The 57,463-nt window shown below is 71.9% G+C and carries 51 protein-coding genes (2 of these 51 running past the window's edge); 29 read left to right on the forward strand and 22 right to left on the reverse strand.

Annotated features, from left to right (window positions below):
* From lipA to ACN20G_RS19590, 3 genes are all read left to right on the forward strand, one after another.
* Window positions 1-41: the 3' portion of a lipoyl synthase gene (gene lipA, locus ACN20G_RS19580; protein WP_424214092.1), read on the forward strand. 916 nt of this gene lie to the left of the window's left edge; the window shows 41 of its 957 coding nt (coding positions 917-957); its start codon lies off the left edge, out of view; it ends in the stop codon at window positions 39-41.
* Between the two features lie 265 nt (window positions 42-306).
* Window positions 307-504 carry a hypothetical protein gene (locus tag ACN20G_RS19585; protein ID WP_424214093.1) on the forward strand — a complete coding sequence of 66 codons (198 nt, stop codon included), beginning with the start codon at window positions 307-309 and terminating at the stop codon, window positions 502-504.
* Window positions 505-514: 10 nt separating this feature from the next.
* Window positions 515-1,219: a DUF4191 domain-containing protein gene (locus tag ACN20G_RS19590; protein WP_424214094.1), complete on the forward strand. Its 705-nt coding sequence runs from the start codon at window positions 515-517 to the stop codon at window positions 1,217-1,219.
* Between the two features lie 245 nt (window positions 1,220-1,464).
* Here ACN20G_RS19590 and ACN20G_RS19595 read toward each other — a convergent pair whose 3' ends face one another.
* Window positions 1,465-1,932, reverse strand: a complete 468-nt coding sequence (locus ACN20G_RS19595) for an RDD family protein (RefSeq protein WP_424214095.1) — start codon at window positions 1,930-1,932, stop codon at window positions 1,465-1,467.
* Between the two features lie 185 nt (window positions 1,933-2,117).
* Here ACN20G_RS19595 and glnA point away from each other — a divergent pair, with 185 nt between their 5' ends.
* Window positions 2,118-3,527 carry a type I glutamate--ammonia ligase gene (gene glnA / locus ACN20G_RS19600; protein ID WP_424214096.1) on the forward strand — a complete coding sequence of 470 codons (1,410 nt, stop codon included), beginning with the start codon at window positions 2,118-2,120 and terminating at the stop codon, window positions 3,525-3,527.
* Between the two features lie 104 nt (window positions 3,528-3,631).
* Here the strand turns inward: glnA and ACN20G_RS19605 are convergent, their stop codons facing one another.
* Window positions 3,632-4,594: a hypothetical protein gene (locus ACN20G_RS19605; protein WP_424214097.1), complete on the reverse strand. Its 963-nt coding sequence runs from the start codon at window positions 4,592-4,594 to the stop codon at window positions 3,632-3,634.
* Between the two features lie 178 nt (window positions 4,595-4,772).
* Between ACN20G_RS19605 and ACN20G_RS19610 the strand changes: the two genes are divergently transcribed.
* Both ACN20G_RS19610 and ACN20G_RS19615 read left to right on the forward strand, forming a co-directional pair.
* Window positions 4,773-6,161, forward strand: a complete 1,389-nt coding sequence (locus ACN20G_RS19610) for a hypothetical protein (protein WP_424214098.1) — start codon at window positions 4,773-4,775, stop codon at window positions 6,159-6,161.
* Window positions 6,158-6,364: a hypothetical protein gene (locus ACN20G_RS19615; RefSeq protein ID WP_424214099.1), complete on the forward strand. Its 207-nt coding sequence runs from the start codon at window positions 6,158-6,160 to the stop codon at window positions 6,362-6,364. The genes ACN20G_RS19610 and ACN20G_RS19615 overlap by 4 nt, the downstream gene beginning before the upstream one ends.
* Before the next feature lie 68 nt (window positions 6,365-6,432).
* Here the strand turns inward: ACN20G_RS19615 and ACN20G_RS19620 are convergent, their stop codons facing one another.
* The gene (locus ACN20G_RS19620; protein ID WP_424214100.1) at window positions 6,433-7,092 is read right to left on the reverse strand and encodes a TetR/AcrR family transcriptional regulator; all 660 of its coding nucleotides are present in this window, start codon (window positions 7,090-7,092) and stop codon (window positions 6,433-6,435) included.
* An 87-nt stretch (window positions 7,093-7,179) separates the two neighbouring features.
* Between ACN20G_RS19620 and ACN20G_RS19625 the strand changes: the two genes are divergently transcribed.
* On the forward strand, window positions 7,180-7,950 hold the full coding sequence (locus ACN20G_RS19625; protein ID WP_424214101.1) for an SDR family NAD(P)-dependent oxidoreductase: 771 nt from the start codon (window positions 7,180-7,182) through the stop codon (window positions 7,948-7,950).
* A 73-nt stretch (window positions 7,951-8,023) separates the two neighbouring features.
* On the opposite strand, the gene ACN20G_RS19630 is transcribed toward ACN20G_RS19625, so the two are convergent.
* The 6 genes from ACN20G_RS19630 to ACN20G_RS19655 form a co-directional block, all read right to left on the reverse strand.
* Window positions 8,024-8,551: a DUF4240 domain-containing protein gene (locus ACN20G_RS19630; protein WP_424214102.1), complete on the reverse strand. Its 528-nt coding sequence runs from the start codon at window positions 8,549-8,551 to the stop codon at window positions 8,024-8,026.
* Between the two features lie 126 nt (window positions 8,552-8,677).
* Window positions 8,678-11,362: a pyruvate dehydrogenase (acetyl-transferring), homodimeric type gene (gene aceE, locus ACN20G_RS19635; protein ID WP_424214103.1), complete on the reverse strand. Its 2,685-nt coding sequence runs from the start codon at window positions 11,360-11,362 to the stop codon at window positions 8,678-8,680.
* Window positions 11,363-11,826: 464 nt separating this feature from the next.
* On the reverse strand, window positions 11,827-12,450 hold the full coding sequence (locus ACN20G_RS19640; RefSeq protein WP_424215590.1) for a GntR family transcriptional regulator: 624 nt from the start codon (window positions 12,448-12,450) through the stop codon (window positions 11,827-11,829).
* A gap of 177 nt (window positions 12,451-12,627) precedes the next feature.
* Window positions 12,628-14,370, reverse strand: coding sequence for a 2-oxoglutarate dehydrogenase, E2 component, dihydrolipoamide succinyltransferase (gene sucB, locus ACN20G_RS19645; RefSeq protein ID WP_424214104.1), 1,743 nt, complete (start codon window positions 14,368-14,370; stop codon window positions 12,628-12,630).
* Window positions 14,371-14,428: 58 nt separating this feature from the next.
* A complete protein-coding gene (lpdA, locus tag ACN20G_RS19650) occupies window positions 14,429-15,817 on the reverse strand; it encodes a dihydrolipoyl dehydrogenase (protein WP_424214105.1) in 1,389 nt (462 codons plus the stop codon).
* A 421-nt stretch (window positions 15,818-16,238) separates the two neighbouring features.
* Window positions 16,239-17,759: a leucyl aminopeptidase gene (locus ACN20G_RS19655; protein ID WP_424214106.1), complete on the reverse strand. Its 1,521-nt coding sequence runs from the start codon at window positions 17,757-17,759 to the stop codon at window positions 16,239-16,241.
* Window positions 17,760-18,140: 381 nt separating this feature from the next.
* On the opposite strand from ACN20G_RS19655, the gene ACN20G_RS19660 reads away from it, so the two are divergent.
* From ACN20G_RS19660 to ACN20G_RS19680, 5 genes are all read left to right on the forward strand, one after another.
* Complete coding sequence (locus ACN20G_RS19660) at window positions 18,141-20,150, forward strand: hypothetical protein (protein ID WP_424214107.1); 2,010 nt, start codon at window positions 18,141-18,143, stop codon at window positions 20,148-20,150.
* A gap of 311 nt (window positions 20,151-20,461) precedes the next feature.
* The gene (pelF, locus tag ACN20G_RS19665; protein ID WP_424214108.1) at window positions 20,462-21,988 is read left to right on the forward strand and encodes a GT4 family glycosyltransferase PelF; all 1,527 of its coding nucleotides are present in this window, start codon (window positions 20,462-20,464) and stop codon (window positions 21,986-21,988) included.
* On the forward strand, window positions 21,988-23,529 hold the full coding sequence (locus ACN20G_RS19670) for a hypothetical protein (RefSeq protein WP_424214109.1): 1,542 nt from the start codon (window positions 21,988-21,990) through the stop codon (window positions 23,527-23,529). Before pelF ends, ACN20G_RS19670 begins: the two co-directional genes overlap by 1 nt.
* 37 nt (window positions 23,530-23,566) lie before the next feature.
* Window positions 23,567-24,217, forward strand: coding sequence for a spherulation-specific family 4 protein (locus ACN20G_RS19675; RefSeq protein WP_424214110.1), 651 nt, complete (start codon window positions 23,567-23,569; stop codon window positions 24,215-24,217).
* Complete coding sequence (locus tag ACN20G_RS19680) at window positions 24,214-25,071, forward strand: endo alpha-1,4 polygalactosaminidase (protein WP_424214111.1); 858 nt, start codon at window positions 24,214-24,216, stop codon at window positions 25,069-25,071. Before ACN20G_RS19675 ends, ACN20G_RS19680 begins: the two co-directional genes overlap by 4 nt.
* A 16-nt stretch (window positions 25,072-25,087) precedes the next feature.
* Here the strand turns inward: ACN20G_RS19680 and ACN20G_RS19685 are convergent, their stop codons facing one another.
* The 5 genes from ACN20G_RS19685 to ACN20G_RS19705 form a co-directional block, all read right to left on the reverse strand.
* Window positions 25,088-26,302, reverse strand: coding sequence for a sensor histidine kinase (locus tag ACN20G_RS19685; protein WP_424214112.1), 1,215 nt, complete (start codon window positions 26,300-26,302; stop codon window positions 25,088-25,090).
* A gap of 4 nt (window positions 26,303-26,306) precedes the next feature.
* Entirely contained in the window at window positions 26,307-27,035 is a 729-nt protein-coding gene (locus tag ACN20G_RS19690) for a hypothetical protein (protein ID WP_424215591.1), read from the reverse strand.
* Window positions 27,035-28,726, reverse strand: a complete 1,692-nt coding sequence (locus ACN20G_RS19695) for a phosphatidylglycerol lysyltransferase domain-containing protein (RefSeq protein WP_424215592.1) — start codon at window positions 28,724-28,726, stop codon at window positions 27,035-27,037. The genes ACN20G_RS19690 and ACN20G_RS19695 overlap by 1 nt, the downstream gene beginning before the upstream one ends.
* Before the next feature lie 513 nt (window positions 28,727-29,239).
* A complete protein-coding gene (cobT, locus tag ACN20G_RS19700) occupies window positions 29,240-30,301 on the reverse strand; it encodes a nicotinate-nucleotide--dimethylbenzimidazole phosphoribosyltransferase (RefSeq protein ID WP_424214113.1) in 1,062 nt (353 codons plus the stop codon).
* 82 nt (window positions 30,302-30,383) lie between these two features.
* Window positions 30,384-31,616: a bifunctional adenosylcobinamide kinase/adenosylcobinamide-phosphate guanylyltransferase gene (locus ACN20G_RS19705; protein ID WP_424214114.1), complete on the reverse strand. Its 1,233-nt coding sequence runs from the start codon at window positions 31,614-31,616 to the stop codon at window positions 30,384-30,386.
* Window positions 31,617-31,719: 103 nt separating this feature from the next.
* Between ACN20G_RS19705 and ACN20G_RS19710 the strand changes: the two genes are divergently transcribed.
* A complete protein-coding gene (locus ACN20G_RS19710; RefSeq protein ID WP_424214115.1) occupies window positions 31,720-31,932 on the forward strand; it encodes a hypothetical protein in 213 nt (70 codons plus the stop codon).
* Between the two features lie 87 nt (window positions 31,933-32,019).
* Here ACN20G_RS19710 and ACN20G_RS19715 read toward each other — a convergent pair whose 3' ends face one another.
* Window positions 32,020-32,742: a class I SAM-dependent methyltransferase gene (locus ACN20G_RS19715; RefSeq protein WP_424215593.1), complete on the reverse strand. Its 723-nt coding sequence runs from the start codon at window positions 32,740-32,742 to the stop codon at window positions 32,020-32,022.
* Window positions 32,739-33,347, reverse strand: a complete 609-nt coding sequence (locus tag ACN20G_RS19720) for a DUF3043 domain-containing protein (protein WP_424215594.1) — start codon at window positions 33,345-33,347, stop codon at window positions 32,739-32,741. The genes ACN20G_RS19715 and ACN20G_RS19720 overlap by 4 nt, the downstream gene beginning before the upstream one ends.
* Before the next feature lie 277 nt (window positions 33,348-33,624).
* Here ACN20G_RS19720 and ACN20G_RS19725 point away from each other — a divergent pair, with 277 nt between their 5' ends.
* Both ACN20G_RS19725 and pspAA read left to right on the forward strand, forming a co-directional pair.
* Window positions 33,625-34,419 (forward strand): PspA/IM30 family protein, encoded by a 795-nt coding sequence (locus ACN20G_RS19725; protein ID WP_424214116.1) that lies wholly within the window; start codon window positions 33,625-33,627, stop codon window positions 34,417-34,419.
* A gap of 12 nt (window positions 34,420-34,431) precedes the next feature.
* A complete protein-coding gene (gene pspAA / locus ACN20G_RS19730) occupies window positions 34,432-34,710 on the forward strand; it encodes a PspA-associated protein PspAA (RefSeq protein WP_424214117.1) in 279 nt (92 codons plus the stop codon).
* Between the two features lie 71 nt (window positions 34,711-34,781).
* On the opposite strand, the gene ACN20G_RS19735 is transcribed toward pspAA, so the two are convergent.
* The gene (locus ACN20G_RS19735) at window positions 34,782-35,597 is read right to left on the reverse strand and encodes a hypothetical protein (protein WP_424214118.1); all 816 of its coding nucleotides are present in this window, start codon (window positions 35,595-35,597) and stop codon (window positions 34,782-34,784) included.
* A gap of 70 nt (window positions 35,598-35,667) precedes the next feature.
* On the opposite strand from ACN20G_RS19735, the gene ACN20G_RS19740 reads away from it, so the two are divergent.
* The 3 genes from ACN20G_RS19740 to ACN20G_RS19750 all read left to right on the forward strand — a co-directional run bounded on the left by ACN20G_RS19740 (window position 35,668) and on the right by ACN20G_RS19750 (window position 40,624).
* On the forward strand, window positions 35,668-36,495 hold the full coding sequence (locus ACN20G_RS19740; protein WP_424214119.1) for an adenosylcobinamide-GDP ribazoletransferase: 828 nt from the start codon (window positions 35,668-35,670) through the stop codon (window positions 36,493-36,495).
* Window positions 36,496-36,560: 65 nt separating this feature from the next.
* Entirely contained in the window at window positions 36,561-37,304 is a 744-nt protein-coding gene (locus ACN20G_RS19745) for a response regulator (RefSeq protein ID WP_424214120.1), read from the forward strand.
* Window positions 37,305-37,438: 134 nt separating this feature from the next.
* Window positions 37,439-40,624 (forward strand): efflux RND transporter permease subunit, encoded by a 3,186-nt coding sequence (locus tag ACN20G_RS19750; protein WP_424214121.1) that lies wholly within the window; start codon window positions 37,439-37,441, stop codon window positions 40,622-40,624.
* An 84-nt stretch (window positions 40,625-40,708) separates the two neighbouring features.
* Here the strand turns inward: ACN20G_RS19750 and nadA are convergent, their stop codons facing one another.
* Entirely contained in the window at window positions 40,709-41,896 is a 1,188-nt protein-coding gene (gene nadA, locus ACN20G_RS19755) for a quinolinate synthase NadA (protein WP_424214122.1), read from the reverse strand.
* 245 nt (window positions 41,897-42,141) lie between these two features.
* Between nadA and ACN20G_RS19760 the strand changes: the two genes are divergently transcribed.
* Window positions 42,142-42,498 (forward strand): iron-sulfur cluster assembly accessory protein, encoded by a 357-nt coding sequence (locus ACN20G_RS19760; protein WP_424214123.1) that lies wholly within the window; start codon window positions 42,142-42,144, stop codon window positions 42,496-42,498.
* 147 nt (window positions 42,499-42,645) lie between these two features.
* Here ACN20G_RS19760 and ACN20G_RS19765 read toward each other — a convergent pair whose 3' ends face one another.
* Window positions 42,646-44,142 (reverse strand): hypothetical protein, encoded by a 1,497-nt coding sequence (locus ACN20G_RS19765; RefSeq protein ID WP_424214124.1) that lies wholly within the window; start codon window positions 44,140-44,142, stop codon window positions 42,646-42,648.
* An 87-nt stretch (window positions 44,143-44,229) separates the two neighbouring features.
* Window positions 44,230-44,445 (reverse strand): hypothetical protein, encoded by a 216-nt coding sequence (locus ACN20G_RS19770; RefSeq protein WP_424214125.1) that lies wholly within the window; start codon window positions 44,443-44,445, stop codon window positions 44,230-44,232.
* Window positions 44,446-44,577: 132 nt separating this feature from the next.
* On the opposite strand from ACN20G_RS19770, the gene ACN20G_RS19775 reads away from it, so the two are divergent.
* Window positions 44,578-45,555 carry a carbohydrate kinase family protein gene (locus ACN20G_RS19775; protein WP_424214126.1) on the forward strand — a complete coding sequence of 326 codons (978 nt, stop codon included), beginning with the start codon at window positions 44,578-44,580 and terminating at the stop codon, window positions 45,553-45,555.
* 111 nt (window positions 45,556-45,666) lie between these two features.
* Here ACN20G_RS19775 and ACN20G_RS19780 read toward each other — a convergent pair whose 3' ends face one another.
* The gene (locus ACN20G_RS19780; protein WP_424214127.1) at window positions 45,667-47,130 is read right to left on the reverse strand and encodes a cysteine desulfurase/sulfurtransferase TusA family protein; all 1,464 of its coding nucleotides are present in this window, start codon (window positions 47,128-47,130) and stop codon (window positions 45,667-45,669) included.
* 294 nt (window positions 47,131-47,424) lie between these two features.
* Between ACN20G_RS19780 and coxB the strand changes: the two genes are divergently transcribed.
* The 4 genes from coxB (at window position 47,425) to ACN20G_RS19800 (ending at window position 51,938) form a co-directional block, all read left to right on the forward strand.
* Window positions 47,425-48,399 (forward strand): cytochrome c oxidase subunit II, encoded by a 975-nt coding sequence (gene coxB, locus ACN20G_RS19785; protein ID WP_424214128.1) that lies wholly within the window; start codon window positions 47,425-47,427, stop codon window positions 48,397-48,399.
* Window positions 48,396-50,129 (forward strand): cytochrome c oxidase subunit I, encoded by a 1,734-nt coding sequence (gene ctaD, locus ACN20G_RS19790; RefSeq protein ID WP_424214129.1) that lies wholly within the window; start codon window positions 48,396-48,398, stop codon window positions 50,127-50,129. The genes coxB and ctaD overlap by 4 nt, the downstream gene beginning before the upstream one ends.
* Window positions 50,126-50,524, forward strand: coding sequence for a cytochrome c oxidase subunit 4 (locus tag ACN20G_RS19795; protein WP_424214130.1), 399 nt, complete (start codon window positions 50,126-50,128; stop codon window positions 50,522-50,524). Before ctaD ends, ACN20G_RS19795 begins: the two co-directional genes overlap by 4 nt.
* A 160-nt stretch (window positions 50,525-50,684) precedes the next feature.
* Window positions 50,685-51,938, forward strand: a complete 1,254-nt coding sequence (locus tag ACN20G_RS19800) for an Ig-like domain-containing protein (protein ID WP_424214131.1) — start codon at window positions 50,685-50,687, stop codon at window positions 51,936-51,938.
* Between the two features lie 63 nt (window positions 51,939-52,001).
* Here the strand turns inward: ACN20G_RS19800 and ACN20G_RS19805 are convergent, their stop codons facing one another.
* A complete protein-coding gene (locus ACN20G_RS19805; RefSeq protein ID WP_424214132.1) occupies window positions 52,002-52,412 on the reverse strand; it encodes a hypothetical protein in 411 nt (136 codons plus the stop codon).
* Between the two features lie 188 nt (window positions 52,413-52,600).
* Between ACN20G_RS19805 and ACN20G_RS19810 the strand changes: the two genes are divergently transcribed.
* The 5 genes from ACN20G_RS19810 to trpD form a co-directional block, all read left to right on the forward strand.
* Window positions 52,601-53,221, forward strand: a complete 621-nt coding sequence (locus tag ACN20G_RS19810) for a cytochrome c oxidase subunit 3 (protein WP_424214133.1) — start codon at window positions 52,601-52,603, stop codon at window positions 53,219-53,221.
* 76 nt (window positions 53,222-53,297) lie between these two features.
* Window positions 53,298-54,107, forward strand: coding sequence for a c-type cytochrome (locus ACN20G_RS19815; protein WP_424214134.1), 810 nt, complete (start codon window positions 53,298-53,300; stop codon window positions 54,105-54,107).
* Window positions 54,104-55,162, forward strand: coding sequence for a Rieske 2Fe-2S domain-containing protein (locus ACN20G_RS19820; RefSeq protein ID WP_424214135.1), 1,059 nt, complete (start codon window positions 54,104-54,106; stop codon window positions 55,160-55,162). The genes ACN20G_RS19815 and ACN20G_RS19820 overlap by 4 nt, the downstream gene beginning before the upstream one ends.
* Entirely contained in the window at window positions 55,159-56,793 is a 1,635-nt protein-coding gene (locus ACN20G_RS19825) for a cytochrome b (RefSeq protein WP_424214136.1), read from the forward strand. Before ACN20G_RS19820 ends, ACN20G_RS19825 begins: the two co-directional genes overlap by 4 nt.
* Window positions 56,794-56,930: 137 nt before the next feature.
* A protein-coding gene (gene trpD, locus ACN20G_RS19830) for an anthranilate phosphoribosyltransferase (RefSeq protein WP_424214137.1) crosses the window boundary here: on the forward strand, window positions 56,931-57,463 show its 5' portion. Its footprint extends 532 nt past the window's final position; 533 of the gene's 1,065 nt are visible here — the first part of the coding sequence; its start codon is at window positions 56,931-56,933; its stop codon lies off the right edge, out of view.

Genomic DNA, 57,463 nt, shown 5'->3' on the forward strand with positions numbered 1-57,463 from the left:
GCCAGGCCATGGACAAGCGCGCCGGGGTCCCCACCGCCTGAGCGCCCCCGCACCACCCGTCCGCGCCCCCGCACGAAACCGTGTGAACTCGGACACAAGGGACGGCGGGGCGGAGGTCCGACCTCCGCCCCGGCACCCGACCCGCGACGACGCGGCCCATCGACCCGAGCCCTCGGGACGGTGGGCCGCGTCAAGGTTTCATCACTCTTTGACCGCCGGGTCACGCGCCGGTAACACCGGTCGGTGACGATGGGACCACCGCCCGCACCCGCACGAGCCGCCCATTCGAGAGAGGGACCCGCCATCATGCAGGCCGCGCCCGTCCGCGCCATCGCCATCCCGACGTTCTCCGACGCCCTGCGCGGCGTGGAGTCCCTGCTCATCCGGGGCGCCCGTCGCAACGCGTGGACCGCCGTCCTGGAGGACCGACGCAGGGCCAAGGACCGGGTGGAAACCGAACACGTACTGGAGGCCGTGGCTACCCAGGTGCCCCGGGCCACGTAAACTTCACCACATGGCGAGGAAGGCAAACGCGGGCACTGCCGCGAATCCGGGGCGACTCAAGCAGATCGCCCTGACGTACAAGATGACCGCGCGGTCCGACAAGAAGATCGGTCTGATCATCGCGGCCGTGGGGCTCGTGGTGTTCGGCGCGTTCCTCGGGATCGGCTTCCTGCTGGGGCACCCGGTCTACCTGGGCATCCTGGGCTTCCTGGTGGCGTTCCTGGCGATGGCCATTGTCTTCGGCCGACGCGCCGAGCGGGCCGCGTTCGGCCAGATGGAGGGCAAGCCCGGCGCCGCCGCGGCCGTGCTCGACAACATCGGCCGCGGCTGGAGCACCACCCCGGCCGTCGCGATGAACCGGCAGCAGGACATCGTCCACCGCGCCGTCGGCAAGGCGGGCATCGCGCTCATCGCCGAGGGCAACCCCAACCGGCTCAAGCCGCTGCTCGCGGCCGAGAAGCGCAAGATGGCCCGGATCGTCCCCGATGTCCCGGTCCACGACTTCATCGTCGGCACCGGAGAGGGCCAGGTGCCCCTCAAGAAGGTCCGCACCACCCTCCTCAAGCTCCCGCGCGTGCTCGCCGGCCCCCAGGTCACCACGACCAACGACCGGCTGCGCGCCATGGGCGACCTCATGAGCAACATGCCGCTGCCCAAGGGCCCCATGCCCGGCACCAAGGGCATGAAGATGCCCCGCGGCGGCAAGATGCGCTGACCCGCGACCACCGCGGGCACCGGCACCACACGCGGCACGCGCGCCACGCGCACACGGGACGGCCCCGGGGGAGAGACCACCCCCGGGGCCGTTCCGCGTCCGTCCCGCGTCTCTCGCGCGCCGGGCGCGCACGCCCCGTGCCCGCTTCGTATACGAGCCCCGCGCACGTGAACGGCCCCGCACCCCCCCCACGAGGAGGGGTGCGGGGCCGTTCACGTGCCGGGGGGGCGAGGGCCGGGGCCGGATCAGATCCGGACCTGCACCGCGCGGGCCAGCCGGTCGTGCAGACCGCGCCCGTCCCGGTCCCAGATCAGCGCCGGGATCACCAAAGCCAACAGCAACGTCCGCACGATCACCTTGCCGAACCCGAGCCGCCCGCCGGACTCCGCCAGCACCCGGAGGCCGAAGATCCGCTTGCCGGGCGTGAAGCCCACGGTGCCCACGGTCAGCACGCCCAGGGCGACGAACAGGCCCAGCGTCCAGTTCCCGGCCGCCGACAGGTCCCCGCTCGTGATCAACCCGTACGCGATGACCTGACACGCCACCCAGTCCACGAGCACCGCGCCCAGCCGCCGTCCGAACTTCGCCACCGAGCCGGAACCCTCGCGCGGCAGGCCCAGGCGCTCGCCCGGGTAGCCGAAGTCCACGCCCATGTCCTCGGCGGTCGCGCGCGGGCCGGAGAGCCACGATCCGATTGCTTGCCTGTTGTCCACGCGACCACGGTACCGCCGGGGCGCGAGCGTCCCGAGACGGGCCCCTGGTTAACTTGTGCGAAACAAATGGGTCATGCTTGAGAAATCCCGTCTGCTTATGGTCTGGTCAGCGTGCGGCACCCGCACTGACGCACCACGAGCTATACAACCCCGCCCTGCCCCGGGTCGGGAGTAGGAGGAGTTGGATGTTCCAGAACGCCGACGACGCGAAGAAGTACATCGCGGACAACGACGTGAAGTTCGTAGATGTCCGTTTCTGCGACCTCCCCGGTGTGATGCAGCACTTCAGCATCCCGGCCCACGCGTTCAACCCCGACGAGGAACTCGCGTTCGACGGTTCGTCGATCCGCGGCTTCCAGGCCATCCACGAGTCGGACATGGCGCTGCGCGCCGACCTGACCACCGCCCGCCTGGACCCGTTCCGCCGCGACAAGACGCTGAACGTCAACTTCTTCATCCACGACCCGATCACGGGCGAGGCGTACAGCCGCGACCCCCGCAACATCGCGAAGAAGGCCGAGGCGTACCTCGCCTCCACCGGCATCGCCGACACCGCGTACTTCGGCCCCGAGGCCGAGTTCTACGTGTTCGACAACGTCCGCTTCGCCACCTCCGCGAACGAGTCCTTCTACCACATCGACTCCGAGGCCGGCGCCTGGAACACGGGCTCCACCGAGAACAACCGCGGCTACAAGGTCCGCTACAAGGGCGGTTACTTCCCGGTCGCCCCGGTCGACCACTTCGCGGACCTGCGCGCCGAGATCTCCCTGGAGCTCGACGCCCAGGGCCTCCAGGTCGAGCGCCAGCACCACGAGGTCGGCACCGGCGGCCAGGCCGAGATCAACTACAAGTTCAACACGCTGCTCGCCGCGGCCGACGACCTGATGCTCTTCAAGTACATCGTGAAGAACGTCGCCTGGCGCAACGGCAAGACCGCGACCTTCATGCCCAAGCCGATCTTCGGCGACAACGGCTCCGGCATGCACGTCCACCAGTCCCTCTGGGCCGGCGGCGAGCCCCTCTTCTACGACGAGGCCGGCTACGCGGGCCTGTCGGACACCGCGCGCTACTACATCGGCGGCATCCTCAAGCACGCCCCGTCGCTGCTCGCCTTCACCAACCCGACGGTGAACTCCTACCACCGCCTGGTGCCCGGCTTCGAGGCCCCGGTCAACATGGTGTACTCGCAGCGCAACCGCTCCGCCGCCATGCGCATCCCGATCACCGGCTCGAACCCGAAGGCCAAGCGCGTCGAGTTCCGCGCCCCGGACCCGTCGTCCAACCCGTACCTGGCCTTCTCGGCCCTGCTGCTGGCCGGCCTCGACGGCGTCAAGAACAAGATCGAGCCGCTGGAGCCGATCGACAAGGACCTCTACGAGCTCGCCCCCGACGAGCACGCGGCCGTCCCGCAGGTCCCGACCTCCCTCGACGCGGTCCTCACCGCGCTGGAGGAGGACAACGAGTACCTCCAGGCCGGCGGCGTCTTCACCTCCGACCTGATCGAGACCTGGGTCGACTACAAGCGCCAGCACGAAATCGCCCCGATCGCCCAGCGCCCCCACCCCCACGAGTTCGAACTCTACTTCGACCTCTAGCCGGCCCGGCCCTTCCGGGGCCCGCCGGACACCGCACATCACCGAGGCCGCCATCCCGCCCAGGGACGGCGGCCTCGGCCGTGTTCGCGGTGCGGTCGAGCGTGTCAGTCGGTCGAAGGCTCGGGCACGCGCCAGACGATCCGGAAACGTTCGGCGTCGGGGAGACCGAACGGGGCAACCGCCGAGATCTGTTTGATCAGGTAGTCGAAGAGCAGATGGTGGGCCTCCTCGGAAGCTTCCGACCAGGTCGCGGGGGTCAAGGTCACGACTTCACGCAGAAGGCTCGGATCGGACTCCCTCTCCAGGATTCCGACCTTGTCGTCACGATCCATGGTCTCGTCCGCGTGCATGGCGCGGATCGACGCGGCCAGGAGGTTGGGTTCGGCATCGAGGCGGCGTCGGATCTCCGCGCAGCCGTACCGGACCACGGCCTCCGCCTCCATGAACTCGCGATCCGGGTTCTGGTATCCGTACGGGGTGCCCTCCGCCGCCCCGATGTACTCCCCCTTGAGCGAGTGCAACATGATCCGCAACATGTGTTCGGCGCCGTGTTCCTCGATGGACTTGACCATGCCGCGAACCCACTGCTCCTCGGAGACCATCGGGTCGTGGGGAACGGCGAGTGAGGGGTGGATCTCGATGGCGTTGAAGGGGTTCGCGAATATCCCCATGACCATCTCCGGTGTCCACTTGCCGTCCTCACCGCCCCAGCCTGTCTGCAGAAGTTCTTGAAAGGACTTCAGCGCGCCGGACTCACCCTCGTCGATCGCCCGCCACAAGGGCCGGAACCTGGCCGTCTCGGATTCCTCGTCCCGGGGCGGGCTGCACATGGCGGACAGGACGACGACGATGTCCCGAACGGTTTCCCACCGTGGAGTCTGTTTGCCTTTGAGGACTCTGCGGATCGTCTCGTGGCTCGCGGCGCTCAGTCGGTCCTCGCGAAGGCGGAGCCGTCTGCTCATGTTTCTGAAGCTTGGCCGACCGGCCGCGCGATACAGCTCTTCCAGCGCCTCGGTCAGTTCCTTGCGGACAGGGGGCTCTGAGGGCGAACCGGCGGTACTGGACACGGTGGGTCGCTCCTTCCGTACAGGTGTCACGTTTCAGGGGCTCGGACGAGGCGAAAGCCATCCCGAGTCAACATCTGCCAAGTTTGCACGGTGCGCCGTCACATCGTGACTCGTGGCCGATGGAGGGGGTGAGCATGGAGAGGACGCCGTGAGGGCGCCCGGTCGGAGGAGCTTCGCCATGCACATACCCGCCTATGCCCGTGATGCGATTCGCGCGGTCTTGCCCAGGATTCCCACGTCCCGTCATGTGGGGATGGTGTCCTGTTGCCTGTGCGACAAGCCGTTCGGTGAGGACTTGGCCCCGATTCCGTTGGGGCCGACGCCGACTTCCGGACTGTTCGGTTGTCGCCCTTGCCTGAGCCGTCTGATCACCAAGGCGCGGCGGGACCGGGACGCCGCTCGGGTGCGTGACGCCAGGAACGTTCGGGATGTGCTCGCGTCCTGGGAAGCGGTGTGCGAGCGGCACCTCGCGCGGCTCGACGAGATCAGACGGGCCGCCGAAGCCGTCGCCGAATCGGCGCGGGGCGGTGAGGTCACGGCGGTGGACGTGGCCTGGCTGCTCGTGTGCTTGGAGTCCGCCCACGTCGGGGTTCCCGAGGCTCCGGAGCCGCCGTCGGTCGCCGCGGCCGATGACACGGGAATCAAGGACGCCGACTTCCGTCTCGATCTGGCGATGATCGAGGCCCGTGAGGCGGTGGCGGAGCGGCTGACGTATCACGTCATCAACGAGGCGGCACCCGCTGACCCCGAGGCGTGCGAGGAGTTCGGTTGCCCTGAAGGGTGTTCGGGACACCACGAGATGACGGACATCGACTGTGGACCTGATGCCGTGTTCGAGCACTTGGCGGAGCACGGGATCACCGTGGAACGCGAGGAGTGGGAATCCGTGCCGGGGCCGGGCCCCGAGGCGGAGCACGAGCCGATCTTCGAGTGCGAGGACGAGGTCCGTGCCGTGTTGGAGCACGCGGGCCTCGATGTGACGGACACGGACGTTCTGGTGAGCGCGGCGGCGGTCGGTCTGGTGGCGGACGCCTGGCGTGAGGGTCCGCTGTGCGCGCTGCACGCGGCCGATGACGGTCCGAACGACGGGGAGATCTTCGCCCAGAGCGTCGACCTGTATCGCAGAGCACGTGCGGCTTTGACGGCCGCCCGGGAGGAGGGTCCCGACGTCCTGCTCGGGTTCGCGGCCGTCGCCTCCGCCGCGAACCTGGCCTGGGCGGGGCGATCGGGCTTCGCCTTGAGCCACATGTCGCGGTCCTCGGACGAATTCGTCCGGCATGTCGACGATCGGGTGTGGTTCACCAGGGAGGTGATCCGGCAGGACGGATGGTATCCGGCACTGCTGCACCGGGCCTTCTCTGCGGTGTTCAAGGCTTCGGACCACTTCGGGATGCCCCAGTGGCCCGGTGTCGTCGCCTCGGCGATGGAACGGATGGCGGAACTGGACCGGGGCGACGCCCCACCTGCCCTGGCCGATCCGGAGGCGGTGCGAGAGGCCCTGTTGGACGCCCCGGACAGACTGGGGGCGGAGGCCCTCGAATGGCTTGCCCGGAAGGTGTTCGTGTGAGCTGGGACGGCTTGGCCCTCGTCATCCTCGCCGCATCGGGATGCGTGATGCTGCTGTTGGCGCAGGTGGGGGAGGTGTTGGCGAAGCTTCCCGGGATCATCCGCGCTTGGCGGGCCGTCCGCGAGGAACTGAGAGGTCGGGCGGGCGACCCGGAGGGCCCGGCGGAACTCGGCGAGCGGCACGGGCCCGGCGGGTCTTCCTGAAAGAGTGCCAGGGAAGCGGGCCCGAGCGTGGACGGGCCGGGTCCTCGTGGCGTCCGGCCCGTTCCGGTTCATCGGGGCGGGTTCAGGAGGGGCATGGCGTTGGTGAGGGTGTGGAGGGAGGTCAGGGCCAGGGTGGCCGGGGAGTTTGGGCCTTCCGGTGGGGCGTCCGTCTCGGCCCAGAGTTCCAGGGAGACGCGGATCGCGTCCGTGGCCGCCGCCGCGAGGAGGCGGAGTTGCAGGGGGTCCGCGTGCGGGCCGGCCAGGCGGGCCAGGATCGGGAGCAGGGCCTCCTCCGAGTCTTGGTTGACCCGGTACCAGACGGCCCGCAGGGCGGGGTCCTCGCCGGCGGCGCGGAGCAGGACGCGGGTCCAGGCCAGGCCCTCGGCGACCGCGACGGGGCCGGTGAGGGTGCGGGTGACGGCGCGTTCCAGGGCCTCGCGCAGGGGGGTGCGGGGGGATTCCTCGGCCAGGGCCGCCCGCCATTCGTCGCCGCCGCCCGCGAGGAGGGGCGCGACCGCCTCCTGCTTGTTGCGGAAGTAGCGGTAGAAGGTGCGCAGGGCGACGCCGGCGCGGTGCGCCACGTCCTCCGCCGTGGTGGCGTCCGGGCCGCGTTCGGCGAAGAGTTCGCAGGCGGCGCGGGCGATGTCGAGCTGGGTCGCGGCCTTGCGGCGCTCGGTGAGCGAGCCGCCGGTGGCGGGGGTGACGGAGTACGGACGTGGGGAGTTCACGGGAGGGAGCTTACTCGGAGCCGACGTGGCGCACGGCATGGAGTGACGCTATGGCAAAACGTGCCATCGAGTCGTAGGGTCGGCCCCATGAACCGATACGAAGGACGACGCGTCCTCATCACCGGCGGCGGCTCCGGCATCGGCCGGGCCACCGTGCACCGCATCCTCGCCGAAGGCGGCCGGGTCCACGCCGTGGACGTCGACGAGGTGGGCCTCCAGGGCACCGCCGACCGCGCGGGCGCCGACGGCGTCGCCGACCGCCTCACCACCGCCGTGCTCGACATCTCCGACGAGAGCGCCGTCGCGGCCGGGGTGACCGCGGCCGTCGCCGCCCTCGGGGGTCTGGACGTCCTGGTCAACGCGGCCGGGATCCTGCGCTCCGAGCACACCCACAAGACCACCCTGGACCTCTGGAACCGGGTCATCTCGGTCAACCTGACCGGCACCTTCCTGATGATCCGCGAGTCCCTGCCCGCCCTGCTGGCCGGGCAGACCCCCGTGGTGGTCAACTTCAGCTCCACCTCGGCGAGTTTCGCCCACCCCTACATGTCCGCCTACGCGGCCAGCAAGGGCGGCATCCAGTCCATGACCCACGCGCTGTCCGCCGAGTACAGCAAGCAGGGCCTGCGCTTCGTCAGCGTGGCCCCCGGCTCCATCGAGAGCGGCATGACCACCGGCAACGGCCCGGGCCTGCCCGAGGACACCGACTGGTCCCTCCTCGCCAAGCTCGCCCCCGCCCTCGGCCAGGGCTTCGCCGGCCCGGACAGCGTCGCCGGCGTGGTCGCCATGCTCGGCAGCGAGGACGGCTCCTTCATCACCGGCACCGAGATCCGGATAGACGGCGGCACCCACCACTGAGCCGCCGCACGCCCCCACGCGACGGGGCCCCGACCACCGGCATCGGCCGACCGGTCGGGGCCCCGTCGCGTTCTCAGTCGGCCGTCGGGCCGAAGCGGTCCCACAGGAGGGGGAAGCGGGTGGCCAGGCCCGTCTCGTCCTCCATGTCGAAGGGGGTGCCCGCGGGCTCCGGGGGTTCGGGCGGGAGCCCGAGGTCCGGGGTCTCCGAGCCGGTCAGCCGTTCGTACGCCTCGTCCGCCGCGTAGCCCAGCTCCTCGCCGTCCCCGTCGACCTCCTCGTCGAAGGGCCCGAGCAGCTCCGCCAGTCGGTCGGGTTCGTGCACCCCGCCCTCGAAGACCTCCCGGCCCTGCCCGATCAGCCAGCACCGGAAGTAGTCGAAGGCGTCGTCGCTCGCCCCGCCCAGCAGCAGGGTGGCCGCGCCCCACAGGTCCCAGGTGTAGGCCCGGTGGTAGCGGGCCTCGAAATGCCGGGCGAAGTCCACCACCGCGTCCGGGTCCAGCTCCGTCAACCGCTCCACGAGCAGGTCGGCGTGCGCCTCAGGGTCCCCCTCGGCGTCGTCGCGGGTACCGTCCACCAGGCGCCAGAACTCCGTCTCGTCCATCACGGCTCCAGCATCACCGCTGCACCCCGCCGCCGCCACCGCGAGAACGCGCCGAGGGCCGCCGTCCCGCCCCCGCGAAGAACGCGGAGGGGGGGACGACGGCCCTCGGTCGAAGCCGCGTGACCCTTACAGGCCGTAGCGCTCGCGGGCCTCCTTGACGGCGGAGGCCGGAACCTCGCCGCGCCGCGCCAGCTGCGCCAGCACCGCCACGACGATGGACTGCGGGTCCACGCCGAAGTGACGGCGCGCGCCCTCACGGGTGTCCGACAGACCGAAGCCGTCGGTGCCCAGCGAGGTGTAGTCCTGCGGCACCCACTGGCTGATCTGGTCCGGGACCTGACGCATCCAGTCGGAGACGGCGAGCACCGGGCCGGCCACGCCGTCCAGCGCGCGGGTCACGTACGGCACCCGCTCCTCGCCGCGCAGCAGCGCCTCGTCGCACTCCAGCGCCTCGCGGCGCAGCTCGCCCCAGGAGGTGGCGGACCACACGTCGGCGGCCACGTTCCACTCGGCGGCCAGCAGCTTCTGGGCCTCCAGGATCCAGTGGATCGCGGTGCCCGACGCCAGCAGCTGGGCCTTCGGCGCGTCGGCGGCCGGGGCCGCCTCGCCGAGGTCGGCGGCCGTGTTGAAGCGGTACAGGCCCTTGAGGATGCCCTCTTCCACGCCCTCGGGCATGGCCGGCTGCTGCTTCGGCTCGTTGTAGACGGTCAGGTAGTAGAAGACGTCCTCGGGGTTCTCCCCGTACATCCGGCGCAGACCGTCCTTGACGATCACCGCGATCTCGTACGCGAACGCCGGGTCGTAGTTGAGCGAGGCCGGGTTCGTGGACGCGATCAGGTGCGAGTGGCCGTCGGCGTGCTGGAGGCCCTCGCCCGTCAGGGTGGTGCGACCGGCGGTGGCGCCCACGATGAAGCCCTTGCCGAGCTGGTCGGCGAGCTGCCACATCTGGTCGGCGGTGCGCTGCCAGCCGAACATCGAGTAGAAGATGTAGAACGGGATCATCGGCTCGCCGTGCGTCGCGTACGACGTGCAGGCGGCGATGAAGTCGGCCATGGCGCCGGCCTCGGTGATCCCCTCGTTGAGGATCTGGCCGTCCTTGGCCTCCTTGTAGTACATCAGCTGGTCACGGTCGACCGGCTCGTACGTCTGGCCCAGCGGGGAGTAGATGCCCGCGGACGGGAACAGCGACTCCATGCCGAAGGTGCGGGCCTCGTCGGGGACGATCGGGACCCAGCGCTTGCCGGTCTCCTTGTCCCGCATCAGGTCCTTGACCAGCCGGACGAAGGCCATGGTGGTGGCCATCTCCTGCTTGCCCGAGCCCTTGAGCAGCGGCGCGAACGAGCGGTCGGCCGGGGCCGGCAGCGGCTTGTGCGCGACCTTGCGGGCCGGGGCCGGGCCGCCGAGCGCGGCGCGGCGCTCGTTGAGGTAGCGGACCTCGGGGGAGTCCGGGCCGGGGTGGCCGTAGGGCACCTGGCCGCCCTCGAACGCGGAGTCCGGGATCGGCAGGCCCAGCAGGTCCCGCATCGCCTTGAACTCGTCGATCGTCAGCTTCTTCATCTGGTGGTTCGCGTTCTTCGACTCGAACCCGGAACCCAGCGTGAAGCCCTTGACGGTCTGCGCGAGGATGACGGTCGGCGCGCCCTTGTGGGCGAGCGCGGCCTGGTAGGCGGCGTAGACCTTGCGGGGCTCGTGGCCGCCGCGGGAGGTCTGGAAGCACTCGATGATCTTGGCGTCGGAGAGCTGCGCGCCGACGGCGGCCAGTTCCTCGTTCGCGCCGAAGAAGTGCTCGCGGATGTAGGCGGCGTCGCGGGTCGCGTACGTCTGGAACTGGGCGTCCGGCACCTCGCGCAGGCGGCGCACCAGCGCGCCCGTGGTGTCGAGGGCGAACAGCTCGTCCCAGGCGGAGCCCCAGAGGGTCTTCACGACGTTCCAGCCGGCGCCGCGGAACTGGGCCTCCAGCTCCTGCACGATGCGGAAGTTGGCACGCACCGGGCCGTCGAGGCGCTGGAGGTTGCAGTTGATGACGAAGGTCAGGTTGTCGAGCTGCTCGCGGGAGGCCAGCGCGAGGGCGGCCGTCGACTCGGGCTCGTCCATCTCGCCGTCGCCGAGGAAGGCCCAGACGTGCGAGTTGGAGGTGTCCTTGATGCCGCGGTTCTCCAGGTAGCGGTTGAACCGGGCCTGGTAGATCGCGGACAGCGGGCCGAGGCCCATGGACACGGTCGGGAACTCCCACAGCCAGGGCAGGCGGCGGGGGTGCGGGTAGGAGGGCAGACCGTTGCCGCCGGACTCCTGGCGGAAGTTGTCGAGCTGCTCCTCGGTGATCCGGCCTTCGAGGAACGCGCGGGCGTAGACGCCGGGAGAGGCGTGGCCCTGCACGTAGATCTGGTCGCCGGAGCCGTCCTCCTCCTTGCCGCGGAAGAAGTGCTGGAAGCCGGTCTCGTACAGCCAGGCCGCGGACGCGAAGGTCGCGATGTGGCCGCCGACGCCGTGCTTGGAGCCGCGGGTGACCATGGCGGCCGCGTTCCAGCGGTTCCAGGCCGTGATCCGGGCCTCCATCTCCGGGTCGCCCGGGAGCTCGGGCTCGGCGGAGGTGGGGATGGTGTTGACGTAGTCCGTCTCCAGCAGCTTGGGCAGCGCGAGGCCGGCGGCCTCGGCGTGCTGGAGGGTGCGGCGCATCAGGTACTCGGCACGGTGGGTGCCGGCGGCCTTCGCGACGGCGTCGAGGGAGGCCGCCCATTCGGCGGTTTCCTCGGTGTCACGGTCCGGGAGCTGGTCGAGCTCGCTCGGAAGGTTGCCTACGGGGTCGGACATCGCTGTGCGCCGCCTTCCGGACTGAAGGAGAGGTGGTGGTGAAGAGAAACACCCTGACGGGCAGGACAGGGTCGTTGGACCCGGGTGGGGCCCGCCGACGACTGTAGGGCTCTGATCGATGATCGATCAAACAAAACTGCCGAAAAAATGGCCATAGGACAAAAGTCGGCACCCGGTGCCACGAAATCGGGCACGCAGTGCCGGGCAAACCCCCATCAAACGGGCGCTGACCTGCCCACTTGTGACGCGCTTGTGGCGTGCTTGTGCGGTGCTTGTGTCCGGCTCGTGGCAGGTCGCCCCGGCTTGGAATGTCGGTTTTTGGCCGGCGGCAAAGAGGGGCCGGCCGGCGGATCGGGGTTGTCCACAGGGCCGAAGGTCCCCGGGCGTCGCGCAGGGCGGACCGCCGCGCGGGGGCGCGGTGGCGGGGGAGCGGGGGAGTGCGTGCGGCGGGGCGCGGCGGGGGCTCAGGCGCGCGGGGCGCAGCCCAGCACGTGCCGCTTGACCAGCAGGCCGATCTCGGGGTCGCGCTCGCGGAAGGCGCGCACGAGGTCCTCGTGCTCCTCGGCGTACGACTTCTGCACGGTGCCCAGCCAGCGGATGGACAGGGCCGTGAACACCTCGATGCCCAGGCTCTCCCAGGTGTGCAGCAGCACGCTGTTGCCGGCGGCCCGCACGAGCTCGCGGTGGAAGCCCACGGTGTGCCGGACCTGCGCCGTGCCGTCCCCGTCCCGGTCGGCCTCCCACAGGGCCGCCACGTGCGGCTCCAGGGCCTCGCAGTCCAGGGCCAGGCGGGGGGCGGCCAGTTCGGCCGCGATCTGCTCCAGGCCGGCGCGGACGGGGTAGATCTCGTCGAGGTCGCGGGCGGAGAGGTTGCGCACCCGCACGCCCTTGTTGGGCGCGGACTCGATCAGCCGCAGGGTCTCCAGCTCGCGCAGGGCCTCGCGCACGGGGGTCTGGCTGACCTCCAGCTCGACCGCGATCCGGCGCTCCACGATCCGTTCCCCGGGCTTCCAGCGCCCGCTGACGATGCCCTCCACGATGTGCTCGCGGATCTGCTCGCGCAGCGAGTGCACCACGGGTGGCGTGATCATCGGGGTCATCTCCTGGGGGGTGCGCGAGCGCGTTCGGACGGTACGTCGGCGCCTTTGCCGGTGGCGCCGCGTGGCGGGCACCCCCTAGACAATACGGCGGCGCCGCCGTCCGGAAGTATTCCGGACGGCGGCGCCGACGGTGAGCCTCGTTACAAGATCGGCTCGGGCGGGTCCTTACAGACCCAGCTCGACCTCGAACTCGCCGGCTTCCAGGATCGCCTTGACGGCGGTCAGGTAGCGGGCGGCGTCCGCGCCGTCGACCAGGCGGTGGTCGTACGACAGGGTCAGGTAGGTCATGTCACGGATGGCGATGGTCTCGCCCAGGTCCGGGTGGTTCACGACCACCGGACGCTTGACCGTGGCACCGATGCCCAGGATGCCGACCTGGTTCGGGGGCACGATGACCGTGTCGAAGAGCGCGCCGCGCGACCCGGTGTTGCTGATGGTGAAGGTCGCGCCGGACAGCTCGTCCGGGGTGATCTTGTTGCCGCGGACCTTGCCGGCCAGCTCGGCCGTGGCCTTGGCGATGCCCGCCAGGTTGAGGTCGCCCGCACCCTTGATGACCGGGGTCATCAGGCCCTTCTCGGAGTCCACGGCGATGCCGATGTTCTCCGAGGCGTGGTAGGTGATGGTGCCCTCGTCCTCGTTGATCCGGGCGTTGACGACCGCGTGGGTCTTCAGCGCCTGGGCCGCCGCCTTGACGAAGAACGGCATCGGGGACAGCTTGACGCCCTCGCGGGCCAGGAAGGAGCCCTTGGCCTTCTCGCGCAGCTTCATGATCTTGGTGATGTCCACCTCGATCACGGAGCTGAGCTGGGCCTGGCCGTGCAGCGCCTTCATCATGTTGTCGCCGATGACCTTGCGCATGCGGGTCATCTTGACGGTCTGACCGCGCAGCTCGGACACCGCGCCGGCGGCCGGGGCGGCCTTGGCGGCCGGGGCGGCGGCGGCCGGAGCCGGAGCGGCGGCGGCGGCCTCGGCGGCGGCGATGACGTCCTGCTTGCGGATGCGACCGCCGACACCGGTGCCGGTGACCTCGGAGAGGTTCACGCCGGACTCGGAGGCGAGCTTGCGCACCAGCGGGGTGACGTACGCGCCCTCGTCGCCGGCGGAGGCCGGAGCGGCGACCGGGGCGGCGGCGGGGGCCGGGGTGACCGGCGCCGGGGCGGCGACCGGGGCGGCCGACGCGACCGGGGCCGGGGCGGCCACGGGAGCGGCGGGCGCGGCCGGAGCCGGCGCGGGGGCCGGAGCCGGGGCCGCGGCGGGGGCCGGGGCGGCCGGGGCCGGAGCGGCGGCGGGCGCCGCGCCGGGGGCGCCGATGACGGCGAGACGGGCGCCGACCTCGGCGGTCTCGTCCTCGGCGACCAGGATCTCCAGCAGGGTGCCGGCGACCGGGGAGGGGATCTCGGTGTCGACCTTGTCGGTCGAGACCTCCAGCAGCGGCTCGTCGGCCTCGACCGACTCGCCGACCTCCTTCAGCCAGCGGGTGACGGTGCCCTCGGTGACCGACTCGCCCAGCGCGGGCAGCACGACGTCGGTGCCGGACGCGGCCTGGGCCGGGGCGGCCGGCGCGGGGGCGGGCTCGGCGGCCGGGGCCGGAGCGGCCGGGGCCTCCGCGACGGGGGCCGGGGCCGCGGGGGCCTCGGCGGCCGGCGCGGCGGCCGGGGCCGGGGCGCCGGAGCCGTCGTCGATGATGGCCAGCTCGGCGCCGACCTCGACGGTCTCGTCCTCGGCGACCTTGATGGAGGCCAGGATGCCCGAGACGGGGGAGGGGATCTCGGTGTCGACCTTGTCGGTCGACACCTCGAGGAGCGGCTCGTCGGCCTCGACGCGCTCGCCCTCGGCCTTCAGCCAACGGGTGACAGTGCCCTCGGTGACGCTCTCGCCGAGCGCCGGCAGGGTTACGGAAACCGCCATGGTTTCAGTTGCTCCTTACAGAAAGTGCGGTAGTGGTCGTCGCGCCCGTGACCGAGGATCAGTCGTGGTTGTGCAGCGGCTTGCCCGCGAGCGCCAGGTGCGCCTCGCCGAGGGCCTCGTTCTGGGTCGGGTGGGCGTGGATGAGCTGCGCGACCTCGGAGGGCAGGGCCTCCCAGTTGTAGATGAGCTGGGCTTCGCCCACCTGCTCGCCCATCCGGTCGCCCACCATGTGGATGCCGACCACGGCACCGTCCTTGACCTGGACGAGCTTGATCTCGCCGGCGGTCTTGAGGATCTTGCTCTTGCCGTTGCCGCCGAGGTTGAACTTGGCCGTGACGACCTTGTCCGCCCCGTAGAGCTCCTTGGCCTTGGCCTCGGTGACGCCGACGGAGGCGACCTCGGGGTGGCAGTAGGTGACGCGCGGCACGCCGTCGTAGTCGATCGGGACGACCTTGTGGCCCGCGAGGCGCTCCGCGACCAGGATGCCCTCGGCGAAGCCGACGTGGGCGAGCTGGAGGGTCGGGGCGAGGTCGCCGACGGCGGAGATGGTGGGCACGTTGGTCTGCATGTACTCGTCGACCAGCACGTAGCCGCGGTCCATCGCGACGCCCTGCTCCTCGTAGCCCAGGCCCTGGGAGACCGGACCGCGACCGATGGCGACCAGGAGGACCTCGGCCTCGAAGGTCTTGCCGTCGGCGAGGGTGACGCGCACGCCGTTCTCGGTGTACTCGGCCTTGTCGAAGAAGGTGCCGAGGTTGAACTTGATGCCCCGCTTGCGGAACGCGCGCTCCAGCAGCTTGGAGCTGTTCTCGTCCTCGACCGGCACGAGGTGCTTGAGGCCCTCGATGACCGTCACGTCGGCGCCGAAGGACTTCCACGCCGAGGCGAACTCGACGCCGATGACGCCGCCGCCGAGGATGATCGCGGACTGCGGCACCCGGTCCAGGACCAGCGCGTGGTCGGACGAGAGGATGCGGTTGCCGTCGATCTCCAGGCCGGGCAGCGAACGCGGCACGGAGCCGGTCGCCAGCAGCACGTGGCGGCCCTGGATCCGCTGACCGTTCACGTCGACGGAGGTGGGGGAGGACAGGCGGCCCTCGCCCTCGATGATCGTCACCTTGCGGGAGGCGAGCAGACCGGTGAGGCCCTTGAAGAGGCCGTTGATCACGTCGTCCTTGTACGTGTGGACGGCCGCGATGTCGATGCCCTCGAAGGTGGCCTTGACGCCGAACTGGCCGGCCTCGCGGGCCTGGTCGGCGACCTCGCCGGCGTGCAGCAGAGCCTTGGTGGGGATGCAGCCGTTGTGCAGGCAGGTGCCGCCGAGCTTGCTCTTCTCGATCAGGGCAACGTCCAGACCAAGCTGCGAAGCGCGCAGGGCCGCGGCGTAACCGCCGCTGCCGCCGCCGAGGATCACTAGGTCGAAAACGGTGCCGGCGTCGTTCGCCACGTCACGTCCTCCATGCATGTGCGCCGGTCTCCGGCCTTGACGTCGACCGGTCGGCGGCTGGTATCGGCCGCTTTTGATTCGGCCCTGTGGTGGGGGCCCTGTCCTGCCGTGGCCCATCTTCGCATTTGTCGCGGGAACACGGGACGCCGGCCCCTGGCCGGGACAGGTCGCAATGCCCGAATCCGGGGTTACCGTGGCGTAGAAACCTACGGAATCCGTCGCGGCGCCGTCGTGCGCGGGCGGAGGTTTCGTCGGGAGCGAACAAAAAGCCCCACAACGGACGGGTGAAGCCGGTCACCCTTCGGCGGAGGGAGCCCCTCCGGGGGTGACCGGCTTCACACCGGAACTCGTCGGGTCGCGCCGCCCGGGCCCGGCGCGGGCCCGAGCGGGACCCGATCCGGGCCCGAGGCGCGGGGCCGGATCAGCCCAGTTCGCCCTCGGCGGTCTTCTCCGCCAGGCGCACCAGGGTGCGCACGGAGGAGCCGGTGCCGCCCTTGGGGGTGTAGCCGTACGGCGCGCCCTCGTGGAAGGCCGGGCCCGCGATGTCCAGGTGGGCCCAGGTGATGCCCTCGCCCACGAACTGCTGGAGGAACAGGCCGGCGACCAGGCCGCCGCCCATCCGCTCGCCCATGTTGGCGATGTCGGCGGTGGGGGAGTCCATGCCCTTGCGCAGGTCGGCGGGGAGCGGCATCGGCCAGGACGCCTCGCCGACCTCCTCGGCCAGCTCGTGGATCTCGGTGCGGAACGCGTCGTCGTTGGCCATCACGCCGAAGGTGCGGTTGCCCAGGGCCAGCACCATGGCGCCGGTCAGGGTGGCCACGTCCACGATCGCGTCCGGGTTCTCCTCGGAGGCGCGGGTCAGCGCGTCGGCCAGGACCAGCCGGCCCTCGGCGTCGGTGTTGAGGACCTCGACGGTCTTGCCGCTGTACATGCGCAGCACGTCGCCCGGGCGGGTCGCGGAGCCGGAGGGCATGTTCTCGGCCAGCGCGAGCCAACCGGTCACGTTGACCTCCAGGCCGAGCCGGGCCACCGCGCACACGGCGGTGAACACGGCGGCGGCGCCCGACATGTCGCACTTCATGGTCTCGTTGTGACCGGCCGGCTTCAGCGAGATGCCGCCCGAGTCGTAGGTGATGCCCTTGCCGACCAGCGCGACCGTCTTGGCGGCCTTCGGGTGGGTGTAGGCGATCTTCACCAGGCGCGGCGGGTTCTCGGAGCCCTTGCCGACGCCGAGGATGCCGCCGTAGCCGCCCTTGGCGAGGGCCTTCTCGTCGAGGATCTGGACCTTCAGGCCCAGCTCCTTGCCGGTGGTCTGGGCGACCGCTGCGAATGCCTCGGGGGTGAGGTCGTTGGGCGGGGTGTTGATCAGGTCGCGGGCGATGTTGACCTCGCCGGCCACGACGCGGGCGCGCTCGGCGGCGGCCTTGTGGGCCTTGTCGCGCGGCTTCGCGCCCAGCAGGGCGATCTCGGCCAGGGGCTGCTTGGGGGCCTTCGCGCCCTTCTCGCCGCCCTGGTAGGCGGTGAACGCGTAGGCGCCGAGCAGCGCGCCCTCGGCGACGGCGGCGACGGACTCGGCGTCCGGGACGGGCAGCGCGAAGCCGGCCTTCTTCACGCCGGCCAGGGCGCGGGCGGCGACGCCCGCGGCGCGGCGCAGGCCCTCCTCGGCGTACCCCTCGTCCTCGGCCGGGACCGGGCCGAGACCGACGGCGAGCACCACCGGTGCCTTCAGACCGGCCGGGGCCGGGAGCTTGGTGAGCTCGCCCTCGGCGCCGCCGGCACCGAGGGCGTCGAGGACGGCGCCGAGCGTGCCGTCGAAGGCGGCCTCCACGGCCTCCGCGCCGGCGGCGAGGACGGGGCCCTCGGGGCCCTTGGCCACGCCGACGACGAGGGCGTCGGCGCGCAGGGTCGCGGCGCCGGCCGTGCTGAGAGTCAGAGCAGTCACGGTGGTGGGATCTCTCTTCCGTTGTGTGGGGTGGGGGCGCGGTCCGGCCGGGGGGTGGTGACCGGTCCGTCCGGATCTGATCGTATTCCCGCCTGTCGAACGTCGGAAATGAGCCTACGCGCCCGCGCCCGACCGTACGCCACTCGAAGGTTTGGCCATTCGTTCGATCAAAGGGGCAACAGGTTCACCCATCCGTGGCCTCTGTTCCAGGTTTGCCGCTTAGACCTGACGAGGTCCGAAAGACTCGGTTCACTCTCGCAAGGGGACGCGGGGTTCCTTTGCATGATTTCCACAGCGCATCCCCGGCCCGGCCGAAACCGCCGCGGCCGTCGTTGAAGGATGCCTGCGGGGGGAAAGGCCGACATGGTCAAGAAGAATCGGATGAACAGGGTCGCCGCCGCCTGGGTGGCCGCGGCGCTCGTCTCCGTAGCGGTACCGGCCTCCACCGCCACGGCGGCGGCCACGCCCAGGATCGACCTCAAGGTGCTCGTCGTCGACGACGGCGGCAGCTCGGTGCAGGCGATCACGGCGGAACTGAAGGACACCGGCGTGCCCTTCACGCGGATCGACCTCTCCAGCCCCGGTCGACCCGTCATCAACGCCGCCTACCTGGCGGACACGGTCAACGGCGCGCCCCGGGCCAAGTACCAGGGCGTCGTGCTGCCGAACGAGAACCCGTTCGGCGAGGGGTCGGCGGAGATGGCCGCGTTGACGGCCTACGAGACCACCTACAACATCCGTCAGGTGGACGCCTACACGTGGGCGCACCCGGGGGTGGGGCTGGAGTACACCGACAACGGCGGATACACCGGACAGCTCGACGGCGCCCAGGCGGCCGTCACCGCCGCCGGCAAGGCGGGCGCCTTCGGCTACCTCAACGGGGCCCTCACCTTCGAGGACAACTCGCCCCTGGTGATGGAGAGCTACGGCTTCGCGGGCAAGCCCCGCGCCGGCTACACCAGCCTCGTCGACGTGCCGGTCGGCTCCGGCCGCGCCTCCCTCGTCGGCGAATACGTCCAGAACGGGCGCAGCCAGCTCGTCGTCACCTTCGGCTACAACCAGTACCAGCGCCAGTTCCGGCTGCTGGCCCGGGGCATCGTCGAATGGCTGACCCAGGGCGTGCACCTCGGGCAGAGCCGCAACTACTTCGCGGTCCACGTGGACGACGTGTTCGCCCCCGACGCCCGCTGGAGCAAGGAGCTCAACTGCACCCCCGGCGACTACGCGTGCGCCGGCGGCGAGGGCCAGGAGAGCGACATCCGGATGACCGCCGCCGACGCGACCTACGCCGCGCAGTGGCAGACGCAGAAGAACTTCAAGCTCGACATGGTCTTCAACGCGGGCGCCGGCGAGGAGTGGAAGACCGAGCACGGCAACACCGACGCCCTCACCACCCAGCTCGTGGCCGACCGCGCCAAGTACCGCTGGGTCAACCACACCTACACCCACCCCTTCCTGGGCTGCGTGCAGGACACCAGCGTCAACCCGTGGGTGTGCACCAAGAACGCCCAGGGCCAGATCCAGTGGATGAGCCGGGCCGACATCTCCGCCCAGATCAAGCAGAACAACGACTGGGCCGCCGCCAAGGGCATCACCCTCGACAAGACCGAACTGGTCACCGGCGAGCACTCCGGCCTCAAGACCACCCCGCAGCAGGCCGACGACAACCCCAACCTGGCCGGCGCCCTCGCCGACAACGGGGTCAAGTGGATCGCCTCCGACGCCTCCCGCGAGACCGCCCAGCGGCCCGTCGGCGCCGCCCTCACCGTCCCCCGGCACCCGATGAACGTGTACTACAACACGGGCACCAACGCCGAGATGGCCGACGAGTACAACTGGATCTACACCAGCCGCGCCGACGGCGGCAGCGGGATCTGCGAGGACAACCCCGCCACCTCCACCTGCCTGCCGGCCCCCCTCGACGTCAACACCGGCTACCTCAACTACATCGTCCCCCAAGAGGCCAACACGGCCCTGCGGCACGTGCTGTCCAACGACCCCCGCCCCCACTACGTCCACCAGTCCAACCTGGCCGAGGACCGCACCCTCTACCCCGTCCTCAACCAGGTGCTCGACACCTACCGGGCCCTGTACGCCACGAACACCCCGATCGTGAACCAGACCCAGAAGGACTCCGGCGTCGAGTTCACCCGCCGCGCCGCCTGGGACAAGGCCCTCTCCGAGGGCAAGGTGACGGCCTACCGGATCGGCACCACCGTCACCGTCCAGGCCCCCTCCGGCACCCTGGCCCCGATCACCGCCCCCACCGGCACCAAGAAGCAGCTCACCCTCGGCACCGCCGACTTCGGCACCGCCTACGCCGGCACCCGCTCCACCTGGTCCGGCCCCGAACTGCTCCAGTCCGCCACCACCCTCAAGCTCCCGAGCTGAGCCGGGCGGCGGCCTCGGGAGCCACCCGCCCCCGGACCGCCGCGACCCGGGCGATCCGCCCGACGCCGGCCCCGTCGACCACGGGCCCGGCGCCGGGCACCCCGCGCGCCCCGGCGCGCCCGCCCGTCACCCACACCACCCGACACCACCGGCCGGGGGCCCGCGCGTGCCCCCGGACCGAACGACAGTCCCGCGCACACCAGGGCGGGCCCGGCCCGACCCGCCCGCACCACCCGCACCGCCGCACCACCAAGAAGCCGCCCCCGAACGCCACGGGGACCGGCCCCTTTCGTCCTGGGGGGACACAGCGCATGAGCCATGGGCGGCACGTCACCATGCTCACCGAAGGCACCTATCCGCACGTCCACGGAGGGGTCAGCACCTGGTGCGACCAACTCGTCCGCGGCATGCCCGAGGTCGACTTCAACGTCATAGCCCTGACCGGCTCCGGACGCGAGCCGGTCACCTGGGAACTCCCGCGCAACGTCTACCGGCACACCTCCGTCCCCCTGTGGGGACCCCCGCCCGGCCGCACCGGCCGGTTCGCGCGGGCCGGCGCCCTGCGGGGCAAGTCCCTGCGCCGCTTCACGGAGACCTGGGAACTCTTCCTCTCCTCCCTCCTCGACCCCACCCGCGGCGAGTTCTCCACCGCCCTGCGCGAACTCGCCCCCCTCGCGCGCGAGGGCCGGCTCACCGCCACCCTGCGCACCGAGGCCGTGCTGCGCACCCTGATCGGCGTGTGGACCCGCCCGGGACTGCCCACCGCCGGCGCCGCCCCTACCATCCACGACGCCCTCACCGCGAGCGACCTCCTCGAACACGCGCTGCGCCCGCTCGCCGTGCGGATCCCGCCCGACAGCGTCGCCCACGCCGTCAGCAGCGGCCTGGCCACCCTCCCGGCCCTGGCCGCCAAACACCTCGACCGGGTGCCCTTCCTCCTCACCGAGCACGGCATCTACCTGCGCGAGCGCTACCTCGGCTACCGCACCGCCGCCCAACGCTGGCCCGTCAAGGCCCTGATGCTCGGCTTCTACCGCGAGCTGAACACCGAGGGCTACCGGCAGGCCGACCTCATCACCCCCTGCAACCAGTACAACCGGCGCTGGGAGGAACGCGGCGGGGCCTCGCCCGACCGGATCCGCACCGTCTACAACGGCGTGGACCCGCACCGCTTCCCCGAGGCCGGCGCCGAACCCGAGGTCCCCACCCTCAGCTGGTGCGGCCGGATCGACCCGATCAAGGACCTGGAGACCCTGATCCGCGCCTACGGCTTCATGCGCGCCGAACTGCCCGCGCTGCGCCTGCGCCTGTTCGGACCCGTGCCGGCCGGCTGCGAGGAGTACAAGCTGCGGCTGGAGAAGGTCGCCGCCGACCTCGGCGTCGCCGACGGCATCTCCTGGGAGGGCCGCATCGACGACGTGGCCCGCGCCTACGCCGCCGGCAGCGTCGTCATGCTCTCCAGCATCAGCGAGGGCTTCCCCTTCAGCATCATCGAGGCCATGTCCTGCGGCCGCACCACCGTCTCCACCGACGTGGGCGGGGTCCGCGAGGCCGTCGGCGACACCGGCCTCGTCGTCCCGCCCCGGGAGCCCGAACTCATGGCCAAGGCCACCCTCGCCCTGCTCCGCGACGACGAACGCCGCGCCGAACTCGGCCGCGCCAGCCGCCGCCGCGTCGTCGAGAAGTTCACCCTCCACCAGTCCGTGGACGGCTTCCGACACATCTACCGCGAGCTCGCCGAACAACCCGAACTGCCCGTGCACGCCGGCGAGGACTGGACCCAGCGCCTGGCCGACCCCTGGTACCGCGAACTCGCGGCCGACGGGAGCGTGTGGTGATGAGCGGCTCCCTCTGGCTCCGCCCCCAGGGCAGCGGCACCGACACCCTGCACCTGACCGTCCCCCGCACCCGCCCCGCCGAGGGCCCGATCGCCGACGACCCGATGGAGGAACTCGCCGGCCGACTCGGCCCGTTCGTGGCCGCCGCCGTCCACCCCGACGAGATCGCCGCCCTCATCGAGTCCGACGGCATGTCCGACGAACAGATCCGCCTCACCTACGGCCGCCGCGACTCCTTCGCCCTCGCCGAGGAACTCTTCGCCCGGGTCCCGCGCGCCTTCCCCGAACCCGACGCCCTGCCCGACCCCTGGCGGGTCTCGCTCGCCGCCTGCCTGCTGCGCGGGGTCATCTTCGCCCTGCCCGGCCTCGCCTACGTGCTCGCCGGCCCCTTCCTCGAAGGGCCCCCCGACCGCCTCGGCCTGCCCGCCGGCACCCTCACCCTGCTCGCCGGCGCCCTGATCGGCTGGGTCTGGGACCAGACCCTCTCCCACCGCGCCTACTCCTGGCTCGGCCTGGGCGACCGCGCCGCCGCCGGCCGCACCCTCCTCGCGGGCGCCCCCGCAGGCGCCCTCCTCGGCGCCCTCGCCGCCTTCGCCGTCCCCGGCGGCCCCGGCTTCTCCTACGCCTTCGCCGCCGGCCAGGCCCTCTACGTCGGCGCCGCCACCGTCCTCCTCGTCCTCGGCCGCGAACGCCTCCTGTTCGCCGCCCTCGCCCCGATGGCCGCGGGCTCCCTCACCGCCCTCGTGGTGGACGTGCCCGTCCCGCTCCGCGTCGCCCTGCTGCTGCTCTCCCTCCTGGCCGCCTGCGGACTCGCCGCCCGCCAACTCCCCGTCCGCGAGGGCCTGCGCACCGCCCGGCTCCGCCTGACCGCCCTCGCCGACCGGGGCCGGGGCCCCGGCGGACCGGTCCGCTGGCGGATCCTGCGCGGCGGCGAGGACGAGTTCACCCCGCGCGGCCCCCGCCTCGCCGACTCCGTGCCCTTCGGCGTCTTCGGCCTCGGCACCGGCCTCCTCGTGCTGTACGCGGCCCTCGGCGAGGTCCTCGCCGGCGGCCCCGCCGAAGCCGTCGCCGCCCCCTCCGCCGTCGCCCTCACCCTCAGCATGGGCCCCGCCGAATGGCTGCTGCACCGCTTCCGCAGCGGCAGCCTCAGCGGCCTGCGCCGCGCCCGCACCGCCGGCGTGTTCCGCACGAGGATGGCCGCGACCCTCACCGCCTGCCTGTTCAGCTACCTCCTCGTCCTGGCCGCCCTCGGCTTCACCGGCACCCTGCTGTGGCAGGACGCCCCCGGCATGAACGGCATCCGCCTGGCCACCCTGCTGCTGCTCGGCACCGTCATGTGGACCGGACTGCTGCTCCAGTCCTTCGGCGCCGTCCGCGTCGCCGCGACCGTCTGCTCCGCCGCCGCCGTCGCCCAGTCCCTCGCCCTGCTCACCGGCGCCGGCCAACCCCGGATCGTGCAGCTCGCCGTGGCCGCCGTGGCCGCCGCCGCCCTCCTCGCCCTCGTCTGCGCCCTGCTCGGCCGGGCCACCGCGCACCGCTGAACCACCACCCGACACGCACCCCCAAGGACCCCCGACCATGCTGCTGGTGCCCCTCTACGAGCATCCCGACGACCGCCCCGAGGAGTGGGAGGCCGTCATCGACGCCGCCGACCGCCTCCACTCGGTGGTCCTCAACCCCGACAACGGCCCCGGCGCCGCCCCCGACCCCCGCTTCGCCGCCGTCGCCGCCCGCCTGCGCGAGGCCGGGGTGCCCGTCCTGGGGTACGCCGACACCGACTACGGGCGCCGCCCGCACGCCGCCGTCGTCCAGGACCTGCTGCGCCACCGCGAGTGGTACGGCACCGACGGCGCCTTCCTCGACCAGGCCGCCGCCGGCCGCGAACTCCTCGCCCACTACCGCCGGCTGTCGGTGGCCGCCCGCGCCGCCGGCGCCGCCACCCTCGTCCTCAACCACGGCACCCACCCGCACCCCGGCTACGCCGACCTCGCCGACCTCCTCGTCACCTTCGAAGGCCCCTGGGACGCCTACCGCGAGGCCGCCGAACCCCCCGACTGGACCGCCGAACACCCCCCGGCCCGGTTCTGCCACCTCGTCTACGCCGTCCCCGCCGGCGCCCCCACCGCCGACCTGGCCGCCCGCCGCCGCGCCGGCGTGCACTGCGCGGTCCCCGGCGGCGGCGTCCACCCCTGGGGCACCCTCCCGCACGAGGTCCGGGCCGCCGGATGAGCACACCGCACCACCCCGCCCCGCGCCGCCGCCCCCGACTCCTGCTCGCCCTGCTGCTGCCCCTGCTGATGCTGGCCGCCGCCTGCACCGCCGGCGGGGACGAGGACGGCGGCGAGGACGACCTCGGGCCCACCGCCCCGCCCCGCCCCACCGGCCCCCGCTGGCAGCCCGCCCCCGGCCTCGCCTGGCAGTGGCAGCTCACCGGCGCCCTCGACACCTCCGTCGACGTGCCCGTCTACGACGTGGACGGCTTCAAGACGAGCACCGCCCAGGTCGCCGCCCTGCGCAAGGCCGGCCGCAAGACCATCTGCTACCTCTCCACCGGCGCCTGGGAGGAGTTCCGCCCCGACGCCGGCGACTTCCCCGACCGGCTCCTGGGCCGCGGCAACGGCTGGGAAGGCGAACGCTGGCTCGACATCCGCGCCCTGAAGGAGCTGGAGCCGATCATGGCGAAACGCTTCGACATGTGCCGCAACAAGGGCTTCGACGCCGTCGAACCCGACAACATGGACGGCTGGAAGAACCGCACCGGCTTCCCCCTCACCCCCCAGGACCAACTCCGCTACAACCGGCTCATCGCCCGCCTCGCCCACGACCGGGGCCTGGCCGTCGGCCTCAAGAACGACCTCGACCAGATCCCCCAACTCGTCGGCGACTTCGACTTCGCCGTCAACGAGCAGTGCGCCCAGTTCAACGAGTGCGCCAAGCTCACCCCCTTCGTGAAGGCCGGCAAGGCCGTCTTCCACGTCGAGTACGAAATGCCCGCCGCCCGCTTCTGCGCCCAGGCCAACGCCCTCGGGCTCAGCTCCCTGGAGAAGAAGTACGAACTCGGCGTCTGGCGCAAACAGTGCTGACCGGCGGGCGGGTCGGTCAGCGGGTCGGCAGCACCACGTGCACCCGGAAGCCGCCCCCGTAGCGGGGCCCGGCCTCGCACCGCCCGCCCAGCGCCCCGGCCCGCTCCCGCATCCCCAACAGCCCGTGCCCGCCGCCCGGCGCCACCGGCTCGGGGGAGGGGTCCGCGCCCGAACCCCCGTCGTCCAGCACCGTCACCTCCACCGCCCCCGGCACCCGCACCACGCTCACCTCGGCCCGCGCCCCCGGCCCGGCGTGCTTGCGCACGTTCGTCAGCGCCTCCTGCACCACCCGGTACGCGGCCAGGTCGGCGGCGGCCGGCAGCGCCGGGGCGGCGGCGTCCAGGGCCACCGTCACCGGCAGGCCCGCGTTGCGGAAGGTGTCCACGAGCCCGTCCAACGCGGCCAGCCCCGGCGCCGGCTCGGTGGGCGCCGCCGGGTCCCCGGACTGCCGCAGCAGCCCCACCGTGGCCCGCAGCTCGTCCAGCGCCGACCGGCCCGCCTCCCGCACGTGCCGCAGCGCCTCCTTCGCCTGGTCCGGCCGCCGGTCCATCACGTGCGCCGCGACCCCGGCCTGCACGTTCACCAGCGCGATGTGGTGCGCGACCACGTCGTGCAGGTCCCGCGCGATCCGCAGCCGCTCCTCCGCGACCCGCCGCCGCGCCTCCTCCTCCCGGGTCCGCTCGGCCCGCTCGGCGCGCTCCCGGATCGCGTCCACGAACGCCCGCCGGCTGCGCACCGCGTCCCCGGCCGCCGCCGCCATCCCCGTCCACGCGAAGATCCCCAGGTTCTCCTGGGCGTACCAGGGCAGCGGGCCCACCGCCATCGCCACCCCGGTCAGCGCCGTCATCGTCACCAACCCGATCCGCCAGGTCGTGGGCCGGTCGGTGCGCGCCGCCACCGTGTACAGGGCGATCACCACGGACATCACCACGGGCGCCCGCGGCTCGTCCGTGACCAGCTCCGCCAGGGACACCGCGCTGGTCGCGGTCAGCACGGCCAGCGGGCGCCGGGTGCGGAACACCAGTGCCGCCGCGCCCAGCACCATCAGGGTCACCGAGAGGGCGCCGGGCACGCGGGTGCCGAAGGTGGGCCCGTGCGGCCCGTGCGGGGTGACGAAGGAGCCCGTCACCATGGCGCCGAGGACGGCGGCGGCCAGCAGGGCGTTCCCGGCGAGGGGGTGCCGGCGCAGCCAGGAACGGGCGGAGGCCACGGGGCCCCGGGGGTTCGTCACCGGTTCACGGTACGACCGGCGGGACCCGGGGCGGACCCCCCGGACCGGCCGGACCCGCCTCGGTGCGGGCGCGGTCGGCGGCCCGGCGGCGGCGCAGCGGGGTCGCGACGGCGTACGCGAGGAGGACGGCGGCGATCGCGGCCAGGTGCTCGCGGCCCGCCAGGTTGTTCTTCCACAGCACCTCGCCGACCATCGCGGCGACGACGCCGACGGCCGTCACGTACGCCCCGTAGCGCAGGCACACGTACACGGCGAGGCCCACCACGGCCGCCGAGGGACCGGTGTCGTTGATCACCCGGTCGGTGTCGGGCAGGCCGAGGGGGTGCTCCGGACCCAGGGCCAGGCCCACCCGGGCGTAGCCGGTGCCGGCCACCGTGGCCAGGTAGGCCACCACCAGGGTGCGGGCCCGGCCGATCGCGATCTCGGAGATCCCGAACACGAGCAGCACCTGCGCGAGCGCGCCCCAGACCGGCAGGTCCAGGGCGGGCACGAACAGGGAGAGGGGGGTGCGCAGGAGGGCCGAGCCGAGCGGGTCGGCGGCCCTGACCGTGCCGAGTTCGCGGACGAGGGGCAGGCCCCAGGAGGTGTTCTGGACCAGTTGGAAGACGGCGGTCAGCGCGACCGCCCCCAGCGTCAGCGGGACCGCCCGCCACCCTCGGGTGACGAGCGTCCCGCCGACCTTCCGGTACAGGGGCCCCCATTCGCGTCCGGCGAACCGGCGCGGCGAGAGGATCAACGTTTGGTCTCCAGGTGCTTGCGGTGCAGCCACTTCGGCAGACCGGGGGCTTCGAGGAAGCCCTCGGCCCGGCCCGCCGCGATGCCGATCCGCAGCAGGTCGGAACTCTTCTCGAAGAGCATGAACCGCGGTTCCCAGATGGGCCGGTATTTCGCGTTCGCCCGGTAGAGGGACTCGATCTGCCACCAGCGGGAGAAGAAGCTGAGCAGCGAGCGCCACATGCGCAGCACCGGGCCCGCGCCGAGGCGGGAGCCGCGCTCGAAGACGGAGCGGAACATCGCGAAGTTCAGCGACACCTGGGTGACGCCGATCTCCTTGGCGCGCTGGAGGAGTTCGATGACCATGAACTCCATCAGGCCGTTCTCCGAGTCCCGGTCGCGGCGCATCAGGTCCAGCGACAGGCCCTTGGGGCCCCAGGGCACGAAGGAGAGCACGGCGCGCAGGTCGCCCTCCCCGTCGTGGCACTCCAGCATCACGCACTGGCCGTCGCCCGGGTCGCCCAGTCGGCCCAGGGCCATGGAGAACCCGCGCTCGGTGGCGCCGTCGCGCCAGTCGTCGGCCTTGCGCAGCAGCTCGTCCATCTCGGCGGCCGGGATGTCGGCGTGCCGGCGGATGGTGACGGTGTAGCCGGCGCGCTTGACCCGGTTGAACGCCTGGCGGACGGTGCGCATCGCGCGGCCGTCGAGGGTGAACTCGGCGGTCTCCACGATGGCCTCGTCGCCGAGCTCCAGGGCGTCCAGGCCGTGCCGGGCGTAGATCGTGCCGGCCTCCTCGCTCGCGCCCATGACGGCGGGCACCCAGCCGTGCTCACGGGCCTCCGCGAGCCAGGGCTCGATGGCCCCCGGCCATGCCTCGGGGTCGCCGATCGGGTCGCCGGAGGCCAGGGACACGCCGCCGACCACGCGGTAGGTCACGGCGGCCTTGCCGGTGGGGGACCAGATCACGGACTTCTCGCGGCGCAGCGAGAAGTAGCCCAGCGAGTCGCGGTCGCCCTGCTTGGCGAGGAGGGCGCGCAGCTTCTCCTCGTCCTCCTCGGACAGCGGGTCCACGGCGCGCCGGGAGCGGAACGCGGCGAAGAGCACCGCGAGCAGCAGCATCGTGGACATCACGTTGATGGCCACGTCCACCCAGGACGGGGTGGTGATGTTGGCGTAGGCCACGTCGTTCGGGGCCAGCGTGATCAGGCGCATCACGCCGTAGCGCAGTCGCTCGGCGAAGTCGGCGCCCGCGGCGGCGGTGTTGGTGGCGCCCACCAGGAGCGCGGCCGCCAGCGCGGCCACGAGCAGGCCGAAACCGGCCACCAGGGTCGCCAGCGCCGGGTTGGAGCGGTCGCCCTTGGCGTAGAACTCGCGCCGGCCCACCAGCAGCGAGACCACGAACAGGGCGGTCAGGCCGAGGGAGACCCAGTTCTGCGAGTAGGACCGGATCTCGGTGTAGTCGGTGTCGGCCAGCACCATCGCCATGACGAACGCGAGGAGCAGGACCCCGGACAGGACCAGGTTCAGGATCCACGCGGCCCGCTTGCGGCGACCCATGGTCACGGCGAGCAGGAGCGTGAACAGGCCGGAGGAGAAACCGGCGGTCAGCAGGTACGGGGTGTACAGGTCGTCGATGTTGCGGGCGCGCAGGTCCGCGCCCAGGGACAGCCAGACGCCGCTGAGCAGGTTCAGGAAGGTGACGGCGCGCAGGTACCAGACGGCGAACGAGGCGCCGCGCCGCGACCAGGCGCCGCCGGGGCCGCGGGGGTCCGCGGCCTCCTTGCCGGCCTTGGTCTCGACGGCGGCCTCGGACGCCTTCGGCTGCGACTGCTGCGGCTGCTGTTGCTGCTTTTGGCGGGGCTGCTGTTGCTTCTGCTGTTGCGGCCTCTGCTGCTGCTTCTGCTGCTGCGGTTGCTTCGGCTGTTGTGGCTGCTGCCGGGGTCGGCCGGGCGTCGGCGGGGCCTGTTCGGCCTCCGCCGTCGGGGTCGCCTCCTCGCCGCCGGCCTCACGGGCGGGGTGGGGAAGCCCCGCCCCGGCGGCATCCGGGTGCTCTCGGTTCTCGGTACCGTCGGCGTTCTCGTCGGCCCCCCGGCCGCCGTTCCGATCGGTTTCTGCGCTGGTCAAACGGACCTCTCCCATGAAAAGCGATGATATGGGGCATCCGGCACACCGCATTCCACGTGATCACGGGGTCGCGGAGGTCGTGCCGCTGCCCCGTGACAATCAGCCCGACGTCCCCGCGTCCCGTTCCGGCAGACCCGCCGCCAGCGCGGCGGCGGCCCGGACCAGCGGAAGCGCCAGCAATGCCCCGGTTCCCTCACCCACACAGACGCCGTGATCGAGCAAGGGGTTCAGTGCCATCCGGTCCAAAGCCTTCGCCTGCGCCGGCTCGCCGCTCGCCTGACCCGCCAGCCACCAGTCCGGGGCCCGGAACGCGGCCCGCTGGGCCACCAGGCCGCAGGCCGCCGCGACCACCCCGTCCAGCACCACGGGCGTCCGCCGCACCGCGCACTGGAGCAGGAAGCCCGTCATCGCGGCCACGTCCGCGCCGCCCACCGCGCCCAGCAGCGCCACCTGGTCGCCCAGGGCCGGCCGGGCCCGACGCAGCGAGTCGCGGATCGCCGCGCACTTGCGCATCCACGTCAGGTCGTCGATCGGGGACCCGCCCCGACCCGTCACCACCGACGCGTCCGTGCCGCACAGCGCCGCGATCAGCACCGAGGCCACCGTCGTCGACCCGACGCCGAGGTCGCCGAGCACGATCAGGTCCGTGCCCGCGTCCGCCTCCTCGTCGGCGATCCGCACGCCGAGCCGCAGCGCCGCGTCCGTCTCCTCCGGGGTCAGCGCGTCCTCCACGTCGATCCGGCCGCTGCCGCGCCGCACCCGGTGCCGGGTCACCTCGGCCGGCAGCTCCGCCGGATCGCAGTCCAGGCCCGCGTCGATCACGCGCACCCCGACCCCGAGCCCGTCCGCGAGGATCGCCGCCGGACTCGTCCCGTCCAGCACGGCCCGCACCAGCGTCGACGCCGAGCCCGCGGGCCGCGCCGACACCCCCAGCGAGGCCACCCCGTGGTCGGCGGCGAACAGCACCAGCTTCGCCCGCTCCACCGGACGCACCGGCACCACGCCCTGCGCGGACGCCAACCACTCGGCCAGCTCGTCCAGCCGCCCGAGCGCGCCCACCGGCACGACCAGCCGCTCGCGCCGGTCCTCGGCGTCGCGCCGCACACCCCCGTCGGGGCGTTCGATCAGATCGGAGAAGTCGTCGAGATTCAGCAAGGTCACGGGCCGAAGCGTACAGGCGGGCCCCCGCGAACCGGCAGCGCCGCCGCCCGCCCCCGCACCGCCCGCCCGCGCACCCGTCCCGTCACGGGGCCGTGCCCCACGCGGCGCGGCCCCGCAGCACCTGCACCACCCCGGCCGTCACCAACAGCACCTCCTCGCACTCCGCCGCCACCGCCGCGTTCAACCGGCCCAGCTCGTCGCGGAACCGGCGGCCGGCCGCCGTGGGCGGCACCACCCCCGAACCCACTTCGTTGCTCACGAACACCACCCGCCGCCGCGTCGCCCGCACCGCCGCCACCAACGTCGCCGTCCGCTCCGCCAGCTCCCGCCGGCCCGATGCCTCCCACACCTCGTCCTCCCAGGCCCCCACCCGGTCCATCGCGTCCGTCATCCACAGGGCCAGGCAGTCCACCAGCAGCGGCGCCCCGTCCGCCTCCGCCAACAGGGGCTCCAGCTCGCAGGTCTCCACCGTCCGCCACGCGCCCGGCCGCCGCTCCCGGTGCAGCCCGATCCGCGCCGCCCAGTCCGCGTCCCCGTCCCGGGTGCCCGAGGTCGCCGCGTACACCACCTCGGGGAAGGACTCCAGGCGCCGTTCCGCCTCCACCGACTTCCCCGACCGGGCCCCGCCCAGCACCAGGGTCCGCCGCGGCACCGCCGGAGTCTCCCGCCACGTGCCCGCCCGCAGCGTCGTCCCGTCCGGCACCAGCCGCGCCCCGGCCGCCGCCGCCCGCCGCTCGGCCTCGGCCCCGCCCGGCACGTCGTGGTCCACGTGCACCGCGACCACGTCCGTGGCCGGACCCACCGCCCCGGTGGCCCGGAGCCGGGCCAGCGCGTCCGGCCGGCCCAGCACGTCGGCGAGGACCACGTCGTACGGGGCCCGGGCCCGGGTCCCGTTCACCCCGGCCGGTGCCCCGCCCGGCGGCAGGTACAGCAGCCGCAGCCCGGTGGGGGCCGTCACCTCGTACCCGGTGCCCGGCGCGTCGATCGGCACCGCCCGCACCCGGTGCCCGCTGATCACCGACAGCTCCCGCCCGTCCGGCACCCGCCCCGGGGTGGGCAGCCCCGGCGGCAGCTCCACCGGCGGCCCGTCGTGCGGATGGGTGAGCAGCACCTGCCGCACCCCCGCCGGCGAACGGCCCGCGCGCGCGGCGGCGAGCACCGCGCCCGGGGTCAGGTCCAACAACAGGGCCCCGTCCACGAGGACCGCGGTCGCGGCCCGGGCGCGCGGGCCCGTCGAGGTCGCGCACACGGCGCAGGGGCAGCCGGGGCGGGGCAGCCCCTCGGGGGTTCCGGTGCCGAGCAGTGTCAGTTCCACACGAAGATCCTCCCGCGCCTCCGCTCCGGGTGCGCGCCCGGCTACTCTGCGGGCAGGCCGCACGCGGGGAACGTGCGCGGTGACGCGAGCATCGGAGGCTGACATGGCGTGGACGTGGCGGTTCGAGACGGCCGACGGGACCGAGACCAGCCCGGCGGTGACGCCCGAGGAGTTCACCACCCAGGGCGACGCCGAATCGTGGATCGGCGAGACCTGGAAGGAACTGCTGGCGGGCGGCGCCGAGCAGGTCCGCCTGAGCGACGACAACGGCACCGAGATCTACAAGATGAGCCTGCGCGAGGCCGAGTCCGCCTGAGCCGAGTCCGCCCGAGCGGAGGACACCGGGCCCCGACCGCGACCCGCGGTCGGGGCCCGGGGCCCTCCGCGCGGGCGGGGGAGCGCGTCAACCGCGCCGCAGGCCGCACAGGTGCAGATGGGTGGCGGCGCGCCGGTAGGGCTCGGTGCGCCCGGCCCGGTCCTCCAGCTCCAACAGCTCCGGGGAGAACGGCGCGCCGGGGACCTCCGGCGGGGGCGCGAACACGTGCACCCCGTACCAGGCGGCCAGCGGGGCGCCGATGCCCGAGAGGGTCGCCGTCAGATCGGCGAGCCGGCCGGCGCGTTCGGCCGGGCCCGGCTCCAGGGCCGCGCGGACGGCGTCGAGATCGCCCGTCATGCCGGGGCGCAGGGCGGCGGCGTCCACATTGGGCACCACCAGCGACAGCAGGCCGCCGGGGGCGAGCATCCGGGCCAGCCCCGCGAGGAGGGCGTCGGGTTCGCCGAGCGGCAGGTCGTGGGCGAGGACCACGTCGAAGGCGCCGGGCAGGAAGTGGGCCCCGGTCTCGCGGCCGTCGCCGGCCAGGAACCGGACCCGGTCGCGGATCCCGGCGGGCTCGGCGGCCAGCGCCGTGTGGGACCCGGCCAGGAGCTCCGGATCGGGTTCGACACCGGTGACCTCGTGGCCGGCGCGGGCCAGCCGCAGCGCCCGCGCGCCCCGGCCGCTGCCCGCGTCCAGGACCCGCAGCCGACGCCCGACCGGGTAGCGGTGGGTCAGCTGCTCGTCGAGCTGACGCGCGACGAGCGCCTCGCGCAGGGCTGCGCGGGCGCTCGTGACGACTTCGTCGCTCAGGGTCGTTCCCCGCGCTTGACCTGCGGCTTGGGCAGGCGCAGGCGGCGGAACTGGAGGGTGCGCATCAGGCCGTAGGCGACGGCGCCGCGCTTGGCCTCGTTCGGGAACTTGGCGTTCAGGGCCTTGCGCAGGCGGATGAACAGGCCGACGGAGTCCACGATGATCAGGGCGATCACGGCGAGCCACAGCAGCAGCGCGATGTTCTGGATGGCGGGCACCCGGACCATCGACAGGATCAGGATGACCACGGCCAGCGGCAGGAACAGCTCGGCCACGGAGAACCGGGAGTCCACGAAGTCGCGGACGTAGCGGCGGATCGGGCCCCGGTCACGGGCCGGCATGTAGCGCTCGTCGCCGTTGGCCATGCCCTCGCGCTGCTTCTGCAGATCGATCCGGCGGCGTTCGCGTGCGCGCTTGGCGTCCTCCTTGCGGTTGCCGGTCGAGGCCACGACGGTCCTGCGCTGCGACTGTGCGACAGCGCGCTTCGGCGTCGGGCGGCCCTTGGGGGCCTGAGGGTCACGGGGCTGCGAGGAGTCGGCGGCCGCCTTCGCGGCGGAGGTCGACTTCTCTTCCTTGGAGGAACGGCTACCAAACACAAGACCCAGGGTACGGGGTCGGCCTGGTGTACCCCCACCGCGACGGGGAACGATCCGGCAACGGGAGGCGTCCTATCAGTGCGGGGTTCTCCCCGGGACTCGGGGTCCGCCTCCGGGTTCTCCTGGAGATCACCTACACCGGACGTGCTACGTCGGTCGCACCCTTCTCCTCCCGGAGGAGGAGCGCACGGACGTCGGAACAGTGCGGTAATGGAAACAGGGCCCTTACTGTGGACCCGACCGACGACCTTGAGCCCACATACGTAGAAGGGGGCGCGCGAAGCCCATGAGCGGTGTCATGAAGCGTATGGGGATGATCTTCCGCGCGAAGGCGAACAAGGCCCTGGACCGGGCCGAGGACCCGCGCGAGACCCTCGACTACTCGTACCAGAAGCAGCTCGAACTGCTGCAGAAGGTGCGTCGGGGCGTCGCCGACGTGGCGACCTCGCGCAAGCGCCTGGAGCTCCAGCTCAACCAGCTCCAGTCCCAGTCCGGCAAGCTGGAGGACCAGGGCCGCAAGGCGCTCGCCCTCGGCCGTGAGGACCTGGCCCGCGAGGCCCTGTCCCGCCGCGCCTCGCTGCAACAGCAGATCTCCGACCTGGAGGTGCAGCACCAGACCCTCCAGGGCGAGGAGGAGAAGCTCACCCTCGCCTCCCAGCGGCTCCAGGCCAAGGTGGACGCCTTCCGGACCCGCAAGGAGACCATCAAGGCCACCTACACCGCGGCCCAGGCGCAGACCCAGATCGCCGAGTCCTTCTCCGGCATCTCCGAGGAGATGAGCGACGTCGGCCTCGCCATCCAGCGGGCCGAGGACAAGACCGCCCAGCTCCAGGCCCGCGCCGGCGCCATCGACGAGCTCCTCGCCTCCGGCGCCCTCGACGACCAGTCCGGGCTCGCCAAGGACGACATCCAGGCCGAACTCGACCGCCTCTCCGGCGGCACCGACGTGGAACTGGAACTGGCCCGCATGAAGGCCGAACTGGCCGGCGGCCCGTCGGCGCAGCAGCAGGCCATCGAGGGCGGCGCCCCCGGCACCGCCGCCGACCCGCAGGCGCACCCGCGCTTCGACAAGCGCCAGTAAACGGAGCCGATCATGATCGTCCGCATCATGGGGGAGGGCCAGGTCCGACTGGCCGACGAGCACCTCACCGAGCTCAACCGGCTCGACGACGAGCTCCTGGAGGAACTGGAGAACGACGACGAGCCCGGTTTCCGCCGCACCCTCGTCGCCCTCCTGGACCGGGTCCGCTCCCTCGGCAGCCCGCTGCCCGACGACGCGCTGGAGCCCTCCGAGCTGATCCTGCCCGGACCCGACGCCACCGTCGACGAGGTCCGCGCCATGCTCCGCGACGACGGCCTCATCCCCGGCTGACCGGCCCCGCCGCGCACCGAGCACCCCCGCGCCCCGCCCGCCCCTCACCCGGGGCGGGCGGGGCGCGGCGTTCAGGCCCGGCGGTCCCGATCCCGATCCCGTTCGCGTTCCCGCTCGCGTTCCCGTCGCGCGGCGCGGTCCGCGCGCGGCTCCGGGGTGGGGGCGCCGCCGATGAACTCGGTGAACGCGCGCCGCGGCCGGGCCCATCGCCGGTCGTGGTGGAAGGCCCGCAGCCCCGCCTTCGCCCGGGCCCGGGGCCGGTTCGCGTAGAACCGCCGGGCATAGGGGGACCCGGGCCGGGCCAGCCGCACCGCGCCGATCAGCGCCACGAACGGCACCACCGTCCCCAACAGCGCCGTGCGCGGCTTCCCCTTCCACAGCGCCACCAGCGCCATGAAGAAGTTCGTGGCCGTGTTCATCACGACCAGCCCCCGGTTCTGCCGCTCCGACGCCGTCAGCTGGTCCACCCCGAACGGCAGGAAACCGCCCAGCACCAGCGCCACCAGCGCCGCCGTCAGCACCACGATCTCCACGCTCTTGCGGCCCTGCTCGCTCCAGTACACGTCGTCCAGGTGCAGGATCAGCGCGAACTCGTCCAGCACCAGCCCGGCCCCCAGGCCGAACAGGACCGCCGACAACAGGGCCCCGAAGCCGTACCGGCCGCTGCCCACCGCCCCGAACCCGCCGATGATCACCAGCACCACCCCCGGCACCACGTGGTGCACGTGCAGGCCACCGGGCCGGATGTTGCGGAAGGGCCCCTTGCCCGCCCGGATCAGCCGCGTGATGGTCCTCGTGACCAGGAACGACACCACGAACGACACCAACGCCAGCAACAGCGGGAGCTTCCCGGGCTCCACGATGTTGCGGTACCACCAGTGACCCATCCCACCACCTTCCGTTCCGGCGGGTCACGGGGCGACCTGGCCACGCCGTCGGCAGGTAGCGTTCCTGCCGATGACCGATCCTTCCCTGACTCCGCCCCCCGTCGGGTCCGCGCCCGCGCGGGCCTCCCTCGGCGACGGTATCCGCTTCGCGTTCGGCACGCTCACCGTGCTCCCCGCCCGGATCACCCGCTGGGACCGCCCGGCCGCCCGCACCGGCATGACCTGCGCCCCGCTGGTCGGCCTCGTCGTCGGCGCCCTCGCGGCGGCGGCCGGCGCCGCCCTGTTCCTCCTCGGCTCCGGCCCGCTGATCGCGGCGGTGGCCGCGGTGGCCGTGCCCGCCCTCCTCACCCGGGGCCTGCACCTCGACGGGATCGCCGACACCGCCGACGCCCTCGGCAGCGCCAAACCGGCCGCCGAGGCCCTGCGGATCATGAAGGCGTCCGACATCGGGCCGTTCGGGGTGATCACCCTGCTCTTCCTCGTGCTCGCGCAGGTCGGCGCCGTGGCCGAACTGCTGCGGGAGCTGGGCGCCTGGGGGGCGCTGGGCGCGGTGCCGGCGGCGCTGGCCGGCCGGGCCGCCCTCACCCTCGCCTCCCGCGTCGGGGTGCCGGCCGCGCGCCCCGGCGGGCTGGGCGCGGCGGTGGCCGAGGTGGTGCCGGTACGGGCGGCCCTGCTCGTGGCGGGCGCGGCGGCGGCGGTCTCGGCGGCCCTGGCCTGGCCGCTGGGGCCGTGGCCGGCGGCGCAGGCCGCAGTGGCGGTGCTGCTGGGGCTGGCGGTGGCCGAGCGACTGCTGCGGCGCTGCGTGCGCCGGTTCGAGGGGGTCACGGGAGATGTGTTCGGGGCCCTGACCGAGACGGCGGGCACGGTGGTCCTGGTGGTGCTGGCCCTCGGCCACTGAGCCCGCGCCCGGGAGGCCCCGGACCCGGCCGATTCCGGCCGGCCGCGCCCCGTACCCTCGACCTCGTGGACGACACGGACCGTACGCTCCAGACCGAGGCCCCGCAGCGGGAGCCGGGCCCGATCCGGGTGCTGCTCGCCGACGACCAGGCGCTGCTGCGCAGCGCGTTCCGGGTGCTGGTGGACTCGGAGCCGGACATGGTCGTGGTGGGGGAGGCCGCCGACGGGCGGGCCGCGTACGAACGGGCCCGGGAGACCCGGCCGGACGTGGTGCTGATGGACATCCGGATGCCCGGCACGGACGGGCTGGCCGCGACCCGGTTGATCGGGGCGGATCCCGAGCTGTCGGGGGTGCGGGTGGTGATGCTGACGACGTTCGAGGTGGACGAGTACGTGGTGGGCGCGCTGCGCGCGGGTGCCTCGGGCTTCCTCGGCAAGGGCGCGGAGCCCGAGGACCTGCTCGGCGCGATCCGGGTGGCGGCGGCGGGGGAGGCCCTGTTGTCGCCGGCGGCCACGAAGGGCCTGATCGCGTCGTTCCTCGCGCAGGGCGAGGCGGCGGACGCGGCGGGCGGTCCGCTCGCGGGCGCGCACGCGCAGCGGCTGGCGCTGCTGACGGTCCGGGAGCGCGAGGTGCTCACCCAGGTGGCGGCGGGGCTGTCGAACGACGAGATCGCGGGTCGGTTGGCGGTCAGCCCGTTGACGGTGAAGACGCACGTCAACCGGGCGATGGCCAAGCTCGGGGCCCGGGACCGGGCGCAGCTGGTGGTCATCTCGTACGAATCGGGACTGGTCCGCCCACGGGTGGAGTAGCCGGCCGGCGCGGCGTACTGCGATCGCGGTAGGCACCGGTTAAAGGACGGGACCTGCGGGCGAGGACAGCGGCCCGAGCGGTGGGGGAGTGTGGGTACGCCCCGCAGACCGTTCGGCAGAGAGAACCCACATCCATGTCCTGGCTGTCCAGATTCAGCCTCGCGCAGCGGGCGCTGATCGGCCTCGTGTCGATCGTCGCGCTCGTCTTCGGCGCCATAGCCGTGCCCCAGCTCAAACAGCAGCTCCTTCCCTCCATCGAACTGCCGATGGTCTCCGTGCTGGCCCCGTACCCGGGCGCCGCGCCCGACGTGGTGGAGAAGCAGGTCGTCGAGCCCATCGAGGCGGGCCTGAAGGGGATCTCGGACGTCAAGTCCGTGACCTCGACGGCCTCCGAGGGCAACGCCCTGATCATGGCCTCGTTCGACTACGGGGACACGAGCACCAAGCAGCTCGTGGCCGACGTGCAGCAGGCGGTGAACCGGGCCCGGGCCCGGATGCCCGCCGAGGTGGACCCGCAGGTGTTCGCGGGATCCACCGACGACATCCCGACGGTGGTGCTGGCGGCCTCCTCCGGCACGGACCAGCAGGCGCTGGCGGACCGGCTGGAGAAGACGGTGGTGCCGGCCCTGTCCGACGTGGACGGGGTCGCGCAGGTGACGGTGACCGGCGTGCGCGACGTGCGCGTGACGGTGACCCCGGACCCGGCGAAGCTCGCCGAGGCCGGGCTGGACGCGGGGAAGCTCGCGGACGCCCTCAAGGCGGGCGGCGTGGCGATGCCGGCCGGCGCCTTCGACGAGAACGGGCAGAACCGCACGGTGCGGGTCGGCTCCGGGTACTCCTCGCTGGAGCAGATCCGCGACCTGCGGATCCCGGCCGGCGTGCCGGGCGCGGGCCAGGGCGGTCAGGCCGCCGAGCCGAAGCCGGCGGTGCGCTTGGGCGACGTGGCGAGCGTGGAGCGGGCCGAGGCCCCCGCCGACTCGCTGACGCGCACCAACGGCAAGCCCAGCCTGGGCGTGATGGTGACGATGGACAAGGACGGCTCGGCCGTCGGCATCTCGGACGCCGTCAAGGAGAAGCTGCCCGAGCTGAAGGCGGGCCTGGGCGCCGGCGCGGACCTGACCGTGGTCAGCGACCAGGGTCCGGCGGTGGCCAAGTCGATCTCGGGCCTGACCACCGAGGGCGCCCTCGGTCTGGTCTTCGCGGTGCTGGTGATCCTGGTGTTCCTGGCCTCGCTGCGGTCCACGCTGGTGACGGCGGTGTCGATCCCGCTGTCGGTGGTGCTGGCGCTGATCGTGCTGTGGACGCGTGACCTGTCGCTGAACATGCTGACCCTGGGCGCGCTGACCATCGCGATCGGCCGGGTCGTGGACGACTCGATCGTGGTGCTGGAGAACATCAAGAGGCACCTGAGCTACGGCGAGGAGCGGCAGAAGGCGATCACGACGGCGGTCGGCGAGGTGGCCGGCGCGGTGACCTCGTCCACGCTGACCACGGTCGCGGTGTTCCTGCCGATCGGTCTGGTCGGCGGCATGGTGGGCGAGCTGTTCGGTTCCTTCTCGCTGACGGTGACGGCGGCGCTGCTGGCCTCGCTGCTGGTGTCGCTGACCGTGGTGCCGGTGCTGTCGTACTGGTTCCTGCGCGCGCCGAAGGGCACCGCGGAGGAACCGGAGGCGGCGCGTCGCGCGGCCGAGGAGAAGGAGGCCCGTTCGAAGCTCCAGGGCCTGTACGTGCGGGTGCTCGGGTTCGCGACCCGGCGGCGCCTGGCGAGCCTGGGCATCGCGGCGGTGGTCCTCGTGGGCACCTTCGCGATGACCCCGCTCCTGAAGACGAACTTCTTCGACCAGGGCGACCAGGAGACGCTGACGGTCAAGCAGCAGCTCGCGCCGGGCGCCTCGCTCGCGGCGGCCGACGCGGCGGCGAAGAAGGTGGAGAAGCTCCTCGACGACACCGAGGGGGTCAAGGACCACCAGGTGACCGTCGGGTCCTCCGGGTTCATGGCGGCGTTCGGCGGGGGCACCGGCTCCAACCAGGCGAGCCACCAGATCACGCTGAAGGACGCGAAGGACTCCGAGGCGGTCAAGGGCCGCATCGAGGCGGGCCTGAAGAAGCTGAAGGACGTCGGCGACACCACGATCTCCGGGGGCGGCGGCTTCGGCGGCCAGAACCTGAGCGTCGTGGTCAAGGCCGGTGACCCGGAGGTGCTGAACAAGGCCGCCGAGCAGGTGCGCGCGGCGGTGGCCGGGCTGGACGACGTGACCGACGTGACCAGCGACCTGTCGCAGTCCGTGCCGCGGATCTCGGTGACGGCCGGCCCGAAGGCCGCCGACCTGGGGCTGAACCAGGCCGCGCTGGGCGCGATCGTGACCCAGGCGGTGCGCGGGAACACGGTCGGCAAGGCCGTGCTGGACAACGCCGAGCGGGACGTGGTGGTGGTCTCCAAGACGCCGACGACCACCCTGGAGCAGCTGCGCGCGCTGCCGGTGGGCCCGGTCAGGTTGGGCGACGTGGCCGAGGTGAAGGAGGTGCCCGGTCCGGTGTCGATGACCCGGATCGACGGGGCCCGGTCGGCGACGATCACGGCGAAGCCGGTCGGCGACAACACCGGCGCGGTCACGGCCGCGCTCCAGGCCAAGCTGAAGGCGCTGGACCTGCCCGAGGGCGCGACGGCGAGCACGGGCGGGGTCAGCTCCGACCAGGACGAGGCGTTCACGAACCTGGCGCTGGCGATGCTGGCCGCGATCGCGATCGTGTTCATCCTGCTGGTGGCGACGTTCCGCTCGCTGATCCAGCCGCTGATCCTGCTGGTGTCGATCCCGTTCGCGGCGACCGGCGCGCTGGGCCTGCTGCTCGTGACCGGCACCCCGATGGGCGTGCCCGCGATGATCGGCATGCTGATGCTGATCGGCATCGTGGTGACCAACGCGATCGTGCTGATCGACCTGGTCAACCAGTACCGGGCGCAGGGCCTGGGCGTGATCGAGGCGGTCATCGAGGGCGGCCGGCACCGACTGCGGCCGATCCTGATGACGGCGTTGGCGACGATCTTCGCGCTGGTGCCGATGGCGCTGGGCGTGACGGGCGAGGGCGGGTTCATCTCGCAGCCGCTCGCGATCGTGGTGATCGGCGGTCTGGTGACCTCGACGCTGCTGACCCTGCTGCTCGTGCCGACCCTGTACACGATGATCGAGCTGTTCAAGGAGCGGCGGGCGGCGAAGCGCGCGGCGAAGCGGGCGGCGCGTTCGGAGCCGGTCGCCGGTTCGGGCGGCGGGGGCTCGAAGGCCCCCGAGCACGAGGCGAAGGGCGAGCCGGCGCGGACCTGAGGTTCGTGCGAGGCCCCGTGAGGGGTGAATGACAGGAGGGGGCGGTCCCGACCGGGACCGCCCCCTCCTGCCGTGCGCGCCGGGTTACGGAAGGGCGAGCATGCGCTCCAGGGCGAGCTTGGCGTGGCTCGCGGTCTCCTCGTCCACCTGGATCCGGTTGACCAGGGTGCCCTCGGCGAGGGACTCCAGGGTCCAGACGAGGTGGGGGAGGTCGATGCGGTTCATGGTGGAGCAGAAGCAGACGGTGCGGTCGAGGAAGACGACTTCCTTGCCCTCCGGGGCGAAACGATTCGCCAGCCGCTTGACCAGGTTCAGCTCGGTGCCGATCGCCCACTTCGAGCCGGCCGGGGCCGCCTCCAGGGTCTTGATGATGTACTCGGTGGAGCCCACGTGGTCGGCGGCGGCGACCACCTCGTGCTTGCACTCGGGGTGCACGAGCACGTTGACGCCCGGGATCCGCTCGCGCACGTCGTTCACCGAGTCCAGCGAGAACCGGCCGTGCACCGAGCAGTGCCCGCGCCACAGGATCATCTTCGCGGCCCGCAGCTGCTCGACGGTCAGGCCGCCGTTCGGCTTGTGCGGGTTGTAGACCACGCAGTCTTCCAGGGACATGCCCATGTCGCGGACGGCCGTGTTGCGGCCCAGGTGCTGGTCGGGCAGGAACAGCACCTTCTCGCCCTGCTCGAAGGCCCAGTTCAGGGCGCGCTCGGCGTTGGAGGAGGTGCAGATGGTGCCGCCGTGCCTGCCGGTGAACGCCTTGATGTCGGCCGAGGAGTTCATGTACGAGACCGGCACGGTCACGTCCGCGATCCCGGCGTCGGTCAGCGCGTCCCAGCACTCGGCGACCTGCTCGGCGGTGGCCATGTCGGCCATCGAGCAGCCGGCGGCGAGGTCGGGGAGCACGACCTTCTGGTCGTCCTTGGTGAGGATGTCCGCGGACTCGGCCATGAAGTGCACGCCGCAGAAGACGATGTACTCGGCGTCCGGGCGGGCGGCGGCGTCCCGGGCCAGCTTGAAGGAGTCGCCGGTGACGTCGGCGAACTCGATGACCTCGTCGCGCTGGTAGTGGTGCCCCAGCACGAACACCCGGTCGCCGAGCTTCTCCTTCGCCGCGCGGGCGCGCGCCACGAGATCCGGGTCGGACGGCGAGGGCAGGTCACCCGGACACTCCACGCCGCGCTCACTGCGCGGGTCGGCCTCGCGGCCGAGGAGCAACAGGGCAAGGGGCGTCGGCTGGACGTCCAAAGGCTGGGCGGTGGTCACGACACGCACCCTTTCTGTTCTGCGACTTCTCACGAGCGAGCCGACTTCTTCGTCGACTTTTCGTCGGATTGACGCTATATATCATAACCGGTTCACGTCACTTTGACGATGCCTAAATGTCGATGTGACGAATTCCCCCGGACGGCTTGATCGGCCCGCCCTCCGACACCGGTGTGCGAGCATGGGAATGAATCCGTGGCCGCGTCGGTTGCAGCCGACGGCAAGAGTCCGCCCCACACCGGGAGTGAATACAGATGTCCGTTCAGGACGAGAAGACCACTGTGAGCGACGGCATCCTCCTGTCCGACGCCGCCGCCGCCAAGGTCAAGGCCCTGTTGGAGCAGGAAGGTCGCGAAGACCTCGCCCTCCGCGTCGCCGTGCAGCCCGGTGGCTGCTCCGGTCTGCGCTACCAGCTCTTCTTCGACGAGCGCTCGCTCGACGGCGACGTCCTGAAGGACTTCGACGGCGTCAAGGTCGTCACCGACCGCATGAGCGCCCCCTACCTCGGCGGCGCCTCCATCGACTTCGTCGACACCATCGAGAAGCAGGGCTTCACGATCGACAACCCCAACGCCACCGGCTCCTGCGCCTGCGGCGACTCCTTCAGCTAGTCGACCCCCGGCCGCCGGACCCCGGTGGCCGCGACGACGCGCCGAGGAACATCGCGAGGGCGGGCCGGACGGGAACACTCCCGTCCGACCCGCCCTCGCGCGTTCCCACCCGGCCCCGACCGCCCGGCCCCGCTCCGCCGGCGCCCCTCAGCCCCGGCGCAGGGTCTCGCCCGAGGTCGCGTCGACCACCTTCCGAGCGCCCAACGGCGCCTTCAGCGTCGCCGTCAGCTCCGCCTCCTTCGCCACCATCACGCAGTTCCCCTCGAACCCGTGGTCCAGCACCCGCACCCGCACCTCGGCGGCCGACTCCGCCACCTCCAGCGAGTACGTCGAGCACACCCCGCCCCAGAACCGCACCGTCAGCGCCCGGTCCCGGTCCGTGTACGAGAACCCCGGCACCGTCTCCCCGCCCGGCCGCCCCGGACCCGGCTCCGCCGACTCCCACGCCGGCTGCGCCACCGTCCGCCCGGCCGGACCCGAGACCGTGAACAGCCACGCCGGCACCAGCGCCCGGGCCCCCGCCTCCGTGCCCGCCGTCAGCCCCCGCTCCGCCTTCTCCACCGTCTCCGTGCGCGGCTGCGCCGGCGGCGCGATCGGCCGCGGGTCCGGGTCACAGGGCACCGCCGAACCCGAGGCCGCGGCCCCCGGATCCATCGGCGCGTCCGGCACACAGCCCTCGGGGCCGCGCGTCGGCCGGACCGGGGCCGGCGCCGAGGCCGCGTTCAACCGCTCCAGGGCCCGCTCCGCGCCCAGCGCCGGCCGCGCCGCACCCGCCGCCAGTTCGGCCAACTCCCCGTTCGCCGCCGTCACCACCCCGTCCGCGCCCACCCGCACCGAGGTGGTCCAGCCCTGGGTCGGCAGCCCGCCCACCACCGGATCCGCCGTCACCACCCGCGCCGACCCCAGCGTGCCCGAGGCCCCGATCCGGGCCCCCGACAGCCCGGCCGCCGCGAGCACCGGGTCGGCCGCCTTCCGCGCCGCCTCCTGCCCGGGCGGGGTCGCGTTCCCCGCCGTGCCCGCCGGATCCGTGCCCGCCGCGCCCGAGCCCGGCACCGTCGCCGGCCCGCACGTGTCCTTGCCCCGCACGCAATCGTCCCCGCCGGCCCCCCGGAACCGCGCGAAGCTCCACGTGCCCGACCCGGAGTCCGAGACCGTCAAACGGGGACCCGTGCCGTCCGCGGCCTCCCCGACCACCCACTGCCCGCCCTCGCGGACCGGCGTGCCCGACAGGCCCAGGGCCGCCGCGAGCCGCGCCACCCGCTCGGCCGACACCGGCCGGGGCAGGTAGGCGGAGGCCGGCCCGGCATCCCCGGGCAGCGCGCCCTTCGCCACGTACCGCACCCCCGACCCGCCCGGGTCCGGCTCGCCCGGCGCGATCCCCGGCGCGCTCGGTCCGTCCGCCGAACGCCCCGCGCCCGCCTCCGGCGCGGCCGAACCCGGCCGCTCGCCCAAGGCCGCCAGGGACACCGGCCGGACCTCCGGCCCGCCGCCGCCCCCGGCCGTCGCCCACCACGTGACCCCGCCGCCCGCCACCAGCACCGCGAGGACGGACGCGAGCAGCGTGCCGCGCCGCCGCCGGGCGGAACCGCCGGCCGGGGCCGGCTCGGGACGGGGGGAAGGGTCGTGCCGCCGCTCGGTGGTCACCGCATCGCTCCTTCGTCGGTAGCTGACGCGGATGTGACGGAGGTGGCGCCGAATCGGTTCCCCACCCCGAACGCCGGGCCCCCGGGGTCAGTCGCCGAACGGCGCCGTGCCCGCGATCAGCCGGGCCGAGGCCGCCGGCACCCGCACCCCCGCGATCCGATCCGGCGAGGCCGGCTCCCGCCGGGGCTCGGCCGGCACCGTCCAATGGGGCGCCATCCGGGCGCAATCCCCGCGGAGCCCGGCGAGACCGGCCCCCGAGATGCTGTACTCACCGTGCGCACGCCGTGCCGTCGACTGGGTCATACCGGCACCGTAGGCTTCGGCGACTTGCGACGAAAGACCTACTACGGGGTAGTTTCGCCCGGTCGGAAGGCTCCGATCCTCCGGGTAGCGTTGACTGTCAACGTCCGGTCCCCCAAGGGAGCAGAAACCGCCGTGCGCATCGCAGTCACCGGCTCCATCGCCACCGACCACCTCATGACCTTCCCGGGCCGCTTCGCCGACCAGTTCGTCGCCGACCAGCTCCACACGGTCTCCCTCTCCTTCCTCGTCGACAACCTCGACGTGCGTCGCGGCGGTGTCGGCCCGAACATCTGCTTCGGCATGGGACAGCTCGGCGCCAACCCGATCCTCGTCGGCGCGGCCGGCAGCGACTTCGACGAGTACCGCGCCTGGCTCGACCGGCACGGCGTGGACACCGCCTCCGTGCGCATCTCCGAGGTGCTGCACACCGCGCGCTTCGTCTGCACCACCGACGCCGACCACAACCAGATCGGCTCCTTCTACACCGGCGCCATGAGCGAGGCCCGCCAGATCGAGCTCAAGTCCGTCGCCGACCGCGTCGGCGGCCTCGACCTGGTCCTGATCGGCGCCGACGACCCCGAGGCGATGCTCCGCCACACCGAGGAGTGCCGCACCCGCGGCATCCCCTTCGCCGCGGACTTCTCCCAGCAGATCGCCCGCATGGACGGCGAGAACATCCGCACCCTCATGGAGGGCGCCACCTACCTCTTCTCCAACGAGTACGAGAAGGGCCTCATCGAGACCAAGTCCGGCTGGACCGACGAGGAGATCCTCGCCAAGGTCGGCACCCGCGTCACCACCCTCGGCGCCCGCGGCGTGCGCATCGAGCGCGCCGGCCAGGAGACCATCACGGTCGCCTGCGCCGAGGAGACCGCCAAGGTCGACCCCACCGGCGTCGGCGACGCCTTCCGCGCCGGCTTCCTCACCGGCCTCGGCTGGGGCGTGGACCTGGAGCGCGCCGCCCAGGTCGGCTGCATGCTCGCCACCCTCGTCATCGAGACCCTCGGCACCCAGGAGTACACCCTGGCCCGCGCCCACTTCATGGAGCGCTTCACCAAGGCGTACGGCGAGGACGCCGCCGCCGAGGTCCGCACGCACCTCGCGGTCTGACCGGCCAGACCGGCCCACCCGACCGCCGCCGGCCCGGCCCCGTCACCCGACGGGCGCCGGGCCGCGTCGCGTCCCGGGCCGCGGGAGCCGGGGGAGAGGGGACGGGCCCGCTCAGACCACCCGCCGCACCCGGTACGCCACGACCCCGCCGGCCGGGACCCCGTCCGCGTCACCTGCGTCACCCGTGTCACCCGCGTCACCCGCGACCGGTTCCGCGCCCAGGTACTCGTGCCCCCGCAACCCGCACCACGCCGGCACGTCCAGGGCCGCCACCTCGTCGTCGCTCAGCACCGTCACCGTCCCGCCCACCGCCACCGACCCGATCGCCCGCGCCAACTCGATCACCGGCTGCGGACACCGGGTCCCCGTCGCGTCCACCGTCACCGACTCCGCGCCCCCGCCCCCGGCCGCCGCCGACCCGCCCGGCGCGGACCCGTCCGTCGGCATCCCGAACCGCTCCCGCACCCCCGCCACCACCCGCGGCACCTCCGCCAGGAACGCGTTCACCTCCGCCGCCGCCGTCCCGCGCGGCAGGGACACCCGCACGTTCCCCTCCGACAGCACCCCCATCGCCCGCAGCACATGGCTCGGCGTCAGGGTCGAGCTCGTGCACGAGGACCCCGAGGACACCGCGAACCCGGCCCGGTCCAACTCGTGCAACAAGGTCTCCCCGTCCACATAGAGACAGGAGAACGTCACCAGGTGCGGCAGCCGCTCGTCCGCCGCCCCCACCACCTCCACGTCCGGCACCAACCGCGCCACCCGCCGCCGCAACCGGTCCACCAACAGCCGCAGCCGCGCCCCCTCGGCCTCCGCCTCCTCCCGCACCGCCCGCAACGAGGCCGCCGCCGCCACCACCGCCGGCAGGTTCACGAAGCCCGGGCTGCGCCCCGCCTCCCGCTCGTCCGCCGGACCCGCGGGCCGGAACCGCACCCCCTTGCGCACCGCCAACACCCCGACCCCGGCCGGCCCGCCCCACTTGTGCGCCGACCCGCACAGCACCGACCAGCCCGCGGGCGGCGGACCCCACGGCAGGGACTGGGCCGCGTCCACCACCAACGGCACCCCCGCCGCCGCGCAGACCTCCGCCACCTCGGGCACCGGCTGCACCGTGCCCACCTCGTGATTGGCCGACTGCAACGCGGCCACCGCCGTGTCCGGCCGCTCCGCCAGCGCCGCAGCCCAGTCGGCGGGCCGCACCGCGCCCGTCCGGTCCACGCCCAGCCGCCCCACCGAGCCACCGGCCGCCTCGTGGGCCTCGGCCGCGTGCAACACCGAACTGTGTTCGACCTCCGACACGAGCAGGTGGGCCCCGATCCTCCGGCGGCCCGCGAGGGCGCCCGCGAGGCCCGCGTGAACGGCGTGCGTCCCCGAAGGAGTGAACGACAGCTCGTCCGGCCGGCACCCCAGGGCCTCCGCCGTCGTCTCCCGCGCGGCGTCCAGCAGCAGCCGGGCCCGCCGTCCCTCGCGGTACAGCCGGGCCGGGTCCGCCCACCCCTCGTCCACGGCCGCGAGCAGGGCGGCCCGGGCCACGGGATGGAGGGGAGCTGCGGACGCGACGTCGAAGTACGGCATCGGGCCACGGTAGAACACCGCCTCCCACCCCCCGTCAGAAGCCTTCCGGCGGCGGGGGTTCAGGGGCCGAACGGGTGTACCCGAACCCTTTTCGGCCGGTCCCCCCAACGGCGGATCCACCCCTTCGGGGGCAGCGGCGGCGCGTTGGGCACCCTCCCCGCGCGACCTCAAATAGCGTCCAGTAGGGTTTGGTCCGCATAAACATCCAAACCCCTGCCTGCGTCTGGGCCGGCGACCGAAACGACACGGCCGCGACCCGGCCACGCGGGCCGAAGACTCTCGGGAAGGCGCTACGTGAGTCCCTACGGCTCCGACCGCTCGCCGCGGCGCCCGATGCGGCGGAAGCTGCTCCAGGCGCTGACTGCGGGCGCGGTCCTGGCGACCGCCACTGGTTGCTCTTACAACTGGGAAGACTTTCCCCGCCTCGGGATGCCCCGTCCGGTCACGGAGGAGGCGCCGCGCATCCTCTCCCTGTGGCAGGGATCCTGGGCGGCCGCTCTGGTCACCGGCATCCTGGTCTGGGGCCTGATCATGTGGAGCGTGATCTTCCACCGGCGCAGCCGAACCAAGGTGGAGATCCCGCACCAGACCCGGTACAACATGCCCATCGAGGCCCTGTACACGGTGGTCCCGCTCATCATCGTCTCCGTGTTCTTCTACTTCACGGCACGGGACGAGTCGAAGCTGCTCGCCGTCTCCGACAAGCCCGCCCACACGATCAACGTGGTCGGCTTCCAGTGGAGCTGGGCCTTCAACTACATCGAGAACGTCGACGGCGACGCCGCGACCCCGGCGGCGGGGACGGTTCCCAAGGAACTGGCCTCCATCCCGGACAAGTGGACGAAGCAGTTCCCGGCGGGCGCCGAAGGCGTCTACGAGAAGGGCGTTCCGGGCACCCGGAACCCCGAGAACAACAACCCGGGACCGACCCTGTACCTCCCCAAGGGGGAGAAGGTCCGCTTCATCCTGTCGTCCAATGACGTGATCCACTCCTTCTGGGTGGTCCCCTTCCTGTTCAAGCAGGACGTCATCCCGGGCCACACCAACGTCTTCGAGGTCACCCCGACCGAAGAGGGCATCTTCATGGGCAAGTGCGCCGAGCTCTGCGGCGTCGACCACTCGCGGATGCTCTTCAACGTCAAGGTCGTCTCGCCCGAGGAGTACCGGGCGCACCTCAAGGAGCTGGCCGAGAAGGGGCAGACCGGCTTCCTCCCGGCCGGCATCAAGCAGACCGACCCGGCCCGTAACGCGGAGACGAACAAACTGTGAGCATCCTCAACGAACCCCAGGGTGCCGCCGCAGCCGACTCTTATGAGAACGAGCTGCCGGTCCGGCGCAAGGAGCCCGGCAACGTGGTCGTGAAGTGGCTCACCACCACCGACCACAAGACGATCGGCTCGCTCTACCTGATCACCTCGTTCGTGTTCTTCATCATCGGCGGCATCCTCGCCCTGGTGATGCGGGCCGAACTGGCCCGTCCGGGCACGCAGCTGATCTCGAACGAGCAGTTCAACCAGGCGTTCACGATGCACGGCACGATCATGCTGCTGATGTTCGCGACGCCCCTCTTCGCCGGTTTCGCGAACTGGATCATGCCGCTGCAGATCGGCGCGCCCGACGTGGCGTTCCCGCGGCTGAACATGTTCGCCTACTGGCTCTACCTCTTCGGCTCGATCATCGCGGTGGCCGGCTTCCTCACCCCGCAGGGTGCCGCCGGCTTCGGTTGGTTCGCCTACTCCCCGCTCTCGGACGCGGTCCGTTCGCCGGGTGTCGGCGCCGACATGTGGATCATGGGTCTGGCCTTCTCCGGCTTCGGCACGATCCTCGGCTCGGTCAACTTCATCACCACGATCATCTGCATGCGCGCCCCCGGCATGACCATGTTCCGCATGCCGATCTTCACCTGGAACGTGCTGCTGACCGGTGTCCTGGTCCTGCTCGCCTTCCCGGTGCTCGCCGCCGCGCTGTTCGCCCTGGAGGCGGACCGCAAGTTCGGTGCCCACGTATTCGATGCCGCCAACGGCGGCGCCCTGTTGTGGCAACACCTGTTCTGGTTCTTCGGGCACCCAGAGGTGTACATCATCGCGCTGCCGTTCTTCGGCATCATCTCCGAGGTCATCCCGGTCTTCTCGCGCAAGCCGATGTTCGGTTACATCGGCCTGATCGCCGCGACGATCGCGATCGCCGGCCTCTCGGTGACGGTGTGGGCGCACCACATGTACGTCACCGGCGGTGTGCTCCTGCCGTTCTTCTCCTTCATGACCTTCCTGATCGCGGTACCGACCGGTGTGAAGTTCTTCAACTGGATCGGCACCATGTGGAAGGGCTCGTTGTCCTTCGAGACCCCGATGCTGTGGGCCGTCGGCTTCCTGATCACCTTCACCTTCGGTGGTCTGACCGGCGTCATCCTGGCCTCGCCCCCGCTGGACTTCCACGTCTCCGACTCGTACTTCGTCGTCGCGCACTTCCACTACGTCATCTTCGGCACCGTGGTCTTCGCGATGTTCGCCGGCTTCCACTTCTGGTGGCCGAAGTTCACGGGCAAGATGCTGGACGAGCGCCTCGGCAAGATCACCTTCTGGACCCTGTTCGTGGGCTTCCACGGCACCTTCCTGGTGCAGCACTGGCTGGGTGCCGAGGGCATGGCGCGCCGTTACGCGGACTACCTGGAGGCGGACGGCTTCACCGTCCTGAACACCATCTCCACGATCGCCTCGTTCCTGCTCGGCCTGTCGATGCTGCCGTTCTTCTACAACGTGTGGAAGACCGCCAAGTACGGCAAGAAGGTCGAGGTCGACGACCCGTGGGGTTACGGCCGCTCCCTGGAGTGGGCGACCTCCTGCCCGCCGCCGCGCCACAACTTCGTGACGCTGCCGCGGATCCGCTCCGAATCCCCCGCCTTCGACCTCCACCACCCGGAGATCGCGGCTCTCGACCACCTCGAGAACCACGGCGAGGAAGCCAAGGCCGTCGCGGGCGCCAAGGAGGCCGGCAAGTGAAGATCCAGGGCAAGATGTTCCTCTGGCTCGCCGTCTTCGTCCTCATCATGACCGTCGTGTACGGCGTGTGGTCGAAGGAGCCGGTGGGCACCACCGCTCTCGCGCTGGCCTTCGGCCTGAGCGCCATGATCGGCTTCTACCTGGCCTTCACGGCCCGGCGGGTCGACGAGATGGCCCAGGACAACACCGAGGCGGACGTCGCGGACGAGGCCGGCGAGCTAGGCTTCTTCTCCCCGCACAGCTGGCAGCCGCTGGCGCTGGCCATCGGTGGCGCGCTCGCCTTCATGGGCGTCATCTTCGGCTGGTGGCTGATGTACTTCTCCGCCCCCGTGCTCCTGGTCGGCCTGTGGGGCTGGGTGTACGAGTACTACCGCGGTGAGAACCAGAACCAGTAGCGGGATCCTCGGCGCGAGCCGAGCCGCTTAGCACGTGGTGCCGCCTCCGGGCGGCACCGACAGGGCCCGAGCCTTCCAACGGATGGTTCGGGCCCTTTCGTGTCCCCTTTTGCACGCGTCCCGCGCGCCCTATTTGTCAGATTTTCATAGCGTTGGGCCCATGAAGCACACACCGCGTCTTTGGACGGTCGCCGCCTGCTCCCTGCTGGTCGCCTCCCTCGGGGCCGCCGCGACCGCGTGCGGGACGAAGGACAACCCGCTCACCGCGCCTCCCCGCGACGCGGGTGACCAGGTGACGTTCAACCAGGGCGCGGGCGGTCGTCCCGTGGACCCCGACCGCCCCCTGGAGGTGCGGACCACCGCGGCCGAGAACCGGATCACCGACGTGACCGCCACCGACACCCACGGGCGCCGGCTGGCCGGCGAGCTCTCCGCGAAGGGCGACCGCTGGCACTCCACGGCCCCCCTGGCGGCCGGCGTGCGCTACCAGGTGTCCGTGGCCACCGAGAACGCCGAAGGGGCCCCAGGGCACCGTGTGATGGCCTTCGACACCACACCGGCCCTCAAGGTCCTCAAGGTCGAATTCGGCCCGGACGCGGGCAAGTACGGCGTCGGACAGCCCATCACCGCCGAACTCAGCGAGCCGGTGAAGGACAAGGCGGCCCGCGCGATCATCGAGCGCGGTCTCGTCGTCGACGCCCGACCGGCCCCCGTGGAGGGGGCCTGGCACTGGGTGGACGCCAACAAGCTGCACTTCCGGCCCAAGGACTACTGGCCCGCGAACTCCACCGTGACGGTCCGCAACAACCTGGAGGGCATCCGGATCGCCCCCGACCTGCACGGCGCCACCGGCAAGAACCTCTCCCTGGAGATCGGCGACCGGGTCGAGGCCATCACCGACGCCTCCAGCCACTACATGACCTTCAAGGTCAACGGCGAGGTGGTCAACACCATCCCGATCACCACCGGCAAGCCCGGGTTCTCCACCCGCAACGGGGTCAAGGTCGTGCTCGGCAAGGAGTACTACGTACGGATGCGCGGCACCAGCGTCGGCATCTCGGCGGCCAGCTCCGAGGGGTACGACCTGCCCGTCTACTACGCCACCCGGGTGACGTGGAGCGGCGAGTACGTGCACGCCGCGCCGTGGTCGGTGGGCTCCCAGGGCTACGAGAACGTCAGCCACGGCTGCACGGGCATGAGCACCGGCAACGCCGCGTGGTTCTACGAGAACATCCGTGAGGGTGACATCGTCAAGGTCGTCGGCAGCATCGGCGAGGACATGGACCCCTTCGGCAACGGCTACGGCGACTGGAACGTGGACTGGAAGGACTGGCGGGAGGGCTCGGCCCTGCTCAAGGGCACCCAGGAAGGGCGCAGCCCCATCGACCAGGCCCGTCTGCGGCCCAACATCTGACCTCGCGCGCCCGGGGCCGCGCCGACCCGACGGTCGGCCGGCCCCGGGCCCTTCGCGTGGCCCTCAGGCGGCGCCCAGGCCCGACTCCAGCCGGCGGCGCAGGGTCGCCGTCAGGGTGTCGGTGAACTCGGAGGGTTCGATCGGGAGCGTCACGGCCGCGTCGGCCCGGCTCCACGTGGCCAGCCACGCGTCCTGCGGACGCCCCATCAGCAGCACCACGGGGGGGCAGTTGAAGACCTCGTCCTTGATCTGCCGGCAGACCCCCATGCCGCCCGCGGGCACCGCCTCCCCGTCCAGGACGCACAGGTCGACGCCGCCCGTGTCCAGTTCGCTCAGGACCGCGGGCAGGGTGGCGCACTCCAGGTACTCCACCGCCGGCAGGTCAGGCGCCGGGCGGCGACCCGCCGCGAGGCGGACCTGCTCCCGCGTGTCGGCGTTGTCGCTGTACACCAGTACCCGCACTGACGACCGCATGTCGCTCCTCCACGTGTCACGTGAATCACGTTGCTGTTGCGCGGGATGCTACTCCCCCCGACACCCCGTCAACATCGCTTCGACCACCCCGGTGATCACGCCTTCGATGGGCCGTTCGGGCAGTGCCCGAGAGGCTGACACTCCGAACGGCACCCCCCGGGGTGAGGGCGGGATAAGCGACCGACATAATGTCGGTCGTGGCGACAGCAACGACAGTAGATACCGGGCACGCGCACCCGACGGTCAATCGACCGAACCTCGTCAGCGTCGGAACGATCATCTGGTTGAGTTCCGAGCTGATGTTCTTCGCGGCCCTCTTCGCGATGTACTTCACCCTGCGATCGGTGACCGGCTCCGAGTATTGGCACGAGCAGGCTTCGGCCCTCAACCTGCCGTTCTCGGTGACGAACACCACGATCCTGGTGCTCTCCTCCCTGACCTGCCAGCTCGGCGTCTTCGCCGCCGAGCGCGGGGACGTGAAGAAGCTCAGGACGTGGTTCATCATCACCTTCGTGATGGGTGCCATCTTCATCGGCGGCCAGGTCTTCGAGTACACCGAACTGGTCAAGCACGAGGGCATGTCCCTCTCGTCCGGTCCGTACGGCTCGGTGTTCTACCTGACCACCGGCTTCCACGGACTGCACGTGACGGGCGGACTCATCGCCTTCCTGCTGGTTCTCGGCCGGACGTACGCGGCCAAGAGGTTCACTCACGAACAGGCGACCTCGGCCATCGTCGTGTCCTACTACTGGCACTTCGTCGACGTCGTCTGGATCGGCCTCTTCGCGACGATCTACCTGATCAAGTAGCGAACCCGCGGCCGGCCTCCACCGGCACACCCATCCAGAAACACCGACGCAGAAGATCCTGACACCGGGGTAATCCGTGAAAAAGCTCTCCGCACGACGACGCCATCCGCTGGCGGCGCTCGTCGTTCTACTCTTCGCCCTGGCGGCCACCGGGGGGCTTTACGCCGCCTTCGCGCCCGCGGGCAAGGCGCAGGCCGATGAAACCTCCCAGTCCCTCGCGATCGAGGAGGGCAAGAAGCTCTACGCCGTGGGCTGCGCAAGCTGCCACGGGACCGGCGGTCAGGGTTCGACCGACGGTCCGAGCCTGGTGGGCGTCGGCTCGGCCGCCGTCGACTTCCAGGTGAGCACCGGCCGCATGCCGGCCATGCAGCCCGGCGCGCAGGTGCCGAAGAAGAAGAACATCTACTCGCAGGCCCAGATCGACCAGCTCGCCGCGTACATCGCGTCGCTGGGCGCCGGTCCGATCACGCCGACCGAGAAGCAGTACGACCCGGCCGGCGCCGACATCGCCAAGGGTGGCGAACTGTTCCGCAACAACTGCGCGCAGTGCCACAACTTCACCGGCGAGGGCGGCGCCCTCACGCACGGCAAGTACGCCCCGAACCTCGAGGACGTCTCGGCCAAGCACATCTACGAGGCCATGCTCACCGGCCCGCAGAACATGCCCTCCTTCCCGGACAGCACCATGCCGGAGAAGGAGAAGAAGGACATCATCGCGTACCTCCAGAACGTGAACGGTGAGAAGGCGACCAACCCCGGCGGCCTCAAGCTCGGTGGCCTCGGCCCCGTCTCCGAGGGCCTCTTCGGCTGGATCTTCGGACTGGGTGCGCTGATCGCCGTCGCCGTCTGGGTCGCGGCCCACACCGCTAAGGCCAAGAAGTCATGAGTAGCCAAGACATTCCCGAAGAGAAGCACCTGCCGAGCGAGCAGGGCGACGCGCACCACGGTGGTGTGGCGGTGGCGGACGAGCCGTTCGCCGACCCGGGCCTGCCGGCCCACAAGCCGCGCATCCAGGACATCGACGAGCGGGCCGCCAAGCGGTCCGAGCGCACGGTGGCCATGCTGTTCACGCTCTCGATGCTCGCGACGGTCGGTTTCATCGCGTCCTTCGTGACGCTGCCGGTCGACAAGATCATCTTCGTCTTCCCGATCGGGAAGGTGAGCGCCCTCAACCTCGCCCTCGGCCTGACCCTGGGCGTGGCGCTCTTCTGCATCGGCGCGGGCGCGGTCCACTGGGCCCGCACCCTGATGTCCGACGTGGAGGTCGCCGACGAGCGGCACCCGATCGCGGCCGAGCCCGAGGTCAAGGCCAAGGTCATGGCCGACTTCGCGGCCGGTGCGAGCGAGTCGGCCATCGGCCGCCGCCCGCTGATCCGCAACACGATGATCGGCGCCCTGGCGCTGCTGCCCCTCTCCGCCGTGGTCATCCTGCGGGACCTGGGCCCGCTGCCCGAGGAGAAGCTGCGCAAGACCCTGTGGAAGAAGGGTCGGCTGCTCATCAACCAGAACACGATGGAGCCGCTGCGTCCCGAGGACGTCGCGGTGGGGTCGCTCACCTTCGCCCAGCCCGAGGGGCTGGAGGAGGAGGACCACGACTTCATGTCGCAGATCGCCAAGGCGGCCCTGATGATCGTCCGGATCCAGCCGGAGGACATCAAGGACAAGAAGGAACTGGAGTGGTCCCACGAGGGGATCGTGGCCTACTCCAAGATCTGCACCCACGTCGGCTGCCCGATCAGCCTGTACGAGCAGCAGACGCACCACGTGCTCTGCCCGTGCCACCAGTCCACTTTCGACCTCTCCGACGGCGCCCGTGTCATCTTCGGCCCGGCCGGCCACGCCCTTCCGCAGCTGCGGATCGGTGTGAATGACGAAGGCTTCCTCGAGGCGCTCGGCGACTTCGAAGAGCCCGTCGGTCCTGCATTCTGGGAGCGCGGATGAGCACCGCAACCGCAACCGACACCAAGCGCGGCAAGGCGCCCGCCGGTGAGCGCGTGGCCGACTGGGCGGACGGTCGCCTGGGGATCTACAGCCTCGCCAAGGCGAACATGCGCAAGATCTTCCCGGACCACTGGTCCTTCATGCTGGGTGAGATCTGCCTGTACAGCTTCATCATCATCATCCTGACCGGCGTCTACCTGACGCTGTTCTTCCACCCGAGCATGAACGAGGTCGTGTACCACGGCCCGTACGTGCCGATGCAGGGTGTGCGGATGTCCGAGGCATTCGCCTCGACCCTGCACATCAGCTTCGAGGTCCGCGGCGGTCTGCTCATCCGGCAGATCCACCACTGGGCGGCCCTGATCTTCGTCGCGGCGATGCTCGTGCACATGATGCGCGTGTTCTTCACCGGCGCGTTCCGCAAGCCGCGCGAGATCAACTGGGTCTTCGGCTTCCTGCTGCTCGTCCTGGGCATGTTCACCGGCTTCACCGGCTACTCGCTCCCGGACGACCTGCTCTCGGGCACCGGTGTCCGCTTCATGCAGGGCGCGATCCTGTCCGTCCCGGTCGTCGGCACCTACCTGTCGATGTTCCTGTTCGGCGGGGAGTTCCCCGGTCACGACTTCGTCGCCCGGTTCTACTCGGTGCACATCCTGCTGCTGCCCGGCATCATGCTCGGCCTGCTGGTGGCCCACCTGATCCTGGTCTTCTACCACAAGCACACCCAGTTCGCGGGCCCCGGCCGCACGAACAACAACGTGGTCGGCATGCCCCTGCTGCCCGTGTACATGGCGAAGGCCGGCGGCTTCTTCTTCCTGGTCTTCGGCGTCATCGCGGCCATCGCGGCGATCGCCTCGATCAACCCGATCTGGGCACTCGGCCCGTACCGGCCGGACCACGTGTCCACCGGCGCGCAGCCTGACTGGTACATGGGCATGCCCGAGGGTCTGATCCGTGCGATGCCGGGCTGGGAGATCAACCTGTGGGGCCACACGCTGGTCCTGGGCGTGTTCATCCCGCTGATCCTGTTCCCGTTGGTGCTCGGCGCCATCGCGGTCTACCCGTTCATCGAGTCCTGGGTCACCAAGGACAAGCGCGAGCACCACATCCTGGACCGCCCGCGCAACGTCCCGACCCGGACCGCGTTCGGCGTGGCCTGGATCGCCTGGTACCTGGTGCTCCTGGTGGGCGGCGGCAACGACATGTTCGCCCAGTACTTCCACCTGTCGATCAACTCGATCACCTGGTTCGTCCGGATCGGCTTCTTCGCCGTCCCGGTCATCGCGTTCATCATCACCAAGCGGATCTGCCTCGGCCTCCAGCGCCGGGACCGGGACAAGGTGCTGCACGGTCGCGAGACCGGCATCATCAAGCGTCTGCCGCACGGTGAGTTCGTCGAGATCCACGAGCCGCTCCCGCAGGGCCAGCTGCACACGCTGACCTCGCACGAGCAGTACAAGCCGGCCGAGATCGGCCCGACGGTCGACGAGAACGGTGTCGAGCGCAAGGTCGGCGCGATCGAGAAGTTCCGCGTGAAGCTCAGCAAGGGCTTCTACGGCGAGGGCAACCAGATCGAGAAGGCCACCGCGGAGGAGTACAAGGAGATCCAGAGCGGCCACGGCCACCACTGATCCCCACCTGATTCCCCGCTGATCGGATCGCCACGGCGAGAGCCCCGTCCACACCACGGACGGGGCTCTTCGCCGTAACCGGGACTGGTTAGGCTTGGGGCCGACTCTTTTCGGCACTGTGGACCCTGGAGCGGACCATGAACGTTGTGACCCCGGCAGGCGGCGACAGCGTGGCGGACCGTGCGTGGCCCGGTCTCCTCGACGCCCTGCTGACCGGTCGTGACCTCGGCGCGGACGACACCGCGTGGGCGATGGAACGGATCATGCGGGGCGAGGCCACCAACGCCCAGATCGCCGGGTTCATGGTCGCGCTGCGGGCCAAGGGCGAGACGGTCGCCGAGATCAGCGGCCTGGTGCGGGCCATGTACGCGCACGCCAACGTGATCGAGGTGCCGGGCGCCACCGTCGACATCGTCGGCACCGGCGGCGACGGGGCCAAGACCGTCAACATCTCCACCATGTCCGCGATCGTGGTGGCGGGCACCGGCGCGAAGGTCGTCAAGCACGGCAACCGGGCCGCGTCCTCCTCCTCCGGCGCCTCCGACGTGCTGGAGAAGCTGGGCGTCAACCTGTCCCTGACGCCGCGCCGGGTCGCGGAGGTCGCCGACGAGGCCGGCATCACCATGTGCTTCGCCGTCACCTTCCACCCCGCGCTGCGGCACGTGGCCGG

This window comes from Streptomyces dryopteridis, assembly GCF_049606955.1.
Lineage (GTDB): Bacteria > Actinomycetota > Actinomycetes > Streptomycetales > Streptomycetaceae > Streptomyces.

Excerpts from the sequence above, each read along its gene's own strand:
- ACN20G_RS19670 (WP_424214109.1), top strand. The coding sequence starts at position 21,988 with ATGAGCGGCTCCCTCTGGCTCCGCCCCCAGGGCAGCGGCACCGACACC.
- ACN20G_RS19740 (WP_424214119.1), top strand. The coding sequence starts at position 35,668 with ATGACCGATCCTTCCCTGACTCCGCCCCCCGTCGGGTCCGCGCCCGCG.
- ACN20G_RS19780 (WP_424214127.1), bottom strand. The coding sequence starts at position 47,130 with ATGCCGTACTTCGACGTCGCGTCCGCAGCTCCCCTCCATCCCGTGGCC.
- ACN20G_RS19805 (WP_424214132.1), bottom strand. The coding sequence starts at position 52,412 with ATGCGGTCGTCAGTGCGGGTACTGGTGTACAGCGACAACGCCGACACG.
- ACN20G_RS19770 (WP_424214125.1), bottom strand. The coding sequence starts at position 44,445 with ATGACCCAGTCGACGGCACGGCGTGCGCACGGTGAGTACAGCATCTCG.
- ACN20G_RS19800 (WP_424214131.1), top strand. The coding sequence starts at position 50,685 with ATGAAGCACACACCGCGTCTTTGGACGGTCGCCGCCTGCTCCCTGCTG.
- ACN20G_RS19760 (WP_424214123.1), top strand. The coding sequence starts at position 42,142 with ATGTCCGTTCAGGACGAGAAGACCACTGTGAGCGACGGCATCCTCCTG.
- ACN20G_RS19630 (WP_424214102.1), bottom strand. The coding sequence starts at position 8,551 with ATGGACGAGACGGAGTTCTGGCGCCTGGTGGACGGTACCCGCGACGAC.
- glnA (WP_424214096.1), top strand. The coding sequence starts at position 2,118 with ATGTTCCAGAACGCCGACGACGCGAAGAAGTACATCGCGGACAACGAC.
- ACN20G_RS19750 (WP_424214121.1), top strand. The coding sequence starts at position 37,439 with ATGTCCTGGCTGTCCAGATTCAGCCTCGCGCAGCGGGCGCTGATCGGC.
- pelF (WP_424214108.1), top strand. The coding sequence starts at position 20,462 with ATGAGCCATGGGCGGCACGTCACCATGCTCACCGAAGGCACCTATCCG.
- ACN20G_RS19625 (WP_424214101.1), top strand. The coding sequence starts at position 7,180 with ATGAACCGATACGAAGGACGACGCGTCCTCATCACCGGCGGCGGCTCC.
- sucB (WP_424214104.1), bottom strand. The coding sequence starts at position 14,370 with ATGGCGGTTTCCGTAACCCTGCCGGCGCTCGGCGAGAGCGTCACCGAG.
- ACN20G_RS19590 (WP_424214094.1), top strand. The coding sequence starts at position 515 with ATGGCGAGGAAGGCAAACGCGGGCACTGCCGCGAATCCGGGGCGACTC.
- ACN20G_RS19680 (WP_424214111.1), top strand. The coding sequence starts at position 24,214 with ATGAGCACACCGCACCACCCCGCCCCGCGCCGCCGCCCCCGACTCCTG.
- aceE (WP_424214103.1), bottom strand. The coding sequence starts at position 11,362 with ATGTCCGACCCCGTAGGCAACCTTCCGAGCGAGCTCGACCAGCTCCCG.
- ACN20G_RS19675 (WP_424214110.1), top strand. The coding sequence starts at position 23,567 with ATGCTGCTGGTGCCCCTCTACGAGCATCCCGACGACCGCCCCGAGGAG.
- ACN20G_RS19725 (WP_424214116.1), top strand. The coding sequence starts at position 33,625 with ATGAGCGGTGTCATGAAGCGTATGGGGATGATCTTCCGCGCGAAGGCG.
- ACN20G_RS19585 (WP_424214093.1), top strand. The coding sequence starts at position 307 with ATGCAGGCCGCGCCCGTCCGCGCCATCGCCATCCCGACGTTCTCCGAC.
- ACN20G_RS19710 (WP_424214115.1), top strand. The coding sequence starts at position 31,720 with ATGGCGTGGACGTGGCGGTTCGAGACGGCCGACGGGACCGAGACCAGC.
- ACN20G_RS19810 (WP_424214133.1), top strand. The coding sequence starts at position 52,601 with ATGTCGGTCGTGGCGACAGCAACGACAGTAGATACCGGGCACGCGCAC.
- ACN20G_RS19820 (WP_424214135.1), top strand. The coding sequence starts at position 54,104 with ATGAGTAGCCAAGACATTCCCGAAGAGAAGCACCTGCCGAGCGAGCAG.
- ACN20G_RS19735 (WP_424214118.1), bottom strand. The coding sequence starts at position 35,597 with ATGGGTCACTGGTGGTACCGCAACATCGTGGAGCCCGGGAAGCTCCCG.
- ACN20G_RS19825 (WP_424214136.1), top strand. The coding sequence starts at position 55,159 with ATGAGCACCGCAACCGCAACCGACACCAAGCGCGGCAAGGCGCCCGCC.
- ACN20G_RS19610 (WP_424214098.1), top strand. The coding sequence starts at position 4,773 with ATGCACATACCCGCCTATGCCCGTGATGCGATTCGCGCGGTCTTGCCC.
- pspAA (WP_424214117.1), top strand. The coding sequence starts at position 34,432 with ATGATCGTCCGCATCATGGGGGAGGGCCAGGTCCGACTGGCCGACGAG.
- ACN20G_RS19660 (WP_424214107.1), top strand. The coding sequence starts at position 18,141 with ATGAACAGGGTCGCCGCCGCCTGGGTGGCCGCGGCGCTCGTCTCCGTA.